This window comes from bacterium, assembly GCA_029210965.1.
Lineage (GTDB): Bacteria > BMS3Abin14 > BMS3Abin14 > BMS3Abin14 > BMS3Abin14 > JALHUC01.
The window spans coordinates 57,672-115,342 of the sequence record JARGFZ010000006.1; the positions used below are offsets into that span (position 1 = coordinate 57,672).

Here is a 57,671-nt window from a genome sequence, read left to right on the forward strand (position 1 = left end):
ACTGTTCACAGTTGGCAGAGTCTACCATATTTCCCTGTATGCTCTAGTAAGAATGCAATTCATGCCTGACCGTTCACTGTTCACTGATCTTTTCCCCGTGCCTGCCAGCTGTCGCCTTGGCGAAGGTTGGTCCCCGTGTCTATATCTTCTCCCGGCTCCCGGCTCCTGCCCTAAACGCACCCCCTCCCCCTCTCGCCCACTCTCCCTCTCCGATTTAATCCCCGTGTCCCCGCGTCGCCGTGTCACCGTGTCAGACGGTTTCCAGGATCTTTTCCCCGATACACCGATACAAAGCCTGTCACGCCAAAGGCGTGAACACCCCGATACCTGCTTTTCTGCGTCCTGCGTGCTGCTTTTTATATACCTGCCCTTGACACCCCGTGATATGGTTACAGATTACGGTTCTCGGATGCATGACTCATTCGAGAACCGTGTTTGAAGTTTGAGGTTTGATGTTTGAAGTTACCATTCACTATTCACTATTCACCGTTCACTGGATTTCTGAGATATGAGATCTGAGATTTGAGATAAGGGTTTATATGGCCACCGACACCATCATCATAAAAGGCGCAAGAGAACACAACCTAAAGAATGTGAACGTCAGCATCCCCAGGGATTCCCTCACCGTTATCACCGGCGTTTCGGGATCTGGTAAATCCTCCCTGGCTTTTGACACCCTCTATGCGGAAGGCCAGCGAAGGTATGTGGAATCCCTGTCGGCCTACGCCCGCCAGTTCCTGGAGCAGATGGACAAACCTGATGTGGATTCCATCGAGGGGCTTTCCCCTGCCATCTCCATTGAGCAGAAGACGGTGAGCCGGAACCCGAGATCCACCGTGGGCACCGTCACAGAGATCTACGACTATCTCCGGCTGCTGTTCGCCAGGATCGGCATTCCCTTCTGTTATAACTGCGGCCGCCTCATCGATGCCCGCTCATCGCAGCAGGTCATCGACGCCCTTATGGAGCTGAACTCTGGAAGCAGACTCACCCTCCTGGCACCGGTTGTCCGGGGGCGGAAGGGAGAGTACCGCAAGGAGCTTGAGAAGTTCGCACGCCAGGGGTTCCTCAGGGCCCGTATCGACGGGAATATTGTGGGGCTGGATGAGGAGATCAACCTCGACCGGAATAAGAAGCACGACATCGAGATCGTCGTTGACCGGATCGTTATCAAACCGGAGGTCCGCAACCGCCTGGCAGATTCGGTGGAGCTTGCCCTCAAGGTAGGGGATGGCCTCCTTATAAGCCTGACTGGTGAGGGGCAAGAGAACATATTTTCAGAAAAGCTGGCGTGCGCCACCTGCCAGATAAGCTACCCGGAGATCTCCCCGAGGTTCTTCTCCTTTAACAACCCCACAGGGGCCTGTTCTGCCTGCGGCGGCCTCGGCTTTACAACCGAGATCGATCCGGAACTGGTCATCCCCGACCCCGGTGTATCCATCAGGGAAGGGGCTCTTGCTCCGTGGCGCAAACGCAGCAGCATGTTCTACCATCAGCTCCTCCAGTCCCTTGCCGGCCATTACAAGTTTGACCTCAATACCCCTTTCAAGGATCTACCGGAGATAGCCAAGCGGGTGATCCTCTACGGTTCCGGTTCCCAGGCGGTGAACATCCAGTATGAGGACGCAAGCCAGCAGTGGAAAACCAGAAATCCCTTTGAGGGTGTCATACCCAACCTGAAGAGGCGCTATTTTGAGACCAGTTCAGAGCACAGCCGGGAGGAGATAGAGGCGTTCATGAGCAACAGGACATGCGAGTCCTGCAAAGGCGCCCGCCTGCGCCAGGAAAGCCTCCATGTAAAGGTGGGGGAAAGAAACATTCACGAGGTGACCACCCTTTCCATCGGGGAAGCTTTGAACTTTTTCCGGGAGCTTTCCCTTACGGAAAAGGAACAGGAGATCGGCTCGAGGATACTGAAAGAGATCCAGGAGCGCCTGGGGTTCCTGAGGGATGTGGGGCTGGACTACCTGGCCCTGAACAGGACCTCCGGCACCCTCTCCGGAGGGGAGGGGCAGCGTATCCGCCTGGCCACCCAGATCGGCTCGAGCCTCATGGGAGTCCTTTACATCCTGGACGAACCGAGTATCGGCCTTCACCCCCGGGACAACAAACGCCTCCTCAGAACACTCCTGCAGCTAAGAGACATGGGAAACACCGTCATCGTGGTGGAACACGACCCCGACACCATCAGAGAGTCGGATTATGTCGTAGACATGGGACCAGGTGCCGGTGTGCGGGGCGGCAAAGTCGTGGCCCAGGGCACCCCCAAGACCATCATGGAATCGGATGAATCTCTCACGGGAAAGTACCTGTCAGGCAGGATGAGCATTGAGATACCCAGGACGCGGCGTAAGGCCGGAGCGCTGGGTTGCCTCAATATAACGGGCGCTTCCCAGAACAATCTGAAGGATATCGACGTGTCCTTTCCCCTGGGAACCTTCACCTGTGTCACAGGAGTTTCAGGTTCGGGGAAATCCTCCCTGGTCATAGAGACCCTCTACAGGACACTGGCGAAGAGCAAGTCCATCTCGGCTACCCGGCCGGGAACCCACAACGGCATTCAGGGAGCCCAGTTCATAGACAGGGTCATCGACATTGACCAGTCACCCATCGGCCGCACTCCCCGCTCCAACCCGGCCACCTATACCGGAGCGTTTACCCCCATCAGGGAGCTTTTTTCAGAGGTACCCGAATCCCGGATCAGGGGCTACAAACCGGGACGGTTCAGCTTCAACGTCAAAGGAGGCCGGTGTGAGGTATGTCAGGGCGATGGGGTAAAAAAGATCGAGATGCACTTCCTTCCCGACATCCACGTAAGGTGTGAGGTCTGCGAAGGCAGGAGGTTCAACCGTGAGACCCTTGAGATCACCTACAAGGGAGTCAATATCGCTGAAGTGCTGTCTAAAACTGTGAACCAGACCGCAGATCTGTTCGCTGAAGTGCCCACCATCGCCCGGAAACTCCACACTCTCCAGGAAGTGGGCATGGGATATATTCAACTGGGTCAGGCCGCCACAACCCTATCCGGGGGTGAAGCACAGCGTGTAAAACTTTCCCGGGAACTATCCAAGCGGGACACAGGCAGCACACTGTACATCCTCGACGAACCAACGACAGGGCTGCATTTCGACGATGTGGTCAAGCTGCTCGGTGTGCTCAACAACCTGGTGGAAAAGGGCAACACTGTCATCGTCATCGAACACAACCTGGAGGTGATCAAGTCAGCCGACCACATCATCGACCTTGGTCCGGAGGGAGGCGATGAGGGAGGGGAACTGGTCGCATCAGGGACTCCCGAAGAGGTGGCAAAAGTGAAAGGGAGCTATACGGGGAAGTTTCTTAAGGAAATACTTGCGAAATAGCACGCAGGACGCAGGACGCAGGACGCAGGACGCAGGACGCAGGACGCAGGACGCAGGACGCAGGACGCAGGACGCAGGACGCAGCTAAGTCTGATCACCTTGTTCCTGATGTCAAGGTGATCACTGGTATTTCTCCCGCGTTCAGGTTTTTCCCCGATACTCCGATACCTGGACACATATCTTTCCCTCCGTGTCCCCGTGTCTCCGCGTCTCCGTGTCAGGCGCTCCCCCTCTCCCTCGTTTCGAGAGTCCCTCCTGAGCCTCCAAACTCTTGACATAGGCTCAGGTTGCCCTTACCCTGATCTACGGGAGTGCGTAGGGCACTGGTGGCCCTCCTGGACTTCAAATCCAGTGGTACTGGCTAAAACCCGGTACGGTGGGTTCGATTCCCATGCACTTCCGCCAAGATAAAATCAAAGGACCCCGAATCAACGGGGTCCTTTAATTTTATACCTCACCCGTAAGCGGTCCCTGTTTAGGGGTTGATAGACAGAAAATTGCGGTTATATTTTAATTCGACCCTGTAATAATTGTAGATACACTCAGGTTACACATTGATCCTTTAACGGGGGTAATAATGAAAAAGATGGCTCTTCTCGCAGTTGCCTTTCTGGTCCTGCTGCCAGGCTTGGTAAAAGCTGATGAATTCAGTCTATACGGTGTCAAAATGGGGATGGCACGGGCAGAGGTTGAAACTCACTGGCAAAAACTGGACGAAGATAAATATCACATAGAAGACTCCATCCTGATGAATGTCATGCCGGAGTTCGACCACATGGACCGGCTGTACCAATTAAGTTTTTCTATTCCCATTCCCCTCCTTGACCAACATCCCGGTCCCTATGTAACAACGACTTTTCAGGACCTGATTCAGGAACGCTGGGCAAGTGACGATCAGATAGTGAGCCTGAGGACAGGCCGGGGCAATGCGGGTATCATGATAACCAGCAAACACCTTCAGGTTGAATATACCGGGCATATTCGCACTCAGATGGAACTCCAGCTTGGCATTCTCCTTAAACCTTGAAACATCACTTTAAACCCGAAAACGGATCAACAAAATCCTCTTCCCTTGAGGTCCTTAGACGTCTCAGGCATCTAAGAACACTTCATGCCCTGAACCGTTTTCTTCATATTCTCACCTTTACCCTTACGGCTGACCTCCTCCTTGGTATTATTTCCATTGCTCTTTTCAGGCTCTTTGGTTGGAAAGCAGCTCTCCCGCATTTTTTTGAACTGCTGTTAATAGTCCTCCTCGTCAGGGAGTTCAAGCATTTGAAAATGGAACAATTTTCCAAATTCCTTGACCGCCACTTCGCCCTGAAGGACAGGCTTTACAGCCTTATCTGGTATATTGTCCCCGGAAACGCCCCGCAGGGCGTGATCGAGGCCCATTCAAACGGGTGCCTTTCAGACATCGATTTTGAGAAAATAAAAAGAGGGCTTCGTTTCCATATCCCAAAACTCCTGCCCTTCGTCCTGTTTCTGTTCGCCGGGACCATGTACCTGTCATGGAACGCCGACTACCGTCCGCCGGGGATTACAAGCCGGATTGTGCTTAAACCCTTATCATCAGGCGAAGAAGGTTCCCGGCAGTTAAATGAGGAATCCAACTCTGATTTGGGACAGAACCCGGAGTCGGAAGGCCCGGTGCCTGAAGGAGAAGGAGCTGAAAATCCATTATCTGAAGCTAAAAGCGAAGAAGAGCAGTTGGGAGAGCGCCAGGAACAGCCTGGAGCAACCGGAGAAGACTCTGCATCCAGTGGGAACGGTCTCTCTCCCATGGGTTCTGGAGCCGGCGGTCAGGAAGGATCCGGTGAAGGGCGTCAGGTGGATCTCGCTGCGCCGGATACAATCGAATCCATCACGGTCACAGACAAGGTTTCCCCGCCAGTGCCATCCAACCTTGAATCCCGAACCGAAAAGGAATTTGCCACACTCCCCGATGCCAAAGAGTTCTTAAATCTCATCCCGGGACAGGGAGGAGAAGGAGTGGCCCCGCTCGACCAGTCGGTCATAGAAAATTTCAGATCATTAATGGTCAACTACCCAACCGTTTACAGGGAACAACTGGAAACCTATTACAGGGAGCTGATGAAATGGGAAGAAAAGCGATAACCGATTTCTCCAGAGCAATCGAGGAGGTTCGCAGGGATCTGTCCCGGGTTCAGGAGCAGTTCGAAAAACGTATAGTTGGCAATACGGACATTCTCAGATCCATCCTCAAGGCACTGTTCTCTAACGGGCATATTCTTCTGGAAGGGGCACCGGGACTTGGAAAAACCTTGATGGTCAGGACTATGGCTGAGATTCTGGATCTGGATTTCAAAAGGACACAGTTCACCCCCGACCTCATGCCTGCCGACATTATCGGAACGAATATCATTATTGAAGACGAGAGGGGTAATCGCCATTTCCGTTTCGAGAAAGGTCCCGTTTTCACCCAGGTCCTTCTCGCCGATGAAATTAACCGGGCCAGCCCCAAGACCCAGTCTGCGCTCCTGCAGGCCATGGAAGAACACGAGGCTACCGTGTTCGGAACCACATATTCCATGGATGATATTTTCATCACCCTTGCCACACAGAACCCCATCGAGATGGCAGGAACTTATCCTCTTCCTGAGGCTCAGCTGGACCGGTTTTTTTTCAAGGTTGTCATCAGCTACCCTTCAGAAGAATCCTTGAAAGAGATCGCGCGAAGGAACGCTACGGAGTTTGGCGACCAGTTACATGTGGAAAAAGTCCTTTCACAAGAACGCATCCTCCAGATAAGACAGATGCTTTTCCAACTCCCTATTACCGACAGGATCTATGACTTTGCCGTGCAGCTTGTCCGAATGACCCACCCGGATGTGAAGGGCACGACAGATACGATCAAACGGCTCGTCCGATATGGTGCCTCCCCCAGGGGAGTCAACGCCCTGCTGGCAGCTTCGCGCCTATCGGCAGTAATCGACGGGAGGGTGAACATTTCCCTTGAAGACCTCGAGGAAAACTTCATCCCGGCTTTGTGCCACAGGCTTGTCATGAGGTTTGAGGGCGAAGTGGAAGGTGTTGGTGCTGAAACACTCCTCAAAGAACTTTTCGGAAAACTGAAAGCGAATTTTTAAAGAGATAGCTGCTGCCAATGGAAATGCTCACACCTTCATTCCTGAGAAGACTTCATCGCATGCGCGATAGACTCTCTTCTGTGCTGCACAGATTTGAGTTCTTCAGAGCTACTCCCACCGGTCACATGGTGACACCTGAGACCGACTCCTATAGACCATACGCCCCTGGGGACGATCCCCGTTACATCGACTGGAGCATATACGCCCGTCAGGATCGATATTTCATCAAAACGGTGGTCAGGGAGGATGAAGGGATTATCCATCTCTTCGTTGATTCAAGCGGTTCAATGCGTTCCCCTCATGTGTCGAAATACCACAGATGCCTGGAAACAGCTGCCGGGATAGGGTATCTGGCCCTCTTGACTGGAAACCAGGTCATTCTCCATTCCTGGTCTGATCGCATATTATTGACGCGTTCCTACGAGGAGGGAGAATCGAGCACGCTGGATTTTCTGCAGCAACTTGAGACACTTCCTTCCGGTTCAGAGACTGATCTTGGCCAAAGCCTTGAACAATTGCGCAACTTGGGGGAAAAATCCCCTTCCCGTCTTCTGGTCATATCGGATTTCATTGAGAAAAGGTCATATTGGGAACAATTGAACCTTTTAAAAGCCGCCGGCTCACGTCTGGCCGCCATACGAATAATGCATGAGCGAGAGGTTGCGCCTCGATTGCGGGGACACTATCAGATCAGCGATCCCGAATCCGGACGACAGGTGCGTAGACTCATCGGGTATCGCCTTCAGAAGGAATACCGTAAGACCATCAACACGTTTATGCGAGAGACCGAAGAATCTTTTCATCAGCAAAGAGTTCCTTTTCTGAACTCTACCACCAGATCCCCCTTCGAGGAACTGGTGCTTAACTTCTTTCACTTGCCATCATGGAACGGATGGCGCTGATGGGAATGGATTCCTTATACGGATTCGGGATCCTTCTCCTAATTCCACTTCTGCTCTGGTTCCAGCGCAGCCGATGGAAAAAGAAAAAGATAATTCTTTCCATTTCACCCATCATCGAACCGATTCAAAACATAACAAGCGCCCCTTCCAGCAGGGTTGCCCGGCTTAGCAAAAGATGGAGGTATTTCCTCCTCGCCATGGCATTCCTGCTTTTATCCCTGGCTTTTAACAGACTCCACCTTCGAAATATGAAGGACGTACCCGGAGAATGGCTTGTGGTCATGGATAACCCTTTCACCGCCAACGCAACGGTGGAAAAAGAGAGCCTGTTCAGGATCGGACTTGAGGAGTTAGGCCAACTTACAAAAAACATCAATTCCCATGACACCTATTCACTCTTTATCACATCTCCCGGTTACGAACTGCAGCCCGGCCTCAACCGCCGGAGTCTTCTATCCGCACTCGAGGGCAGGACCCCAGCCTATCCGTTCCCGTCGTCCACCGAAGCCGTGGAACTGACAAAGGCTCTTCTGAATTCAACACCCTTCAAGGGAACCATTGTGATATCTCCTCGCGACCACCAGTGGCGAAAGGATCTGAAGGACGATGATTCAACCAGACCCTTGATATTCTCCGAGGAAACACCCCCTTTATACGGCAACACCGGGATAGTAGCTTTCGACCTCTCACCTTCCGGAGCTGAAACTTTCGATCTGTTTTTCCGAACAATATCGAGGGGGCATGAGACATCCGAACTCATAGTCCAACTGCACCTCGCGAATGGATCCATTCTAGATTTACCTGTATCTCTGGATAAGAAGGGAGACGGCCGAGTTGTTGCGAAAGGCCTGGTTATTCCTCCTGGTGAAGTGTCTCTTGAGCTGGATGTCGATGATCTTCTTCAGCAAGATGACAGCTTAACTGCAACGATCGCACCCGGGACAGCAAACTATCTGGTGGATTTGGGCAAACAGACCCGCCCCTTTATAAAAAAAGCCCTTTTATCCGAAAAACGGATAAGGGCTGTGGACTCAGGAATTGACACTTCCACTGGACCGTTCATCAAGATCCTGGATGGAGAACTTCCGGAACAGGGTGACGCTGGCCCTTATCTAATTATATTCCCCACAGGGGATTTTTCCGGGTTTTCGTTCAAAAAGATCCTGACCGCCCCCCTTATTGCCAGCTTTGATCCTCTCCATAGCATCACACGTCAGTTGCGGTTTCGGGACTTCCGCCCTTCCAAAGTAACCGAGTTCCAAATCCCGGAGAGTTTCGAAGTCATTGGAGACGCTGAGGGGACCCCTCTCATCGCAGTTGGTGAGATTGATGGAAGCCGAGTGGTGGTGTGGAGCTTTGACCCGGAGGATAACGGCATATATCTGGACCCATCTTTTCCGATCCTCGCACTGGAAAGTGTCAAGTGGCTAGCCAATGACCAGAGGATCACATGGGACCGTGGCCTCGGGTGTGCAGGAGAAACCCGAAGGGGCAAGGCTTCACCCGGGCCTCAGGGTGAGAAACTCAACATACTTTGTGCGGAAGTAACTCTGGGTGCAAGTGTGGTCACCGTGCCCAAGCTGCCAGGGCTAAGCTTGTCGGATCCTCTCCATAAAATCGAGGTCAGAACAGACCTCACCCGGCCCTGCCTTGTCCTTGCACTGATCATATTACTGCTCCTGGCCGCTGATTCAGCAATCGGAAGCAGGAAACTTCCATGACCTCCCTGCTTTTGGTCCTGGGACTCTTAATGATTCCTATTGCTGTCAAAGCTGCACGGCAAGACAGCTATCACGTACCTGCCATCACAGCAGTTATTGTTACCTTTCGCACTTTAACCATTCTTCTGCTTTTTATACTCGTGACCATCTGGCCACAAACCAGGCCGCTGGAAAGCACCGGAATACCCAGAGCAGTCATCCTCATTGACGGCCAATCTGCAGGACCTGTGCATCTGCAGAGCACCATCGAAAAAAAGCTGCCGTATTTTCAGGATGCTGGCTACGATCCGCTGATACTTTTCTACAATAATGCTCAGGCCAGCAGCCTGCATTTGAAACTGCCTGGCTACCATCTCGAATATTTTGGTGATATAGAAAGGGCCCTTCTCCGAGTCAGTTGGGAAATGGGCAAGGACGACAGGGTTATTGCTGCAGTTCTTTCCGAAGAGTATCCCGGCATTCTGAATGAGCCACCCTGGTACGGGGAAAAGATCACCTGGATCAAAACGCTCCGCGCATTTTCACCCTCAATCCGCACAGTGAAAGCGCCTAGAAGGGTCTTCATCGGACAGACATTTACGGGGAGTTTTCAATTGTCACCAAAAACCGCTCCTGGTGACTTGAGCCTGACTCTTGATAAGCAGTCCGGGGATATTGAACTGGATGAAGCACAGGCAGGATCCCATACCAGAAGTTTCAGCATGGCAATCGAAGAACCCGGCCATCACACCCTGAGGTTAAAGGTCACTGGCGCAGATGGTTCGGTCCAGGAGGAGAATCACCACTCCATCCTGGCAATTAAGCGCCCGCGTATCCACTACATCTCACCCAGCGGAGTCACTACCCCCATGGCCCGAACATTCCTTGAGGCAGGATTTTCAGTTGAACCGATCTCTCCTCTGCGCCTGATGAGCCATGACCGGTCTCAATTGGAAGGGTTCGATACAGGGGACATTATTGTCCTGGATGCGATCCCTCAAGAATACATGACGACAAAGGCAGTGGAGTTCCTGGATCAGACCGTTTTTACTGGCGGTCAGGATCTGCTTTTTATCACAGGTGAAAATGTCGATCGTTCCGCCAGTGGTTCATATCTCGAAGACCTTCTTCCCGTCAAATTCGGCAGCGAAAACAGGAATGAGGAGGAGCAGTCACTCGCCATGGTGGCCATTGTGGATGCCTCTCTGAGTATGTTTTACAAAATAGGGGGCGGGGGCGGTTGGGGGCACTCGGCATCGGGGACCGGTGGTTGGGGTATGAAGATAAAGATGGCGAAAAAATCCCTGCTCAACCTTTCCGAGGCATTACCGGACACTGCCCCCTTCGGCGTCCTCACCGTTACAAACAACCCTTCCTGGGTCTTCGAACCGACTCTGCCGCGCGACCGCGCAAATGAAGAGGAATTGATAGGGAGAATCAAGGCCTATGGCCCTGGGATCAACCTTTACTCAGGCCTGCTCGAAGCTTACGAAAAACTCCGCCAAATAAGATCCGATGCAAAACATATACTTGTGTTTCTGGATACAGCGGATGTTGACGAGTATCAAGTCGACGAAGTGGGAACTGTCTGGGACCTGCTGAAAAAATTTAACGAGGAGAGCATAACTGTAAGCCTGATAGGTTTCGGCAAGCGGGGGGACGAACACATTTCCCAGTTAAACCGGTTTGCTGACGAATCGGGAGGATATTTTTACCTCACAACGGATATTAATCAGATACCCGGGTTCAGCCTTCAGGATCTGGACCAGATCTCTGATAACCTGATCAGCTACAAGTTTCGAAAACCCACTTTTTTCAGACACGATTTTCCAAACATTGAAAATCTGCCCGATATACGCGGACAAGCTATTACAACCCTCAAACCGGGAGCCTCAGTACTGGCATGGACGGAAACGGGGTTCCCTCTCCTCGCACGATGGCGATATGGAGCTGGCACAATTACTGTATTTACAGGCGACAATGGGCTTGCTCTGGCTCGGGACTGGTATGGAAAGGATTCCCCATGGGAAGCTCTGTTGGCTCAAATCGGAGTCCGCAGGGAAATGGAATCCTCAACATTCCTGACCAGGATAACCGGGTCTAAAAGGTTATTTTACAGACCACCGGGAGGAAAAACCGGGTCTTCCTATGCAAAAGCCTTTTTCCAGGGCGGAATCAGTTCCGACTTCGATCTTGAGGAGGTTGCGCCTGGAGCCTACACCACATCGCCTCTTGATCTGGATAAAATTCCCCTGTCCATGGATGTATTCTCGCCTGAAACAAGCCTCTCACAGATCAACAAAGCCCTGACGCTGGATTTCAAATCGGCACAAAGAACGATGACAGTAGTTGAACCCCCAGAGTTTAACATCCCAATTGTCGAACCTCTCCCGCAACAAAAGGTGCCTGATAACTCCATCCTGCGCCTTTTGATTCTTCTTGTAGTGTTTCTGGTCACCATCGACGAACTTTTCCGACCACCGAACATGGAGGCAGGACAGTAATTTCCAGATAGAGTCAGTGAATGGTGAACCGTGAACTGGTGAGACTTTACGCTTCACAATTCATTGTTCACTTTTCACCAGGAATTAATTCGCAATCCACAATTCTCAATTCAAAATTGAATGCACCAAACTGAATGCACCTTGACGGACCCTGCTATTTCATGTACACAGATTTGTTCTCCAACTAAACCATCCTCCTCGAAATGAATCGGGGCGGATAAGATAGGAAAAGGAGGAAACCTATCATGAGGCAGACCATTCTCGGCCGCAAGCTGGGCATGACCCAGATCTTCGACCGCCAGGGCAACGTAATCCCGGTAACAATCGTACAGGCAGGTCCCTGCACCGTTTTACAGGTGAAGACCAAGAAAACGGACGGCTACAACGCCATCCAGCTCGGCTTCAGTGACAAGAAAGAGAAGCATACGACCAAACCTCTCCTTGGCCACTTCAAAAAAGCCGATTCAACCCCCAAGAGGCATATCCGTGAGGCCAGGGTCGACAACCCGGAAATGTTCACCGTCGGCCAGGTTTTAACCGCCGGCCAGTTCGAAAAGGATGACCGTGTGGACATCACCGGTACATCAAAAGGCAAAGGCTTCGCTGGCGTCATGAAACGACACGGATTCTCCGGGTTCATGGCTTCCCACGGCGTCCATGAAAGCAAAAGAGGCGGCGGTTCCATCGGGCCGTCTGCAGACCCCGCCAAGGTATTCAAAGGAATGAAAATGCCAGGACAGATGGGCAACGTGGCTGTCACCATCCAGAACCTCAAAATTGTGGACATCCGCGAGAGCCAGAACCTCATCATGGTCAAGGGTCCTGTTCCCGGCAGCAAAAACGGCCTTCTTGTCATCCATCACGCCATCAAGAAGGAAGCCCCGCCACTTAGGCAGCCCGAGCCTGAAGAGGTCCCTGTTGAAGAGGAGTTAGAAGGCGAAGAGGCACTGGCGGATGCCCCCGAGGTGGATTCAACCACCGCCGCAGAGGTTATGGTGGACGAGGCAGCAGAGGTTGAAACTGCGGACGCTGAAGAAAAAGCCACCGAGGCGGATGCGGCTGCCCAAGCCGAAGTCACTGCTGAGGAAGAGGCTGTGCCTGCCGCCGAGCCTGAGCCCGTTCCCGAACCCGAGCCTGCTGAAGTAGAGCCTGCCGCTGATACGTACGACGAAAGCAAGGAAAGTTAGATAGCCCTGCGAACCGGTTAGGAACAAAGGGTTAAGACCCTTAGTTGGCAAGAGTGAGCGCAAATGATACGGGACCTTGTCACGAACCACACCCCCAAGGTATAATGGGGAGTACTTCTAACCTGGGAAGAGAGTAAAAGATGTTTGGATTCGGTGTTACGGAACTGGTTCTCATACTCGTCATCATCCTGGTCATCTTCGGAGCTGGCAAACTCCCGGAAATCGGTGCCGGCCTGGGTAAAGGCATCAAGAATTTCAAAAAAGCCACCACGGGTGAGGATGAGATAGACGTCACTCCCGAGAAAATAGAGGAAGGCGATGAAGATAAGACGTAAGCATCTATTGAATATGAGAGGATCTCAAAGCCACGCTTTATAGTGTGGCTTTTTATTTGACATTCAAATTATTATATTCTAATAAGAGAAGTGACTTATATCTGAGGCTGGACACAGACCACATACCACTTAACCATCAGGAGGCCGGGAGATGGATCAGGATAAGACCGTACAAGCTGAATATCTGAAAGCCCTCGCTCACCCAACGAGGATACGGATACTTGAGCTTCTGGATCAAGAAGGCCGCTGCGTGACCAACATTGGGGAAAAACTGGACCTTAAACAGTCCAACATTTCCCAGCATCTGGGAATTCTCCGGTCCCGCGGCATCCTCTCCCTCCGGCGAGAGGGCGGACACTCCATTTACTGTATCAAGGACCTGAAGGCGCTGAAAATACTGAACCTCATAAAGGGATAGTTTAGGGTTTGGAGTTTGGAGTTTGGAGTTTGGAGTTTGGAGTTTGGAGTTTGGAGTTTGGAGTTTGGAGGCCATGGTCAAATCCAATTCCACATTTCAAATTACAAATTTCAAAGGTTTCACACTATTTCCATTTCGTTTTTCTATTATTATATTTCATTCGAGATATATGTCTTTACCTTTGCGAAACTTAGCGTCCTTTGCGGTAAAAACATCGCCATTATAGCAACCGTTTTTCCCTCTTGTTTTTCGCACACACGCACGCACGCTCTACGCACAAACGAGATTTTCTCCTGCGTTCTGATTTACTTCCCCAGATCCACAGTCTTAAATTCCAGGAGCGTCTTGAGTTCCTCTCCCCCCAAATATAACCTTTCAAAAAGAACAGCGGCCTCCGGACCGACCAATTCCGGTCTTTTGAACAGCAGCAGTTTTTCATTCATCTGGCCAGGTAAAATGGTCGTTGATTTGTCAAAGGTCACCTTCCTCAGGTCCTCGAGAACCCTCTGTCTATTGCTCCCTCGCGGAAGCTCCATGTAAAGGTGCGCATAGTTGTATGGACTGAGGAGAGGTCCGTATCCCACGGCCAACCTGATGCTTCCGGGGTCCAGTATCAGTTTCTGATCAGAACCGTTATCTACGGAAAGAGCAAAAGTTACCAGGGAAACCTGTCTGAGCCCCAGTCCCAGAAACTCAGACCCCTTTTCCCTGAGGTACGTCATCCGCTCTCCGGCATCCAGGTATCTGGCTGACAGGACCACCTGATCATTATGGATCGATACTGTGGACACCTGTCCCTGGGCCGGAACCAGTTCAAAGAGGGTGATACCAGTCGAAGCACAGGAAGCCAGAAAAACAACTCCCAGCCCAACAGCTGCAAGCAAGCTCACTTTCCGGATAATTTCAGATCTACATTTCATCGGGTGTCACCTCTCTAATGTACTCCGATAGCCGGCGTATCCCCTCACGGAGGTTCTCGCTCGAGTTGGCATAGGAAAAACGAAGATGCCCCTCGGCAGAAGGACCAAAATCGATGCCGGGAGTAACAGCTACCCCCACCCTTTCCAGTATGTCGAAGGCCAGGCGGTAGGAATCTGAATCCAGATGCCTTGCATCCACGAGGACATAAAAAGCGCCCTGCGGATCCGCAGGGACAGGCAACCCGATCTCCCGAAGCCCGGTGAGAAGAAGTTTACGCCGACGGTCGTAGGTGCGAACCATCTCCTGTATATCCGTACTGGTGTGGCGCAGGGCTGCTATACCAGCCCGCTGGACAAAAGCAGCGGCTGAAATGAAAAAGTTCTGCTGCATTTTCTGCATGGGACGGACAAAACGCTCCGGAGCAATAACATAGCCCAACCGCCAACCGGTCATGGCGTAAAGTTTTGAAAATCCGTTTAGAACGAAAGCCTCTTCAGTGAACTCCAGGATACTGTGATCCGAAGTATCGTAAACCAGGCCATGATAGATCTCGTCAGAAACGACAGGTACCCCCATTTCGGCGATCCGCCCCATAATACTGGCATCCAGGACAGCCCCAGTGGGGTTTCCCGGAGAGTTGATGAGTACCGCTGCCGTATGAGCCCTGATCCGACCGGCCATATCATCAAGGTCGGGGAGATATCCGTTCCGGGCAAAAACGGGCGAGTAAACAGGCTGGCCCCCCAGGAACGATACAAAGTTGGGATAACAGGCGTAGTGGGGATCGCTCATAAGAACCTCTCCGCCAGCCTCGAGAAGAGCAGCGAATATGAGGAGAAGGGCCGGTGAGGTCCCCGGAGTGACGATAATACGACCGGGGTCGACCTTGACGCCGTATCTTAATTCGAAATGTTCGCTGATGGCTTCCCTGAGGTCGATGAGCCCCAGACTGTGGGTGTACCTGGTGTCGCCCATTTCAATGGCCTCAATGGCTGCCTGTCGGACAACTTCAGGGGTTTCGAAATCCGGCTCCCCTATTTCCATATGGATGACGGACCGACCCTCTCTTTCCATTTTCTGGGCCTTTTCAAGGACATCCATCACAATGAAAGAGGGTATGTTCTGCGATCTGGCTGAAGGCTGGCGCATATCGGTTTCTCCGTAATAGTCCCCAGTACCCAGGAGCCAGTAGAAAGATTCGGTTCCCATGAATGCAATAAAACTAATTTACCACAGGGTACGCAGGGTGACACAGAGAAAAGCTAAATACCGGAAAAAGACACACCTCATTTGCCGTCATTCCGGAAATCGCGCCAAATGCGTGATTGTCCGGAATCCAGTGGGTTTTGCATGTCATTGCGAGTATAAAATAGTCATCTTCCTAATTCTTCCTCCCCCTATTGAGGGGGGAGGACCGAGGTGGGGGTGAATGATAACATCGAGATAGACGAGGGCGACGCGGCAATCCCGGTTGATATAAACACGATCTGAAAGCCTTAACGCAGAGTTGTGCGGAGGCGTCCCGCTGGTAGGCCGCATGTATCGCAGAGGGCCGCAGTTAAAACCTAAAAACTTGGGGAATCACGGTTACAATAAATTCGATGTTTTTCACCACTTTGGATTTTGAATTAACAAACCGCAAAGCGCCTTGATATCACTTGCTTTTCTCAATTTTCTTCTATACCTATAGGTATTTTCAATAGTTCCGGAGCAGAACAGGTAAAGAATCATTTTCTGCACCGGAAGTGAAACGTGAATGGTGAACAGTAAAATCCAGGATCGATTAATCCCGGTTCACGGTCCACGGTCCACGATTCACATTTCACCATTCACTGTTCACCCAGATAACTGGAGTTTCATGTGACGAACTTTTCAGACCTTATAAAAGACCGCACCCTCCTTTGTGACGGGGCCATGGGGACCATGCTCCAGGAGGCAGGGATCGCGCCAGGCATCTGTCCGGAGATCCTGAACATAGAGGACCCGGATACGATACGATCTATTCACAGGGCCTATATCCGGGCGGGCGCCGATATCATAGAGACCAACACATTTGGTGGCAGTTCGGCCAAACTGTCATCCTACGGGCTCGAACACCGGACCGAGGAGCTTAACAGGGCCGCAGTCAAGGTGGCCATCGAAGCGTCCGACGGCAGAGCCCTCGTGGGAGGAAGCATCGGGCCCACAGGCCGTTTCGTTACACCAGTGGGCGACATGACCTTCGACGAAGCTGTGGATATATTCACCCGGCAGGCGGGAACCATCATTTCCGCGGGGGCTGATCTCATACTCCTTGAAACCTTTTCGGACATCAAGGAGATCAGGGCAGCAGTCATCGCGATCAGGTCATTTTCCCAGATCCCGATCCTGGCTCACATGACCTTTGAGCCCTCAGGATTGACCCTTCTGGGCAGCTCACCCGAAGCTGCGGCGGTCACACTTGAGGCTGCAGGGGTGGATGCCATCGGATCAAACTGTGGATTAGGCCCCGACGGGATCCTGGATGTTTTAAGCCGGATGTCCTCCGTGATCAGCCTTCCCCTCATTGCCATGCCCAATGCAGGAATGCCTCGCCTGGAAAATGGCCTCACTGTTTTTCCGGCCTCACCCGAGGAGATGGCCGAGCCTGTGCCGGAGTTCCTGGGGATCGGGACTGCCGTCATCGGAGGGTGCTGCGGCACCACACCCGATCATATCTCGAAGATAAGGGAAGCTGTCGACGCTGCCGGAAAGCGCTCAGACCGTATCCTCACAGACCCTGGATCCACGAGACTATCCAGCCGGGGTACCGTTCTTTTTGTCGGTGGCGCCAGTCCTCTGTGTGCTGTGGGGGAACGCCTCAACCCCACCGGCCGTAAAGCCCTTGCCCAATCTGTTCGGGACGGGAAATTCGACCCCTACCGTGAGGAAGCAGCACGGCAGGTAGAGGCAGGATCTCAGATGCTGGATGTGAACGTGGGGGTACCGGGGATCAACGAGGAACAAGCCATGGTGGAGGCGGTGCTCGCTGTGCAGCAGGCAGTTTCCGTACCTTTGAGTATCGATTCACCCCGACCGGAGGTCATCGAAGCCGGCCTTAAGGCCGCTGACGGCAAGGTCCTCATCAACTCGGTCACAGGGGAAAAGGAGAGCCTGGAAAAGGTCCTGCCCCTGGCCAAGCGCTACGGTGCGGCGGTACTTGGCCTGACACTGGACAACGAAGGCATACCGCCAACTGCCCAGGGACGCCTTGCCATTGCCAGACGCATCCTGGAGGCGGCCCGACAGGTGGGCATCCCGGACCAGGATGTTCTCATCGACTGTCTCACCCTTTCTGCGGGAGCGGAACAGGACAAGGTGGTGGAGACTTTAAACACCCTGGCCCTTATCCGGAGTGAACTGAACCTCAACACTGTGCTTGGGGTCAGCAATATCTCCTTCGGGCTTCCTTTGAGAGAATATATCAACGCGGCCTTTCTGGCCATGGCAGCAAGGTCTGGACTCTCTGCCGCGATCGTAAATCCGTTCCATGAAACCTCCATGGGGATCCTGGCCTCTTCCAGGGTCATACTCAACCAGGACCGGCAAGCCTCGGGATATATTGCTTTATACTCAGGATCGACTGACAAGGGCGGACCCTCATTGGCTGGAGATGTGGGAGAAGAGGAAAGCCTCAAACTGGCGGTTATCCAGGGTCATCCGGACCGGGCCAGGGAGTTGGCCGGGAATCTGCTGCGCCAGGGTATCGAACCCATGTCCCTGGGCGAAAAAGTCCTGATACCAGCCATGGCAGAGGTGGGCGAACGGTTCGCGAGGAACGAATATTTCCTGCCCCAGGTGATGATGTCCGCCCGTGCCATGAAGGCTGCTTTTGAGCCGTTAAAAGAGGCCATGGCAGGGATGGATATACCTTCCAAAGGCAGAATACTCATGGCTACCGTCGAAGGTGATATCCATGATATCGGCAAGAATATAGTTATGACTCTTCTCGAGAACCACGGATACGATGTGATCGATCTCGGTAAGAACATCCCGGCGGCCGAGATCGCCCGGGAGGCAGCCAGGGGCGAGATCAGCGCCATCGGCCTTTCGGCCCTTATGACAACGACCATGGTCAGGATGAAAGATGCCGTAGCTGTTCTGAGGGAAGCGGGCCTGACATTGCCCGTGGTGGTGGGTGGAGCTGCTGTGACACAGGATTATGCTGATGAGATCGGTGCCCAGGGGTACGCTCGGGACGCAACCGAAGCGGTGGCTGTCTTCAGCAGGTTGATCTCGGGCGGGAGTTAATATGTCCTTCGACCTGAAACAGCTCAGGGCTTTCGAAGCCGTAGCCAGGTGCGGAGGGTTTTCCCGGGCATCCGAAGAGGTAGGCCTGACGCAGCCCACCCTCAGTACGCACATAAAGAACCTGGAGACCAGTCTCGGAGCTAAACTCTTTGACCGCGCTTCCAGGAGAGTAAACCTAACGCCCACGGGAACTCTCCTTGTGGGATACGCCCGGAAGATCCTCGATCTTTACGAGGAATCTCTTGAAGCAGTAGAAGCCTTCCATGGACAGATCAGGGGGTCTATCCAGGTAGATGCCAGCACTGTTCCCGGGGAATACCTTCTGCCCAGGTGGCTCGTTGATTTTCATCACCGCTACCCGGAAGTTCAGGTGACCCTCACGGTGAGCGATTCAGCCACTGTTCTGAGCCGAGTCGAAAACGGAGATATCGCCATGGGTGTCACGGGAAGCCCGGCCCCCCATCCCCTCCTCGAAAGCAGCCTCCTGTGCGGGGACAGCATCGTTCTGGTGACCGGCGTCGGATCTTTTCCCGTATATTCTGCCGGGGATCTGGACCCTGCTGAATTGGTTAAGATACCTTTGATAAGGAGGGAGTCCGGTTCAGGGACACAGCTCGCCCTGGAAAATGCCCTGCTGCAGTACGGAATCGATCCGGAATCACTCCAATGGGCAGCCACCCTGGGCAGTACCAGGGCCGTGATCGAGGGGGTTCTCGCAGGTCTGGGCAGCGCCTTCCTTTCCCACAGCACCGTGGCAAGGGACATCGCCGGCGGAACCCTGGAAGAAGTACCGGTCAGGAACATCGATATCAAACGAGGTATTTACATTGTCCGCCACAAACAGAGGACTCTGTCTCCTGCAGCATCGTGTTTTCTGCAAGAACTGCTTCGGACCGGCCCTGACCTGGAGGCCCCAGGACGAGCCATAACTGGCTCCAGGATAAATTTTATCGGATAACCCTGCACTGCTGTCAAAAGATGGGGTAAGAGACGCGATATGAAAGACCTTATGAAAAGCAGGATGTTGTTTTGCGTCTTGAAGTGATCTGCTGTGGGTATATAATGTATTGTTTATTTTAAAATTAACGCAAGGAGAGGTTTAAACACAATTGATCGATCATGCTGACAGGATATAACACCGACATAAAGCACGAGGGAGTCGTCTACCACGTCCAGACCGAAGACGGAGGTATAGACAATCCCGTTATTGTCAGCCTGATCTATCAGGGCGGCCGGATACTGGCATCCAGGAAAACCAGCTATACGGATCTGCTCGGAACCGATGATTTTATATCCAAGCTAAGGCACCTTCTGGAGCACCAGCACAAGGTCATGATCAAGGCGATCCTGACAGGGGTTCCCCTCACCGACCAGAAGAAAACATCAACAGATTCCCCAGCGGCGGCGGCTCCTCCATCCGGGCCGGCACCAACGCCCAACCAGCCCCCTGCCCAGGCACCCCAACCCCTGGCACCACTTCAGGTACAGGCGCCACCGCAGGCACAAAAAAGTGTCAACCCCCCATCGACGCCCAAACCACCGTTGGAAGTTCCCCCTGAAACGGCTGCCAATACACCGACGGATCAAGCTGTAGAGAAGAATCTCGATCAGGTGATTCTCGAATATCTCGCGTCCGAGATCGACAAGGATTGATGAGCTATTTCAAACCAGAAACCAGCATCAGGTATCTTTTGAACATCCTATGATCCAGCTTTTTCACGTCAGCAAGCTTTACCAGAAGGACGTCCCTGCCCTGCAGGATCTGAACCTTCACGTTCCAAAGGGCGATTTCGCCTTCATTACCGGCCCCAGCGGAGCTGGTAAAAGCACCCTTTTAAAGATGCTTTTCGCAGAGGAGCGGCCCACCACCGGACAGATCCTTGTCCACGGACGTAATATCGCCCGCCTGCCTGCTTCTCGCATACACACTCTCAGACGCGAGATAGGGATCGTTTTCCAGGATTTTAAACTCCTTCCCAACAGGAACGTATTTGAAAATGTGGCCCTGGCGCTTGAGGTTCTGGGAATGCCGCGAAGGGAGATCAGCCGCCGTGTCTGGCTCATGCTGAAAAGGCTCGGGATTCATCATAAGATGAGAGCAAACCCTCTCACTCTCTCTGGCGGTGAGCAGCAGCGTGTCGCCATAGCGAGGGCCCTCGTTAACGAACCCATCATTCTCCTCGCCGATGAACCCACAGGAGGTCTGGATGCAGAAGCCTCCCAGCGGATCATGGACGTTTTCGCGGATGTCAATGCCAGAGGAACCACTGTTATCGTTGCAACCCACAACCTGGAGATCGTCCGGACGATGGGGCGCAGAGTGATCCACCTTGAAGGGGGGCGACTTATTACGGGGGGAACCCCGTGAACCGTTTCCTTTCCTCAATTGGCAGGGCGGCAACGAACCTTCGCCAGGGCTGGTTTACCAGCTCCATAACAATCGGTATCATATCCATCTGTCTTTTCCTTGTGGGCGGATACCTCCTCATGACCCATAACCTTCAGGGGATCCTGGAAACATGGAAAACTCAAGTCCGGGTCACGGTCTATCTGAGGGACGGTTTCCCGGAGGAGGATATCCTCACTTTTCAGGACCGTCTCTCATCCCTGCCCGAGGTTCACTCAGTAACCTACACGACCAAGAACAAAGCATTGGAAGAGTTCGGTGTCATGCTCGGGGATGATCGGTTCCTGATCGACAGCCTGGACCGCAACCCCCTCCCTGCCAGCTTGCGGATAACTCCCAAAGACCCATACCGCAACCTGGATGGGGTCAAAATCATCCTGGGCGCCATTGGAGATGAACCGCTGGTCCAGGACATCCAGTATGGGCAGGACTGGCTCGACAGACTGGACAGACTTTTTTATATCCTTGGTTTTGGCGCAGTTGTACTGGGGCTGACACTTTCCCTCGCAGCCGTATTCATCATATCCAACACCATCAAGATCACCGTCATGGCCAGAAGGGATGAGTTGGAGATCATGCGTTTTGTGGGTGCAACAGAAGGTTTTATACGCCTGCCCTTCCTGGTGGAAGGCGTGATCCAGGGCATGGCGGGTGCTGTTCTATCCCTCGGTCTGCTCAGCGGTGTTCACGCCCTGGTAGCCAGCCGTTCGGACCAGCCGATTCTCAAGATCCTGAACATCGATTCCCTTTCATTTCTTCCCCTTTCAGCTATCGGTGCCATCCTGCTCGGCGGGATGGTCCTGGGCGGACTGGGAAGTCTGGCCTCGGTAGGGAAACACTCGCGATGATGAGCTTTTTTCTCAGGTTGTTCCTGGCGGCGTTCATCGTCCTTGCCCCTGCTGCCCGGGGTGAGAACCCGGCGGAGACCATTGACGAGACCAAAGAGCAGCTCGAAAGCATCCAGAAACGCATGGGGACAGCCCAGGAAAGAATAACCAGCAGTGAAAAACGGGAAAGATCGATCCTGGGCGACCTGGAGTTTTTTGACAGGGAGATCAACAGGGTTCGTGTAAAGGTCAGGAAACTGGACAGTCAGGAGCGTGACCTCAAAGGAAAGATCTCAGCCTCTGAAAGCAAACTGAAGGAGATCAGACGGCAAAAAGAGAAGGCGGCAGGGTGGCTTTCCATGCGATCTGCCGCACTTTACAAAGCCGGCCACCTGAGTTATCTAAAGACCCTATTGAACTCTGCCGGGATCGAGGATCTTCAACGACGATCTTACTACCTGAAGATACTGGCCGAAAAGGATTCCGAGCTCTTTAACTTTTCTACGGAACTTTACCGAAGTGAACAGACGCAGGTTGGGGCTCTGCGGTCCGCCAAGGCTCAGCTGGTTTCGACCCGTCGCGACCAGGAAGAGAGCCTCACGATCCTGGCGCGCAAGAAGCGTGACAAGGATCTGATACTCGCCGCGGCCAGGGATACAAAAGAAAAGAACGCTTCCCTGCTCAAAGAGCTTGGGTCATCGGCGTCCCACCTGAAAAACATGCTCGACGCTTTACAACTCCAGGCAGAAACAGGTGAATCCGCCTTCCCAACCCTGAAGGGTTCTCTGAAAAGGCCTGTATCGGGGAGAGTGGTTAAATCCTTCGGAAGGAACCGAACCGGCCGGTTTAACACATACATTCTTTCCAACGGGGTGACGATCCAATCGGCGGAAGGCACTCCCATCAGATCCGTTTATGGAGGAAAGGTCATCTTCGCTGATTGGTTCAGCGGTTATGGCAGGATCATCATCGTTGACCATGGAGGAGGGTATTACACCCTGTACGGACACCTTCTGGAACTTATGGTCGCGGTGGGTGACGAAGTCGAAGCGGACAAGATCATCGGCCTTGTAGGAGACAGCGGTTCACTGGAAGGGGCTGCCCTCTATTTCGAGATAAGATACCACGGGAAACCGGTGGACCCTTCCCCGTGGTTTAAAGGATGATTACATTTCGTGCAGGATTCAACATCAGAACGACGTTGGACTATTGTGTGCAGCACCAGCAAACCACATGAAAGTGACTGGATCGGCCTTCAATCTCAGAGGTTAGGCTGATCCGTAATGGTAATGAAGGTGGATGGCAACGTCCATCATGCAAAAGGAGGAATATCTCATGAGACCTATCAGGTACCTCAAAACCGGGGTGCTGGTTGCGCTCCTTATACTGGTGGGGGTGACGACAGATAATAGAAGTCCCATTGGCGACGCCCAGGCATACGACAACCAGACCTATGACCAGATCCGCCTGTTCTCGGAAGCCCTTTCCATCGTTCAGAAAAACTACGTCGAGGAGCCTGAATCACAGGAGCTTGTGCGCGGGGCTATCAAGGGCATGCTCAACTCCCTCGATCCCCACAGCTCCTTCATGAACCCTGACATGTACAAGGAAATGCAGATAGACACCCAGGGCGAGTTCCAGGGGATCGGCATCACCATCGGGACCAGGGACGGGATACTTACCGTTATCGCCCCCATTGACGACACACCCGCGTTCCGCGCCGGCATCCTTGCCGGAGACAAGATCGTGATGATCGAGGACACCTCCACCAAGGACATGAGCCTCATGCAAGCGGTAAAGATCATGAGGGGCCCCAAGGGCACCAAGGTGACGATCAGCATCGTCAGGGAAGGTGAACCGGAGCCGATCAAGTACACCATCACCCGTGATGTCATTCCTCTGTTCAGCGTGAAGGTCAAGGATCTCGACCCAAATATCGGTTATGTGAGGATCGCCCAGTTTGCGAAGAAAACCTCTGCAGAGTTTATCGAGGCCCTCGAAAAGATACGTGGGGAAAAGGGAGAGGCCTTCAAGGGCCTGGTTCTGGACCTCAGGAACAACCCCGGGGGTCTTCTGGTATCGGCCATTGAGATCGCAAACGTTTTCGTTGATTCCGGACCTATCGTTACGACCAAGGGACGCCTGCAGAACCAGAACTTCGCCTACAACGCCAAGAGTAAGGGTACGGAGCCTGATTACCCTATAGTGGTCCTGGTTAACGGCGGGTCAGCCAGCGCTTCAGAAATCGTCGCAGGCGCGCTTCAGGATTACAAAAAGGCTATTCTCATCGGCACGACCACCTTCGGCAAGGGATCGGTCCAGACCATTTATCGACTGGGAGACGGGTCAGGCATGAGGGTAACCACCGCCAGGTACTTCACCCCTTCCGGCAGATCCATCCAGGCCACAGGGATCGAACCGGACATCGTCGTCAGAAACCACACCGGCACACCCAAAGGTCACGTTAGAGAGAAGGATTTGACCGGGCACCTGGAGAACAATCAGGTGAAGGAAGACAAGACTTTGAGTGAAGACGCGGAAGAGGAAGCCCCATCCATGGACATCATTCCCGAGGATCCAGCCCAGGACCTTCAGCTCATGAGGGCCATCGACCTCCTCAAGGGTCTGGAACTGTTCAAGGATCTGCAGAGCGCAGCCGACACCAGGGTCAAGGAGTAGGAAACTGGCCGCCGCTTCAAAATCCGGGCGGCGAAAGACCCGGAAGAAAACAACGAAAAAGAAAAACAACCGGAACCTGCTCTGGCTGCTGGTTCCGGTTGTTGCCGTGATCATGGTCACAGCAGGGGTTGTCCTGTACAACCTGATACCTGTCAAACCTCACTTGCCCCCTGTTGTGGACAAAGTCACGATCCCGGTCCAGCCTTTGAAGATGAAGGTAGTAGCTGTTATTATTGACGATATGGGGCACAACGACCAGGCAGCCCGGCCCTTCATCGAAATGGATCACCCTGTGGCCCTTTCCATCCTTCCCGAGAGAACCTTTTCCAGGGAGCTGGCCTCGGAGGCGACCCAGCGCGGCAAGACGATCCTCCTTCACCTGCCCATGGAGCCAGTGGGCTATCCCGGGGTCGACCCCGGTCCGGGGGCCATCCTCCTTTCTCAAAGCAGGGAGGAAATAAGGGAAGTTCTGGAAAGGGATCTCGCCTCGATCCCAGGAGTCGTGGGGATCAATAACCACATGGGTTCCAGAGCAACCACTGATCCCATGGTCATGGAGACTGTCCTGGATCTCATCAACAAAAAGGAACTCTTTTTTATCGACAGCCGGACTTCTCCGGAAACCGTTGCCTTGAAGCTCGCCAGGGAAATGGGGATCCCGTCTGCCAGACGAGATGTGTTCCTGGACAACATACCGACCCCTTCCGCCATCGATGCCAGGACCGATGAACTCCTGGACCTTGTTGAAGAAAGAGGGTGGGCCATCGGGATCGGTCATGCCAATGTCGAAACAGCTAATGCTCTGGAAAGAATGGCCAAAAAAGCCGGCCAGAGAAACATCCAGTGGATATCTTTAGAAAGCCTTATTGCCTATGCTTATACTGGGAATTGAGACATCCTGCGACGATACCGCAGCAGCAGTTGTCCAGGACGGCAGCCGGGTGCTTTCTTCGGTGGTCCAGAATCAGGACGACCTGCACTCCCCCTTTGGGGGGATCGTCCCGGAAATGGCCTCCAGGAGACATCTCGAAGTGATCGATTCCGTCGTCCGCCGGGCCATCGAATCTTCCACTGTATCCCTTGAGGAACTGGATCTTATATCGGTCACCGCAGGACCAGGACTGGTAGGGTCTCTTCTGGTGGGCCTCTCCTATGCCAAAGGCCTTTCCTACGCCACGGGCCTTCCTCTGGTCCCCGTAGACCATATCCAGGGACACCTGATGACCCTGGATCTGGCAGGAGGCACCCCCCTTCCCGCGGTTTCCCTTGTATCGTCGGGAGGTCACACGACCCTTTACCATTTGAGCGCTGAGGCCCCCCCCATGGTCCTGGGTACCACCCTGGATGACGCTGCCGGCGAGGCCCTGGACAAGGCTGCCAAAATGCTCAGTCTGGGATATCCGGGCGGCCCGGCCATGGAAAAAGCTGCCTTGGGTGGAAATGCATCAGCCCTGGAACTTCCCCGGCCTCTTTCCGGGAAAGACACTCTGGATTTCAGTTTCAGTGGGCTGAAAACTTCCCTCTTTACCTGGCTCAAGCGCGAGGGCTATTTCGACAGTACTACCCGGGGCAGGCGTCTGCCCCTTTCCATAGCTGATCTGGCTGCATCCTATCAGCAGGCCGTGGTGGACACATTGATTGAAAGGTGCCTCATAGCCCTCAGGCGCACCGGGACCCCCAACCTGCTCATCGTAGGCGGGGTTGCCCGAAACGCTCTGCTCCGTGAGCAAGCCGCGGCAACAGCGGTTGAAGAAGGGTTCCAGGTACACTTCCCTCCTCCGGACCTTTGTACGGACAACGCTGCCATGATAGCTGCTCTGGGTTACAGGCAGCGGAAAAGGGCTGCAGTGGACTCCCTGGATATAAACGCCTTTTCCACAAAGGCGCTGAGATCGGATTTTCTAACGCTTGCCAAAACAGGCTCAGCAAAATCCGCTAAAAAACCGGTCAGAAAATCGGCCAGGAACTTCGGAGGCTTCTAGGTAATGTTTACCATTAAAAAAACCACGACTTGCGCCGCACTATTGATCCTGCTCATATCCATGGGCTGCGCGGTTACACCCGACCCCAAGTCACAGCCGCTGCCCGAAGGACACCCCCCTGTAAAGAGCCAGACCGGCCATGGCTTCAGGGACGCCCAGTCCGAAGCCTACGCCTCCTACATGTACGGCCTCATGCTGCAGGACGAAGGACGGTATCAGGACGCTATCGGTTTTCTTCAAATCGCTTCACAGCTGGATGCCAGGTCACCTGAGATACTGGATCAGCTGATGCGGTTGTACATGGGGGAGAATAAACGATCCGAGGCCAAAGAGACTGCTGAAAAGCTCCTTTTGCTCGATCCGCAGTGGGCTGACGCCCACATATTGCTGGGGCAGATCTATCTGGACACAGATCAGCCTATCGATGCGGTGAACCACCTCGAGATCGCTCTGGAACTTTCTCCTGAACAGACAAACGTCACCTTTCTGCTCGCCGATGCCCTTGAAAGAACCGGGAACGTCGAGCAGGCTATTGCCTCTCTTGAGGAACTCACTCATTCAGAGGAGCACAAAGCCATAGCCCATTTTTACATTGCACGGCTGCACATGCGCTCCGGAGACCTGGAACCGGCCCTTGACTCTCTCGTCAAAGCTATCGAACTCAACCCTGCCCTTGTGAAAGGCGTGGGAGAGTTGGGGGGACAGATGGAAGGTGAGGGCCAGACAGAAGAAGCCATAGGGTTTTACACGGGTTACCTTGAAAGGGATCCGGGGAATACTCCAGTAAGGGAGCTTCTGGCCAGGATCCTCATCAGGGAAAAACGCTACGACGAAGCCAGACAGCAAATTACTATCGTTCTGGAGGAAGAACCTGAGAACCATGGAGCGCTGCTCCTCATGGGCCTTATTGAAGCCAACGATGGGAACTACGACAAGGCGTTGGAGATATTTACCAGTGTCCGCAAGATGACACCCGATAATTTTGACATCATCCTTCAGATCGGGATCCTGCAGCGGCAACTGAAGATGTACTCTGAAGCCATCGCCACCTTCCAGGATGCCGCCAGGATAGCCCCCAACAGATTCGAACCACACCTGAACCTTGCTGTCGCCTACGACATGAAGGATGAACTGGAAAGGGCCGTTGAAAGCGCCCAGGCCGCTCTTGCCATGGAGCCGGACCGCAGTAATATCCGTGCCTTTCTGGCTCAGCTTCTCGTGAGAAAGAAACAATATACGGAGGCCGAGGAGATCCTGCGGCAAGGTCTCGTAAAAACCCCGGATGACACCGCAATCCTCTATCAACTGGCAATCACATACGATCGCGACAACCGGTTTGACCTCGCAGTTGATGTCCTCAAACGTATCATCGAGATCGATCCAGAGCATTACGACGCTATGAACTACCTGGGGTATTCCTGGGCCGAGAAACGCATCAACCTGGAAGAATCCCTGGTTCTGGTAAAGAAAGCCATGGAGATCCGGCCAGATGCTGCCTATATCATGGACAGTCTCGGGTGGGTTTACTACCGATTGGAACGGTATGAGGAAGCCCTGGAAATACTGCTCAAGGCAGGCAAGAAAATGGATGGCGACCCCACCGTTTTGGAGCACATTGGCGACACGTATGACAAGCTGGGAAAGGTGGACCTTGCTATCGAATTCTGGTCACTGACCCTCAAAGCTGATCCCGGCAATGCCAGCGTTCTTGAAAAACTCAAGGATAAGGGGGCCATAGAGACTGCACCATGAAAAGATATTACTGGGGAGCTGTCATTATCCTCCTGGTGGCCTGGGGGACGGCCTGCGCACCACGGCAGATCAAACCGGTGGCCGCAATAGATCCCGCGCCCCTGCTCGAAAAGATCGACACGCGACGGATGGCGTTTGAACAGGGGCTCTCCGGAACTGTGGAGTTGGCCTTTTACGGTAAAAAACGCTTTAACGGGAAAGTCTATATAGTGGCATTTCCGGATGGCAGGTTTCGTCTGGAGGTCCCGGGTCCCTTCGGGGGCACCCATCTTGTTATGGCAAGCGACAACACCGAGATCCTGGCTTTCTACCCTGGTGACAACAGAGCCTTCCGAAGCGAGGTGGATGGCAAATCCATAAACCCCCACCTCCTCTTCCCCCTGCCGGTGGATCCGGCCATACTCCCAGCCATGATCATGGGTGTATTACCGGCAAACAGTGACCTTTCCGATGCACAGGCTCACCTCATGGACTCCGGTGAAAAGCTTCTTGAAGCAGCAGCGGCAGATAGAGAGCTTCAGTATACATATCTTTTCGCAAAAGGACCCCAAAGCCCCCTTCGCCAGGTCACGATCCGGGGAGAGGGTATGGATGTGTTGGTACGCACCTTCCATGATAACGGTCACCTGCCCCGGGGTTTTACGATCACTCTATCTGAAGGTATCCTTAAAGGAGAATGGGACTCAGTCACACCCTTTAAGGGTGATGGGTCAGCTCTCTGGCCTCGTCTTCCAGACTCCGTACCGGTAACCGACCTGGAAGCATCTCCGTGATCCGACTCCTCGCACCGGCAAAGGTAAACCTGACTCTGCGAGTTCTCGGGCGCCGCGAGGACGGCTATCACGAAATCGAGAGCCTTGTCCAAAAGATCTCCCTCTATGACAGGATCACCCTGTCCGAAAGAGGTGAACCGGGGATTCATCTGACCTGTTCCGACCCCTCCCTCCCCACCGGGCCAGACAACCTCGCCTACCTGGCAGCGCAGCTCATAATGGAAGACTCCCAAACCCGGGAAAAGGGGATATCGATCCACCTGGACAAAGCCATTCCCCACGGTGCCGGACTGGGCGGAGGAAGCAGTGACGCTGCATCTGTTCTGATGGGTCTAAATACCCTCTGGAAGCTCTCCCGGACCCGTGAAGAACTTGCAGAGTTTGCCCAAAAGATCGGTTCGGATGTTCCTCTCTTCCTCCATCCATCCCCCTCACTGATCACCGGGCGGGGGGAAAAGATCGAACCATCACCCATACTGATCAATGCAACATACGTCGTGGTTTCCCCTGAATTTTCCGTCTCCACTCAGTGGGCCTATTCCAATTTCCGTTTGACAAAGGAACCTGATAAATATACGCTTTCCGGACTCCACAGGACTGAGAAAGAGGCGCTGCCTCCGGACCAATGGCAAAACCTTCTCATAAACGATCTTGAGGAAGCAGTGACCACACGCCATCCCGAGATTGGCAGATGCAAAGAAGACCTTCTCCGGGCAGGAGCAAGCGCATCGCTGATGTCAGGGAGTGGTTCCACTGTTTTTGGTCTATTTGAGGACAGACAAACGGCTGAGAAAGCTGTCGCGCATTTAATGGAAGGTGGCTCTCGGGTCGCACAGATCGCGTCACCCATCTTCTCTTAAGCTACCGGGTTTTAGCAGTACAACGTGCATCAACTTAAGCAACTGGGGAAAGGAAGGTGCCTGGATGAAAATCACCGATGTTAAAGTATTCCCGGTGGACGAAGACAAGTTAAAAGCCTATGCCACGATCACTTTTGAGAACTGTTTCATTGTCAGAGATCTGAAGGTTATCAGCGGCAACAAGGGCTACTTCATTGCTATGCCCAGCAAGAAAAGGAAGGACGGCACCTTCCGGGACGTGGCGCACCCGTTAAACAGCGAAACACGAAAGATGATCGAGGATTCAGTTCTGGAGGTCTACGAGAGGGAGAACGTGTCCGTTCCGGCCCCAGTCCTCAATAGTGAAGACAACACCATGGATACAGGTGACTCCCCGATGGACATCGAAGACGGTTCCCCGCTTGTGGAAAGCGAGGCGGTGGATTTCGTGGAGGATAGCGGGGATGAAGAAATCGACGCCATGGAATTTAAGGACGATGTCCTCGAAACAGATACCACAGACACGGAACCTGATGAGATCGCCGAGACGACCGCCGAACCAGACATAGAGGAAGACATTGAGGAAGAAGCTGTAGCTGTGAGCACAGGAACTGTTGGGCCAGATCAACCGGAAGAAAGAGAAAAGGGCGCGGAGGAGAACCCCGTCATTGAGGGTTCCGACGACCCCGAAAAGGCTTTTGGTTACGAAGAGTGATGGATTCCCAAAAAGTCCAATAAACAGGTTGCACTTATAGCATGGTTGGGGTATCACGCCAAAGACGTGACCGCCTCGTAAAAAGATCGGAACACTTTTTACGGGGCAGATAAGAAAGATGCGTACTGGGGCGTCGACAAACGGTAAGTCACGGGACTTTGGCTCCCGCATCTGTAGGTTCGAATCCTACCGCCCCAGCCAACATAAAAACAAACCGTAGCGAAGCGAGAACAGGCTTAAAGATGAACAGCCGCATCAAGTTGTTTACCGGCAACGCTAATCCCAAACTGGCCAAACGGATCTGCAATCACCTGGATGAACCCCTGGGCAACGCTGTCGTAAGGGAGTTCTCTGACGAAGAGATAATGGTGGAGATCTCTGAGAATATCCGGGGCGCCGATACCTTTGTGATCCAGTCCACCTGCCGGCCGGGGAATACCAACCTCATGGAGCTCCTTATCCTCATCGATGCCTTGAAAAGGGCGTCGGCCTGGCGGATAACAGCTATAATCCCCTACTTCGGCTACGCCAGGCAGGACAGGAAGGTCGCTCCCAGGGCCCCTATTACAGCAAAACTCGTGGCCGACCTCATCACAGTCGCGGGAGCTTCCAGGGTACTGACCATGGATCTTCACGCGGGCCAGATCCAGGGCTTCTTCGATATTCCGGTGGATCACCTGTATTCGGCGCCGGTTCTGTTGTCCTACCTGACCAAACTGCATCTGGGAGAGGTCGTGGTCGTATCACCCGATGCGGGGGGCGTGGAAAGGGCAAGGGCCTTTGCAAAAAGGCTGGGCGTGGGCCTTGCGATCATCGACAAACGCCGGACTGGCCCCAACGTCAGCCAGGTGATGAACATCATCGGCGATGTGGAAGGCAAAGCGGCTATCGTGGTCGACGACATGATCGACACGGGCGGTACACTGACTCAGGGACTGGAATCGCTTAAAGCGGCTGGCGCAGGACCCATATACGCCTGTGCTGCACACCCGGTATTCTCCGGCCCCGCGATCCAGCGCCTTGCCGACTCACCAGCTGAAAAGATCATCGTAACGGACACAATCCCCCTTAGTGAAGAAGCCTTAAAATGCGAAAAAATAGTCCAGCTTAGTGTGGATGAACTTCTTGCGGAAGCGATCCGCAGGATCCACAATAACGAATCCGTCAGTTCGCTGTTTGTCTGACGAGACGTCATAAAAAGGAGGAAACACCAGAATGTCAACAAACAAAATCACAGCTGAGGTGAGAGAGACCACCGGCAAAGGCGTGGCACGAAAGCTGCGCGCGGCCGGCAGGATCCCTGCTGTCCTTTATGGGCAGGGCCATGATGGAGTCTCCCTTACCCTTGACAGTTACGAGCTCAATCAGCTCCTGACCACTTCCGGAGCCAAAACCAGTGTTCTTGAGCTGGAGGTCAAGGATGGGGGTAAAGGCCCCAGAAGGAACGTTCTGATAAAAGAGGTGCAGAAGCACCCTTACAAGGACATCATTCTTCACATGGATCTCCTTGAGATCGCCATGGACGAGGAAATCTCGGTCATGGTACCCATTGAGATCGTGGGCACGGCCAAAGGTGTCAGGCTGGATGGCGGTATCCTGGAGATGAAGAGACGTGAACTGGAGATCGTGTGTCTGCCGCACATCATTCCGGATTCCCTCACTATCGATGTCACCGATCTTGAGATCGGGGACAACATCCATGTCGAGGACGTGAAAGTTCCGGTGGGCGTCACCATCCCCCACGACACCAACTTCACCATCCTGACCCTCGTAGCCCCGGCCGTCGAGGTTGAGGAGGAAGAGGAACTGGTGGAAGGTGAAGAAGTTGAGGAAGGGGAAGGCGAACCCGGAGAGAAAGAATCCGATACCGGGGAGGACGAGGAGGAGTAAACCTCCTGGCAGCCTTGATGTGGTTGATCGCGGGACTGGGGAACCCTGGCTCCGATTATATAGACACCCGACACAACCTGGGTTTCATGGTGGTCGATGCCCTGGCTGCTCGTTGGAAGATCCCTTTTAGCGAGACTGGTAAGTACCTTCTCCTTGGAAGAGGAAGGAGACGGGGCGGGAACATCTTACTTGCCAAGCCTCTCGCTTACATGAACAGGAGCGGCGAGGTCATCGGCCCCCTCGCCGCAAGGGAAAAGGTAGAGATCTCCCGGATGCTCATCATCGTGGATGACCTGGACCTTCCGCTGGGAACGGTTCGGTTCCGTCCTCGAGGTGGAACTGCCGGCCACAGGGGCATGGAATCCATCGTGGAGCACCTCGGTCACGAGAACTTTGCCAGGATCAGGCTTGGCATCGGACGACCTGAAGAAAAGAACATGGCTGAGAGCGATTACGTTCTCAAGCCTTTTGAGCAAGATGAACTGCCGGTGGTCAAGAAGGTTGTCGACGAGACCGCGCGACTCGCAGAGAGAGTGGTTTTTGAGGGGGTCACCGATCCCGTAACGCTGGTAATTAAAGAAAACAAGGAGGGAATATGATCTGGACTAACCTTGCCCCGCTCTTCGGTGCAGCGGGCCTGCTCTTCGCCTTTGGGGTTTTCCTCTATATGAAGAAGCAGCCCGTCGGGACCGACGCAATGGCCGAGCTTTCGGATATGATCCACGATGGCGCCATGGTCTACCTCAAGCGCCAGTATACCATTTTGGCCGGATTCATAGTCGTCGTTTTCGGCCTGCTGTACTGGAAGCTCGAGCCCCAGACCGCATGGGCCTTCCTGGGCGGAGCGCTATGCTCGATTTTGGCGGGCTATTTCGGCATGAAAGCCGCCACCCGGGCCAACGTCAGGACCTCCCAGGCCGCAACAGAGAGCGGTCAGGCCAAAGCTCTTAGTGTCGCCTTTGCCGGCGGCGCCGTCATGGGTATGTCGGTGGCCAGCCTCGGCCTCATCGGTGTGGGCATTCTCTTTATCATGTTCGGCGACCCTGAGACTGCCAAGTACATCAACGGCTTCGCCATGGGCGCCTCTTCCATCGCCCTGTTCGCTCGTGTGGGCGGAGGCATTTTCACGAAAACCGCTGACGTCGGGGCAGACCTTGTAGGTAAGGTCGAAGCCGGCATTCCTGAAGACGACCCCAGAAACCCCGGTGTCATCGCCGACAACGTTGGCGACAACGTGGGTGACGTAGCCGGCATGGGGGCTGATATCTTCGAGTCCTACGTGGGCTCCATGATCGCCACTATCGCCCTTGCCGCCACCTCTGCCGCCATTGTCCCCGAAATGCGCAGCGCCTACATGGCCCTGCCCCTGCTCCTGGCCATGGCCGGAATCGTATGCTCAGCCATCGGCATCTTCTCCATCAAGATCCTCGAGAGGTTGTCCCCCGCGGCAGCTCTGAGATACTCGACCTTTATCGCTGCCGGCCTGCTCCTCGGCACAGCCTTTTTCATGGTCAAGGGCACCGGCATCAACGTCGGCGTCTTCTGGGCCATCCTGTCCGGCACCTTGGCCGGAATTCTTATCGGCCTCATCACCGAGTACTACACGGCCGGTCAACCGATCCGCAATATCGCCAAGGCCAGTGAGACAGGCGCGGCCACTAACATTATCACCGGCCTGGCAGTGGGCTATCAATCCACCGCCATCCCCATACTTATTATCGGCACAGCTATCATTATCGCGTCCTACGCTGCGGCGCCCATGAGCCTTTACGGCATCGCCATAGCCGCTGTGGGCATGCTGGCCACCGTGGGCATCACCATGTCGGTGGACGCCTATGGGCCCATCGCCGACAACGCTGGCGGCATCTCCGAGATGGCGGGCCTTGGTCCGGAGACCCGGAAGATCACTGACAGTCTCGACGCCTTGGGCAACACCACTGCCGCCATCGGCAAAGGGTTTGCCATCGGGTCAGCCGCCCTGACCGCCCTTGCCATGTTCGCCGCCTACACCAAGGCGGTGGGCCTTACGGTCATCGACCTGTCTACACCCAAAGTGGTTGTCGGCATGTTCATCGGCGGCATCGTGCCGTTTTTGGTCGCTGCAATGACCATGACCTCCGTGGGTAAAGCAGCCTTTAAAATGGTCGAGGAGATCCGCCGCCAGTTCCGCGAGATCCCCGGCATTATGGAAGGCACCGGCAAGCCCGACTCGGCCCGCTGTATCGATATCTCCACCACCGCCGCCCTCCAGGAGATGGTTGCACCCGGTCTTCTCGCGGTCCTCACCCCTGTTATCGTCGGGTTCGTCCTGGGCAAGGAAGCCCTCGGCGGCACCCTGGCCGGTGCCACCCTGTGTGGTGTTTTCCTGGCACTGTTCATGTCCAACGCGGGCGGAGCCTGGGACAACGCCAAGAAGTACATCGAGGAAGGCCATCACGGCGGCAAGGGCTCTGACGCCCACCACGCTGGTGTTGTCGGCGACACTGTGGGTGACCCCTTCAAGGACACCTCGGGTCCCGCCATGAACATCCTCATCAAGCTCATGTCGGTTGTGTCCCTGGTGCTGGCACCGCTGTTTGCGAGTATTGCGCCGTTGATCAAATAAAAAACAGGGACTAAAAGTATAATTAAAGCAGGGGCTGACCTTATGGTTGGTCCCTGTTTTTTATTTGAGCACGCAGCACGCAGGAGGGAAGGCAGGGCGGAGGGCGAAGAGAGGAAGGAGGAAGGAGGAAGGAGGAAGGAGGAAGGTACAGTCCAACGTTCAAGGTCCAATGTCCAACAATGTCATTGCGAGGAGCGACGAGATGGACGAGAGCGACGCGGTAATCTCGAAAGTATTTATAACTTCTTTACAGCAGTTTTCATCTTACTAATCCCATCCTTCCCTAAGGCTCCTAAAACCAGGTAGTGTCAGAGCAGAAAATATAGCATTCCCCTACTCTGCGTCAGTCTACCATAACCCCATGTTTGAGTTCTGACCGAAAAATGCATTGCTGGTTAGCTTTTTCTAGACACCAGACACCAGATACTAGACACTGTTTTTAAAAGTTGACACCATCCGCCTTCGCTAACGGCTGTCGATCAGCTACGGCGGACAAGGACACCAGACTCCAGTTTGCGAGGACGTAGCATGACGCAAAGGCCCGACACCAGACACTCCGAAGCCGGGCCTACTGTCCGGCTTCGGAAGCCCCACCCCTGCGGCAGCAATGAATTCACCGTCATCCGGGAAAGTGTGGTGGTCACTCTGAAGTGCAACACCTGCGGGTCGTTTGTGAGGATGCCGAAAGACAAGTTCGTTAAAGCAGTGAAGTGTGAACCGTGAATAGTCAAGGATGTCCATCCATGATTCATCGCTCACTACAAGAGTTAACAGTTCACCTTTCACAGTTCACTGTTCACCTATAACGACCCCTGCCTTTTGCAACTCCGGCCATCTTCCTGTCCATCTTCTGTCATCTTCTTGCCATGCACCCTGAATTATGCTACACAAACTCTTCCACATTCGTACCCCTCCAGGGGTCGTTATAAACTCCTTGCTCCCGTCTGCCGGACCTTCCCGCCGAACGGGGGCTGTAGCCCGAAAGGAGAACACATTTGAAAGGCTACGAGTCTATTTGTATTCTGCACCCTGACCTCACTGAAGATGAGGTCAAGGGGACCATCGAGCGTTACTCCGAGCTCATCGCCGTCAACGGCGGCGAGGTGATCAAGTCCGAGCATTGGGGTCAGCGCAAACTCGCCTATGCGGTCCAGGGCCACCCAAGAGGCCACTACATCTATCTCCTCTATACCGGAGGCCCGGAAACGATCTCGGAACTGGAGAGAAACCTCCGGATCCTCGATCAGAATATCCGGTACATGACGGTGAAGGTAGATGACGTAGAGGAGACCGCCAAGGCCAAACCTCAGCTTCTTGAAGATCCGACCCTTTCAGTCCAGGAAGGCTAACATGGCTAACTACAACAGAGTTATACTGATGGGGAACCTCACGCGGGACCCTGAACTGCGCTACACACCCAACGGCAGCGCTGTAGCGAGTTTCAGCATTGCTGTTAACAGGCGGTACAAGGTCGACAACGAGAAACGGGAGGAGACGAGCTTTTTCGACATCGTTTTCTTCGGTAAGCCTGCTGAAATTATCGCCGAGTACATGAAGAAAGGGCGCCCACTTCTCGTTGAAGGTCGGCTTCAGCAGCGGCGCTGGGAAACTGACGAAGGACAAAAACGCAGCAAGGTGGAGGTCGTCGGGGAGAACTTCCAGTTTATGGGGGGACGAGATCAGGATAACGCTCGGCCCGCCGCCTCAGAAGGAACAGACGATCCGCCTGAGTTCGACGATTCAGATATCCCATTCTAACATGAACCCTGCCGGATCCGGGATGCGGCAGGTCGATCAAAGGACAGGACGTAAAAAATGAAAAGGAGATTCAGCAGGAGACGAAAGGTCTGTCACTTCTGTGTCGATAAAGTAACAGACATTGACTACAAGAACGTCAGAAGTCTGAAACGGTATATCACTGAAAGAGGCAAGATCCTGCCCAGCAGGATCTCGGGTAACTGTGCCAAGCACCAAAGAAAGCTTACGGCAGCTATTAAAAAGTCCCGAAATATCGCACTGTTACCTTTTGCTATCGAACGGTAACGGGGCAATACGGTGATGGAGGAAGGTCGGGGAAAGGATGCTGGCCTCTGGCTGCGTCTCTTGGGGTTCGCCCTCATCCCTTTGGCAATCCAGGCTTATCAGCCCATTATCGGAGGCTCCCTCGGGATTCTGACTCCCCTTCCTTTGGGCTACGGGATGGCGAGGCGAGGCTACCTGGAGGGAGCAGCCGCGGTGGCATTCATAGCCCTCGTCACTTCCTTTGTGATCGGCACGGGGCAAGGGCTATACTTTATCCTTGAAACGCTGCCCCTGGCCGTTGGTATCGGATTGGTTGCCAGATCCAGAACTCCCCTTTACCGGCCGGTTGTTTTGACCATGGTGGCCGTAGCTTTAACGGTCCTGGTTGCGGTCAGTGTTTACGGTATGATAACAGGTACACCGCCCGCCCAGCTCTACCAGGAAACGGTCCAGCAGATGGGCCTTTTAATGGACAACGCCGCTCAAACAAAGGGGTTAGACCCCGAGCAGCAGCAGCAGATGTACTGGATCGCGAGTCTGCTGCAGCGGCTTATCGTGGGAATATGGCTGTCCACGCTGACCTTGCTGATCATATTTTACGCCCTGCTTGTCAGGGGTTGGCTATTGGCTGCAAAGGCCCTGGAGAGCGACAAGCTGGCAATGCTGACCGAATGGAGTATGCCCTTCCCCTTCGTATGGGGTTTCGTGGCACTGGCATCCACAGTCGTCCTCACCGATGGCCTTGTAAGAGATGTAGCATTGAACGGTCTCATCCCTCTCGGAGCTTTTTACGGGATCCAGGGGATTGTAATAACCGGTCATCTGTTCACCAGGTGGGCACTGCCACCCTTTTTCAGGCTCATGATCCTGGCCTTCGGAATCATATCGGTACCGCTTGCGACTATGATCGTGGTGTCCCTGGGAGGGCTTTTCGATACCTGGATAGATTTCAGACGGCGTTGGCCCCTTGAGATAGCACCATCGCCGCCTTCGACTTAAAAAAGGAGCAAGACGATGAAAGTAATATTGTTAGAAGACATTGAGGCCCTGGGAAAAATGGGCGACACTGTCATGGTAAAAGATGGATATGCCAGAAACTATCTGATTCCCCGTAAGCTGGCGCTGCTGGCCACGGCCAGGAACCTCAAGGCCCAGGACCACCAGATCAGGGACATGGAGCGCCGAAAAGCCAAGATCACCGGCGACGCCCAGAGCCTTGCCGATAAGATCACCGGTGTGTCAGTGAGCTTTACCCGCAAGACCGGGGAAAAGGGCCGCCTCTTCGGATCGGTCACCAATATGGACATCGCCGAGGCCCTCAAGGAAAAGGGGCTGGACATCAACCGTAAGAACATTATTCTCCCTGAACCGATCAAGAGCCTCGGAGAGTTCGATATTGAGATCAAGCTGCACCACGATGTCATCCCCGTGGTCAAGATCACGGTTTTGCCCGAAGATGGCGAGATTCCCGAAGGAGCCATGGAGGAAGCACCCGGACAAGAGGCTGCTCCCGAGTCTCCTGAGGCAGTGGAAAAAGAGGAAGTTACCGAGGACCCGGCGGTAGAAAAGGGGTCGTTCTAGTAATAGTAGGGGTAATAGTAATAGTAGTAGAAGCAAGGGCAGGTTTAATCTCTATTACCATTACCATTATTATTCCTATCACTAAAATTTATGGCTAATTCCGGCACCGACATCAGAAAGGTTCCTCCGCAGAATCTCGAGGCAGAAAGAGCCGTCCTCGGGGCCATCCTGATGGATAATGAGAGCATTTATGCTGTCATGGAGATCCTCGATTCATCTGCCTTCTACCAGCCATCCCATCGCCTCATATTCAGCACCATGCTGGAACTGAGCGAACGGGGCGACCCCATAGACATCGTAACTCTTGCTGAACGTTTGCGCTCTGGGGGAGGCCTCGATAAAGCCGGGGGCCCAGACTACATACCCACTCTGGCTGACGAGGTGCCAACCGCGGCCGGCGTGGTCAACTATGCCACCATAGTCAGGGAAAAGGCGACCCTTAGAAGTCTCATCGAAGCATCAACCGAGATCGTGCACAATTGTTTCGAAACTCCGGGAGAGGTAGATCAGGTCCTGGATGACGCTGAACGCCGTATCTTTGCCATCTCTGAGGAACGTATCCGTTCCGGTTTCCTTTCCATGAAGGAGATCGTCAAAAGCAGCTTCAAGACCATCGAATTACTGTACGAGAAGAAGGAACATATAACCGGTGTCCCCTCCGGCTTCGCCGATATCGATGATCTCACCTCGGGTTTCCAACCTTCTGATCTCATTATCATCGCCGGGCGCCCGTCCATGGGTAAAACGGCCTTCTGCCTCAGTATTGCCCAGTATGCGTCTATGCACAAAGAGAAGACTGTGGCCGTTTTCAGCCTCGAAATGGCCAAGGAACAGTTGGTTATGAGGATGCTGTGTTCCGAAGCCCGCATCGATGCCCACCGGCTTCGAAGCGGTTTCCTCGGACAGACGGACTGGCCCAAACTGAGCACCGCAGCCGGAAGGCTGGCCGATGCCGCTATCTATATCGATGACACCCCGGCCATTAATTCCATGGAGATGAGGGCCAAAACGAGACGCCTTAAGGCCGAAAAAGGCCTGGACCTGGTGATCGTGGACTATCTTCAGCTCATGTCTGGTCGCCGCAGCGACAGTCGGGAGCAGGAGATCTCAGAGATCAGTCGTTCCCTCAAGGCTCTGGCAAAGGAGCTCGGGATCCCGGTCCTGGCGCTTTCTCAGCTCAACCGCGGTGTGGAAAGCCGTGTGGATAAAAGACCCATCCTTGCCGACCTCCGGGAATCCGGAGCTATCGAACAGGACGCCGACGTGATCATGTTCATCTACAGGGACGAGGTCTACAACAAAGACACCATGGATAAAGGGATCGCCGAGGTCATTATTGGAAAGCAGCGTAACGGCCCGGTAGGAACAAAAAAACTGACCTGGCTTGACAAATATACACGATTCGAAGACCTCACAACCCGGGATCAGTACTGATGCCGGGCAGGGACACCGATAGAGGTACCTGCTGGATCGACATCGATCTGGCTGCCTTAAGATCCAATTTCCACATCGCCGAAAAGCACCTGGAAGGAAACCCACCCATCCTGGCGGTGGTAAAGGCCAACGCCTATGGGCACGGGGCCGTCCCGGTAAGCAGAGCCCTTCTCGAGGAGGGGGCCTCTATCCTGGGGGTGGCCACGGTGGATGAAGCCCGCGAACTTCGCGAGGGCGGGATCCGGGGCAGGATCCTTATCCTGGGCAGAATGGTGCAAGCTGACATCCAGGCAGCCCTGAGATGGCACACCGAGATCACCCTCCAGCATCCTGAAATGGCCCGCTGGGTTTCAGAAACGGCTACCAGCAAGGGAGTCACCGTACCGGTGCACCTGAAGGTGGACACCGGCATGACACGGCTGGGGTTTTATTGGGAAACGGCCTACGAGGAGATTTTGAAGGTCCTGGAACTTCCGGGCCTCGACCTTTGCTGTGTCTTCACTCACTTTGCCAACGCCGACCTGGGAGACAGGGAGTTTACTCAAAAACAGATCCTCAGGTTCGAGGAACTGCAGGCCAAGCTGGAAAATACTGGCCTTAAGGTCTGTCATCATATCTCCAACTCAGCCGCCATCCTCACCGGGCAGACCCCTGAAGGGTGCGGAGCCCGTCCCGGGATCATGCTCTACGGAGCATCTCCCTCCGCCAATATCCCCAGCGAAAAACTCCGGCCCGTCCTTTCGTGGAAGTGCAGGGTCCTTCAGATCAAGAAGGTCCCCGAAGGCACCGGGATCAGCTACGGACACGATTTCATCACCACCCGCCCCAGCCGCATCGCCACGATCTCCGTTGGCTACGCCGATGGTTACCTGCGGTGCCTGACCAACAGGGGGCAGGTTCTCATAAGTGGCAAGCGCGCCCCGGTAGTGGGGCGTGTAACCATGGATATGACCATGGTGGATGTGACTGACCTGTCGGAGGAAATAAGCGCCGGTGACGAAGTTGTCGTCCTCGGCTCCCAGGGTGAAGATAACATTTCAGCCGAGGAGGTGGCTGCCTGGGCTGATACGATCAATTACGAGATCTTCTGCGCACTTTCTCACCGGGTTCCCCGGTATTATCTGGATGGACGATAGAACTGTCCATCCAGGTATCGGGGTATCGGGGAAAGATCATAATAGCTTTGCTGCTCAGGCGTATCGCCGGCACGCCGATACGCCGATACGCCGACACACCGATACAGTACTCTATCCTTTAATCTCATTTCCATACCCTAGCCTCTGGACTCACCCCCACTCCCCGTAGTACATTCACCCCATGCGTATGATCTCCGGCCTGAACTGGATCGGCACCGGCACTTTGTCTTATCTCGATGAGGCGGGGACGAGCCTTCTTCTGCTTATCAAAGTGCTTCGCGCCCTTTTCAAGCGCCCCTTTCCTATCCGACTAACACTGGAGCAAATGGAAGAGGTGGGGGTCCGTTCCCTGCCGGTAGTCATCATCACAGCGATCTTTACAGGAGCAGTCCTGGCCCTGCAGACTTACAGCGGTTTTAAGCGGTTCGGTGCGGAGGGGCTGGTAGGAACGGTGGTAGCCCTTTCAATGACGAGAGAACTCGGGCCGGTCCTCGCAAGCATCATGGTGGCCGGTCGGGTGGGTTCATCTATGGCCGCAGAACTGGGGACCATGAGGGTTACGGAGCAGATCGATGCCTTGATCACCATGGCTACCGACCCGGTCCACTACCTGGTCGTACCCAGGTTCGTGGCTGCCTTCATTATGCTCCCCTTCCTCGTGGTATTCGCGGACCTTCTGGGCATCATCGGCGGCTATATCGTCGCCGTGAAAGTCCTTGGAACCAGCAGTACCATCTACATCAACAGGACCCTCCAGTACCTGGAGTTTTCAGACGTATCCGTCGGAATTGTGAAAGCCGCAGTTTTTGGCATGATCATCGCCCTTATCGGGTGCCAGATGGGCTTTTATACCGAAGGCGGCGCCGAGGGGGTAGGACGAGCGACTACCAAAGCGGTGGTGGGCGCATCCATCCTCATTCTTATCTCCAACTATTTCCTCACCGCATTCCTGTTCTGATGAGTGATCAACCAACCATACGGATCCGTGATCTGAAGAAATCCTTCGGGGACAAGGTCGTCCTGGACGGGGCCAATCTGGACGTTTGGCCGGGGGAGAGCGTGGTCGTCATCGGCCAGAGCGGTGTTGGGAAAAGTGTGCTTATCAAGTGCATTATCGGCATCCTGACACCTGATTCGGGAACAATTGAGATCGACGGCGAGAACATCACCGCACCTGGTTTCAAAAACATGGATATAGTACGCCGGAAGTTCGGCATGCTGTTTCAGTACGCCGCCCTTTTTGACTCTCTGACGGTCTGGGAAAATGTCGGGTTCGCCCTCACCCGGCATACCAAAATGAAAACCGGCCAGATTCGGGAGATTGCCGAAGAGAAACTTCGAATGGTAGGTTTGCCCGGCACCCTGGACCTTATGCCTTCGGAGCTATCAGGAGGGATGAGGAAACGGGTGGGCCTCGCCAGGGCTATCGCCATGGAACCGGCTATCATGCTTTATGACGAACCTACCACGGGTCTGGATCCTATCAGAGGGGATTCCATCAACGACCTCATCATCCAGCTCCGGGAAGAGTTGGGCGTGGCCTCTGTCACCATTACCCACGATATGATAAGCGCCTACAAGATCGCCGACAGGATCACCATGCTCTACAAGGGGAAGCTTATCGCCACCGGCACCCCTGATGAGATCCGCGGCAGCGACAACCCTTACGTCCAGCAGTTCATCCACGGCAGGGCGGAAGGGCCAATTAGAGACGAGTAGGGGCAGGATGTGGAATGTGGAATGTAGAACATAGAAAAGACCTCTGCCTGAGTGTTGCTATTTGTGGATGAAAATGAGTATTCTTAGGAGATTGTTAGTTATGAATATTATTCTACGTTCTACGTTCTACATCCTACATTCTTGAGCCTATGAAATCATTCAAGACCGAAACATACGTTGGCCTTTTCGTCCTCGCCGGATTCCTCATCTTTATCTGGGGAACCATGCAGATCACCAACATCGGGGATGACGGCGGTTACGAACTATACGCCGTGTTCGATAACGCGGCCGGCCTGGACATCAACGCGCCGGTGCGCATGGTTGGTGTGAACATTGGCCGGGTGAAAGGAATCGATATCACCGAGCGAAAAGCCCGAGTCGTCCTCATCATTGACGAGGGACGTCTAGTCGATAGGGATGCCGTTGTTTCCATTCGCAGTCAGGGGATCCTTGGTGACAAGTTCGTTGGCATCAGCCCCGGCAGCAGCGGAGACTATTATGAGAAGGGACAGGTCATCACCCACACCCGTGCCGGTACGGATCTCGACAGCCTTATGGACTCCCTCCAGACCGCCGGAACGGATCTTTCGGCCATCCTCTCAAGCCTGAGAAAGGTCATCGGTACCGAGGAGGGGGAACGGTCCATGACCGATATCCTCCAGAACACCAGAAACCTCACCGCCAACCTCGACCGTCTCACTTCCAAGCTCGACACCATGACCACTGAGAACCGGGAGGACATCCGTGCCGTCATCGCGAACATCAGACAGGTCTCTGAGGACCTCCGGAATGATCTTCCCAGACTCACCGAAAAGTTTGAAGGGGCTGCCGACCAGGTCAGCAGCGTCCTGTCCGACAACCGGGAGGGTGTGAAGGAGACGGTAGAACAGATCAGACGTGACGCCGAGTTACTGGAGGAGACTCTCGAATCTGTCAGGATCATAGCCAAACGGATCGAAGATGGCGAAGGCACTGTAGGCAAGCTTATCAACGAGGACGAGACCTATACAAGTCTCAACGAGACCCTCGGGAGCCTTAACAAGGCTATGAAAAAGGGTGAAAAGCTCCAGGTTCTCGTGGACATCCATGGCAACTATCTATCCGAGGTGGAAGGCACCAAAGGTTACATGGTGCTCGACATAAAACCCACACCGGACAAGTTCTACCGACTGGAGATCATAGACGATCCGGAAGGCCGCCAGACGTGGTCAGAAACAGCTACAACAACCACGACCACCCCGCCCGGGACCACGATCACCACTGTTAAGGAGGAGGTCAAGTACGAGGACAAGCTTAAGTTCTCCCTGGAACTGGGGCGGCGGTTCTACGACACTGTCTTCAGGCTCGGGTACATCGAATCCTCTTTCGGTTTTGGAGTCGATCATTTCTGGAGCGACGACGACCTCAGGCTTTCCCTGGACGTGTGGGACATGGACCGCGACGTCAACCCCCAGGTGCGTCTCGCCTCTTCATTCAGATTTATGGATTTTTTCCACATCGATTTTGGAGCCGAAGACCTTGTCAACGACGAGCGGAATCCCTCCATATTTGTTGGCCTTGGCCTGTCCTTCGTGGATGAAGATCTGAAATACCTCCTCGCAAAAGCACCCCTTCCCTGACACCATGGCACGCCGCAGCAGCGTATTTGTATGTCAGAAGTGCGGCACCAACTCCCCGAAATGGATGGGCCGTTGCCCTGACTGCTCGACATGGGGGTCCATGATCGAGGAGATCCGTGATTCCGGGCGCGATAAGCGGTCATCCACAACTGCAGCGGATCCTGTCTCCATCACAAATATCCCTGAAGACTCCTCCCAACGCGTTTTCACCGGTCTCGAAGAGCTGGACAGGGTTCTGGGCGGCGGTATGGTTCCCGGTTCCGTCATCCTTCTGGGAGGTGATCCCGGCATAGGCAAATCCACCCTCATTCTTCAGATCCTCGCTCAACTGGCTGCTGCCGGTCAAAAAGTTCTTTACGTGACCGCAGAAGAATCCATGCGCCAGATCCGAATGAGGGCACAGAGAGTGGGCTCGGAAAGCGAAAACCTCATGGTCCTGGCCGAGACCGATTTTGCCGCAGTCACGCAAACCATCAGAAAGTTTATGCCGGACACAGTTGTTCTGGACTCGGTCCAGGCTCTTTACCATCCCGATATCGGCTCATCTTCCGGCACCATCAGCCAGGTCAGAGAGATTGCGGGTGAGGCTGTTGCCCTTGCCAAAGGCAATGATATTACCATCTGGCTCATCGGCCATGTTACCAAAGAGGGCGCTATCGCCGGGCCAAGAACTCTGGAACACCTGGTGGACACGGTCCTGTACTTCGAAGGAGATTCAAGCCACGCCTACCGTATCTTAAGAGCGGTCAAGAACAGGTACGGTTCCACAAACGAGATCGCCCTGCTGGAGATGACGGGCCAGGGACTCATCCAGATAACCGATCCTGCAGGCCTGTTTCTGCCCACAGGCGGACGAAGGTCACCGGGTTCCGCCATTGTCATGGGAGTTGAGGGGACTCGTCCTCTCCTGGTGGAGGTCCAGGCCCTTGTGGCTCAGACACCGTTTCCCAACCCCAGGCGCACGGTATCGGGTTCGGAACTTTCCCGGGTGCTCCTGATCCTGGCTGTACTGGATAAACGTGCCGGGATTCAGACAGGCGGGCTGGACGTTTTCGTTAATATCGCCGGCGGCCTCAAGCTAACCGAACCTGCTACGGACCTTGGCCTCGCCCTTGCCCTGGTTTCCAGTGTTTTTGAAAAACCCATCATTGAGCACACAGCTGTTTGCGGGGAAATCGGCCTGGCGGGAGAGGTTCGCCCCGTGGCACGGTTGGAAGCCAGGATCAGAGAGGCTTTACGCCTTGGCCTTACCAGGGTTATCGTACCCGACGCCGATATTGACAAACTTCCCACGATAAAAGGGATGGAGATCGTCCCGGTTGAGACGGTTGAGGACGCCATACAGGCTTCATTTTAGGGACTGGTCAAACTCGGGAAACGTCCCTAAAATGAAGCCTGTATAGGGGTAACGGGGTATCGGAGTATCGGGGAAAGATCATAAGCTGATGACCGCTAGATGATAGTTCCTCATCCCTCCTTCCATATTCCATATTTTGATGACCTGACTAAGACAAAAAATTATAGTATCCTGCCCTCATGCTGAAACAACTGAATATCCCACCGATCATTCTCTTCCTGGCGCCCATTGTCGCGGCTGTCGCCCTTTTCTCCTTCTTCAACGTCAGCTGTCAGCCAAGGACCGAAAACGCCTCGGGCAGTGTGAAGCTCCTCTACACATCCGAGGTGGGAGGACGGCTCGACCCTTGCGGGTGAAAGACCGTTCAGGTGGGGGGTCTTCCCCGCCGAGCCGCATTTATCACCCAGGAGAAGGCAGAAGGGACCGATACCCTTATCCTGGACTCCGGCAACCTTGTTGCAGATAAACCTCTTGCAAAACCCTCCCTCGAACCGGCAGAGGCCAAAGCCAGGCTGATCCTGGAGGCCATGGACCGCATGGGCTATGCAGCCGCTGCCATCGGCGAAATGGACCTCTACCTGGGCCTCGATCTACTGCGCTCCTTAAACGAGTCGACAAAGCTCCAGTTCCTGTCCTCCAACCTCACTGATAACAAGGGCAATACCATTTTCGAACCTTACCGCCTCCTGAAGGCAGGGGGATTGACCGTAGGCGTCATAGGACTTACAGCCCCTCCCTCCGATAAAGGACTGTTCTTCAAACGTATGCCCGGTGCCGAGGTCAAAGATCCATTGCCGGCTGCCAGGGAAGCAGTTGAAAAAATCCGGGATAAATGCGACCTCATCGTTGTGATTTCCAACCTGGGCTTTTCAAAGGACCTCCAGCTGGCTAAATCGGTTCCCGGCATTGATGTTCTCATAACCGGCGGGACCAAGCGTTTTATGAAAAACCCTGTCATTCAGGAGAGGACACTCATTACCTCCGGATTCTACGAAGGCAGAGCTGTCGGCAAGCTCTTATTACACCTGGATGGCGAAATCAAGGGATGGATATCCCGAAACGAGCTTGAGTTTCTGGATAAGCAGATTGAGACTGCTCAGACCAAGACTAGCACACCGGCGGGCCAGAGAGCCCTGGACAGCCTCATCGAAAAGAGAGAATCTGCGATCAGGTTGACCCCTTACGAACCGGCTATGGTAAACCTGGATCCTTCCTTTTCTGACGACCCGCAGATATTGAATATGATCAGCGATTACAGGAAAAGTCTTTCAAAAAACTCTGTCAGCAGTCAGGGACCAGCCGCCTCCAATGAGGAACAGGTACGTTACACAGGACCCAAAGCCTGTGCCGATTGTCATGAATCCAGATACCGTTTCTGGCTCACCACAGACCATTCCAGAGCCTTCGATTCACTTGCGCCCAAAGATGCAGGGGCAGACCCCGATTGTATTCCCTGCCACGTTACAGGGTACGAGCGGCGCACCGGCTACTGGCCCAAAGCACCAAGGGAGGACCTTCGCGGCGTCCAGTGTGAAGCTTGCCACGGTATAGGTTCCCTCCACGTGAAATCACCGGACCTTTACAGCCTTCTCCACCTCCCGGCTGCTCCCCAGTGCCTGGATTGCCACACCCAAAATCAGGATGATGATTTTGATTATTTCCGGGACCGGCTCCTGGTGTGTTCGGAAGATATGCCAAAATAATTTTCTTCCGAACACGTATCGGGGTATCGGGGTAATCACGCCTTTGGCGTGACAGGCGGGGTAAGGGGATAATTATAAGTTCTATATCTTCGATTCTCTAATTCCCTTTGATGAGCCACTGGTCGGCCTTTTGGATCATGAGGACTATCTGTCCCATGATCTTTTCATACTTGTCCTCAAGTCTTCTCGCCGTTTCACCATCTATGTATCCGCAACTCTGGGCAAAATCCAACCACACCTGGGTTTCGCACGCTTCACTTTCGGAATCACTCAGCTCGGCTATAAAAGCTGCTCTGCACCTGCGTTTTCTTCATCCTTCCGCAATGTTCGTACAAACTGATCGAGATGAGCGTCGCATTTGATCCACCATCGAGTATTTCTCATTGGGTGGAAATCCTTTTGTTAACTCAAAAATGTCCATAGCACCCTTTTTTGCATTACGGTAAACTCTTAGCTCTCGATATGATGTGATTATGTCAGTCGAACCAGATCTCCTTCAAACAACAAATTGATGTAATCATCCATTTGAGAAAGACGAGTGCAATTGTTATGCCCTTTCCACGATACGCCGACACGCCGATACCCGGGATCAAGGGAATCTCACTCCGGAGATAGTATATCGTCATGCTGAAACCGTTAAAGATAGGCAATATCCGGATCGAAAGACCGTTGATCCTGGCCCCCCTCGCGGGTATTACAAACCTGCCCTTTCGCCTCGTCTGCCGCAAGGGCGGGGCAGGTTTCGTGTGGGCCGAGATGATAAGCTCCAGGGCCTTTCATTTCAGGGACCAGCGCACCAGGGACATGGCCGTATTTCACCCGGAGGAACATCCGGTGGCGGCCCAGGTCTTTGGACGTGACCCGGATGAAATGGCTGAGGCGGCCCGTTTTCTTGAGGACCGCGGCGCCGACATTGTGGACATCAATATGGGATGCCCGGTGAAGAAGATCCTCAAAAGCGGCAGCGGCGTTCAGCTCATGAGGGAACCGGACCTTGCAAGGAGCATTTTGGCAAAGGTTGTCCACGCGGTGCAGGTTCCCGTCACTGTGAAGTTTCGACTGGGCTGGTCTGAGGAAGAAAAGAACTACCTCGAACTGGGAAAAGCGCTGGAGGGTGAAGGTGCTGCCGCCCTTATCCTGCATCCCCGGACACGAGCTCAAGGCTTTACAGGAGAGGCCCGCTGGGATGCCATCAGGGAACTTGTGGAGGCGGTGGGTGTTCCGGTCATTGGCAGCGGGGATGTGGCCACTGGGGAGGAAGCCTCCCGAATGCTGTCCCAGACAGGCTGTGCAGGGGCTATGGTAGGAAGGGGCGCCCTGGGAAAACCGTGGATTTTCAACGCAATGCATGCCTATATTACAGGCATCAAACTTGGCCATAACGGGAGTTTCAGCCCGGAACTTGTGCAAACACACGTAGAGATGCTCCTTGACTATCTCCCGGGGAGGCGCAGCGTCGGGCACCTGAGAAAGCATTTGGGATGGTACAGTAAGGGGTTCTCGGGCGGAAGTGGATTTAGAAGGGAGATAAACGGGCTTTTGGAACCACATGAGATTATCAAAGCGGCTGAATATTTTTTCGAATTTTAAGAATGATGGACTCGCAAAAAGTCCATCAATGCGCCCCGCGCGGGGCGCCCAAATCAATGACTCGCACTGTAAGTCATTGATTTGTAAGGAAAGGGAAAACAACGCTTTTCCCTTTCCGTGGAGCGAAAAGTCCCGGATTGGACTTTTTGCGAATTTATCAAGAATGGTGGTTCCAAAAACCATACGTATCGGAGTAACGGGGTAATCACGCCTTTGGCGTGACAGGCGTGTAATTGAGTAACAAATCAAGAGGCCCTGCATTTGACTTTTCCCCGATACACCGACACACCGATACAGGAATCTTAATATGTCCATAGAATCACACCTGACAGACTCACTAGTCGAGGGTCTTTTTCTCTTCGACACCAAGGGTCGCCTGGTCCGGGTCAATCCGTCCGGTGAGCGGATCCTTGGCCGATCGTTCAGGTCCGTTGTTAACAAAGATGCGGCCAAGGTCTTTCCCGGGAACATCGAACTGGATGAAATGGTAAAAGCGTGCCTGAGCGAGACCAGGGCCATGGTTCACAGCGGCATCACCATGCCCGGTCCGGAAGGGAAAACGATCGACCTTTCCGTAAGCGTATCGCCGATCCAGGAACCCGATGGCACTCTTGTGGGAACCGCCCTCCTTGTTCGTGATGAGACCATTTTACGGGACATGGATCGCTCCTATCGGCGAGCGGATCAACTGGCCATATTTAGCGTTCTGAACCTCGGCATGGCCCACGAGATCAAAAATCCACTCGGCGGGATCAAGGGAGCCACCCAGCTCCTCAGTTCGGAACTTACACCGGACAGCCCGATGATGGAGTACTGTGAAGTCATACTACGGGAGGTGGACCGTATCGACGGACTCCTTGAAACCCTCCTCGCTGCTGTCCCCAGAGGGGAACTCCGCACTTCGGAGATAAATATCCACGAAATACTCGATGAGGTCATACACCTTCTGGAACTGTCCGAGGAAACAGCCGGCCTGTCGTTCCTTCGTATCTATGACCCCAGCCTGCCTACTTTGCACGGTGACCGGAACGGTCTCATCCAGGTGTTTTTGAACCTGCTTAAGAACTCCGTTGAAGCGTCCGCATCGGGAGGTGAGATCACTATCAAGACACAGGTCCCGGTTGGCGGACCCGTTGGCACTTCGGCTGCGCCCCGGTCGGGAGCCAGGGGAGGATTTCTGGAAATAGTGGTCATGGACGATGGGCAGGGGTTCGACCCTGACATAAAAGAATACACCACTTTCTTCGTGACCACCAAGTCCAAGGGAGTGGGGCTGGGCCTTGCCATCAGCGAACAGATCATCCACGATCATGGCGGCTCCCTTGTCCTGGACAATCGGAAAGAGGGGGGAGCGGAGGTTCGCGTATTTCTTCCGCTCAAGGCGGGATAAATACGCGAACCTGGTATCGGGGTATCGGGGTGCCGGTGTATCGGGGAGGAAAGCTGTTCCTTCGGAACGAAACGGTGAAACGGGGTATCGGCGAAACGGGGAAGAACCTGTATCCAGTAAACCAATTGCAGACATTTAACCGCCATACCACGGGCCTGTTCATCATAATACCTGTTAATAGAGGGTGATCAGTCATTCCGGACGAAGATCCGGAATCCAGAATGAGCGTTTCTTTCAGATATTTTTTTCGAAACGCTATCAGGGAGTAGAAATGGCGAAAAAAATATTGGTTATCGAAGACGACCAGAGCATGCGGTGGGTGCTTGAAAAATCGCTATCCAGGGAGGGATATAAAGTGACCTCCGCCCCGGATGGAAGATCAGGGATAGCCGCTGCCTTCGAGGTCACCCCCGATCTTGTCATCCTGGACATCCTCATGCCTGACATCGACGGGCTAACCGTCCTGCGTAAACTCAAAGAGTCCCATCCTCAGCTGCCTGTCCTCATTATCACCGCCCAGAACATTATGACCCACGCCGTGGAAGCCATGCGCCGGGGAGCTTACGACTATCTGCCCAAACCTTTCGATATTTCCGTTCTCCTTGAAAGGGTGGACCGCGGACTCGCCCAGATAGAGACGGCGGACTCACAAAGAGAAGCAGAAGCGATTCCGGCCGAGATGGAAGACATGATCGGCACTTCACCGCTAATGGAAGGGCTGTTCAAGGCCATGGGGCGTGTAGCGGCCAGCGACGCCACCGTACTCGTCCTGGGAGAAAGCGGCACTGGTAAGGAACTCGTTGCCCGGGCTATTCACCGATTCAGCAATAGAGCGTCCGGGCCCTTTGTTGCCGTCAACGCATCAGCTATCCCCGGCGAACTGCTCGAGAGCGTCCTCTTCGGGCACGAAAAGGGAGCCTTTACGGGTGCCACCGATACGAGAAAGGGCAAGTTCGAACTGGCTGCCGGTGGGACTCTCTTTCTGGATGAGATCGGCGACATGCCAGGCAACCTCCAGGCCAAGATACTGAGGGTCCTGGAGAACCGCGAGTTCGAGCGGGTGGGCGGGCAGCGTTCCTTGCGTTCAGACGTACGGGTTATCTCGGCCACACACAGGGAACTGTGGGAAGCGGTTAAGGAGGGAGACTTCAGGGAGGACCTCTATTATCGGCTCAACGTCGTATCCCTCCGTATACCACCGCTAAGGGAGCGTAGAGAGGACATCCCTGTCCTCGCGGGGCACTTCCTGAGAGTCTTCGCGGAGGAGGAGGGTTCCGAGCTCAGGACCCTTTCAGAGGGGGCCATGTCGGTACTCTTGAAGCACGTCTGGCCCGGCAACGTCCGCGAACTCCTCAACACCCTCAAGAGGGCCTATGTCCTGGCATCGGATCCTGTGATCCACACTTCGGACCTGGGTCTGTCCATGGAAGGCTCCGACAAGGGGGTAGAAGAGACTTTTGACGAATTTATAAGGAAGTGGATGCATGAGATCGTGGCACCCTGGAGCACCATTGAGGAGGGAGACCTTTACGAACAGGTGATGTCCAGGGTGGAAATGCCCATGTTCGAAATGGTGATGGAAGCGGTAAAGGGCAATCAGGTCCGGGCCGCCAAGGTCCTTGGGATCAACCGGAATACGCTGAGAGAGCGCTTGCGGAAGTACGATTTGCTGAAAAAGGGCGGGAAGAAAAAGAAATAGCCCTTTTTCAGACCAGGTATTTTCCTCCCCGACACGCCGATACACCGATACACCGATACGATCAATGCGAACTCATTTGAGCATTGATCAAAACGTCTCTCCCCCTTGCACTTGTATGTGCCCTCCCCTAGAATGGTGACGTTGTTAGCTTGATTGGTTTCTTCACGCGGAACCTGGACCTTGGCTTGCCACGCCGTAGCTGATTTGTGAGGGCATAGCCACTGGTAACGCCCCAAAGCGAAGGCGGGACCCTGGGAACTCAATTTTCGGAGGAAATTGGCATGTGCAATGAATCAGCGTTTATCCTCTTTTTCAAGGATGGTCATCGGCACCTGAATGAGATCGATCTCATTGAGGTCGAGGAGGACAGCATCCGCCTCAAGGACATGAACGGCAACGAAACGGAGATTAAAGCCCGGATAAGGACTATAGATCTTGTTAACCGAAGAATAGAGACAGCCGATTAACGACCGGAAAAGGGGAAGAGGAGAAAAGGAGAAGAGGAGATTGAAAGCTTTCTCCCCTCTGCCCCTCTTCCAGGGGTCCCCTCTTCTGAATAAGACGGCGCGCCATCCCACCATGACTTGACACCAATTTAACGTAGGATTATTATTAGCGCCGTTTCATAAGCCGGGATAGCTCAGTTGGTAGAGCAACTGATTCGTAATCAGTAGGTCGGCGGTTCAAGTCCGCTTCTCGGCTCCAATGTTTTCAATGGGTTACAGTTTTTCGCTGTAGCCCATTTTACCAAGCCAGATGAGCATCGTCACGTTGCCTTTCATTGCCACATCAAACTGTTTCCGCCGGGGGACATGGGGTGTTAACAGTATGAATCTATTACATAACGACCTTGAGATCTAATAATTGCAGAGATAATTAAAGGCTTACACGTGTCGGTAAAAACATCACCCAGCCAGACTTTATAGATTTCAGCCCTTTCCATATTTCATCTCACATTGGCAGATCCAATCCATCACCCTCCGTTACTGTCACCGGTTTAGGTACCGTGATGTTCCTCGGTGTCTGGATCTCAAGAGCCCCTTTCTGCTCCAGCGGCAACAGGCACTTCAGTTCATCGCACATGTCCTTGTCCACAGTGCCGTAGTACACCCACTCAAGAGCCCTGGTGCTGGCTACGAAGAGCATCTTGTTGAGGTTGCGGGCCCAGCTGTACTTGCAGTCCACGATGCGTGGGATCATGACTGTGTCGAAAGTCAGTCCCTTGGCACTGTGAACGGTGAGGATTTTGGGGGTCAGCATGTTGAAGTCCTCCCGCACCTGCCCCCTCGCCTTGACTGTCTCGACCTGTATCCCCCTTTCGTTCATCCCCCTGGATATGTCCTCCACCATCTGGTTGGTGGGCAGAAGGATCCCCACTCTCTTGCCCAGGTTGATCTCACCCCTGAGGAGGTCCGCGAGACGGTCGATCTCCTCGGCCCCCCGGTCGGCGACAAAAAGGAGGGGGACCCGGAAGGCGCTCGAATGTGGCACGGCCCTGGTGCGCAGGTAGACAGTCGCGTCGCTCTCGTCAAGGAAACGGGAGGCGGCCTGGGCGACAGCCGGGGCGTTGCGGAAGTTTTTCAGCAGGACCTGGGACTCTGCCCTTAACCCGAGTCCTTTCAGGGCATCCCCAGTACTGGCCCCCTCGTCGTACAGCTTCTGGGTTGGGTCCGAGAACACAGTCACATGGCGGGCGATTCTGGACAGCAGACGGAAAGCCTCAGGGGGGAGGTCCTGGCCCTCGTCGACCAGCAGAACATCATAAATAGGCGACCTGAGATTCCGCTCCACATGCTGTAGAACATCTCTCACCGCCCTTACGTAGTCCGGGGCTTTACGTTCGGGGTTCCAGTGTAGTCGATGGTAAATGTGCCTATTGTTGTACTCCTCAACCCAGTCAAAGAAGAGGCTGACCATATCCTCGGGAAGCCCAAGCTCGCTAACACCTGACCTGATATAGCGTTTGAGCACATTGGTGTACACCATGACCCCCATACGGGAGGGAGGCACCTGGTGCTCCTTCATGAGATGGAGCGACCTGTGCAGCAGGAGAAGGGTCTTGCCCGACCCGGCCGGGCCGGTAACGAGGAGATGTTCGCCGGGGTGGGCCTGGGCCACCGCAAGCTGGTCGGGGGTCAGGTTGCTTCCCCCTATTAGCCACGTTCGGCGGGTGGTCATAGCTTCACCCTGATATGAAATCCAGTTAAAACTCCCGCATTGGATTTCATATATGGAAGATCGTCCATTGGAACACCGCCTATCGCTTCACAGGTTTGCCGAGCTGCTGTCCGGGCAGGTCTTCGGGCACGTAGGGGAGCTTCACCGTTCCCTTCACAGAGGCCAGTTTTTTGGCAATGGCGTCGGCCTTTCCCTCCTGCCCAAGGGCCAGGTAAGTGCGTCGCTGCCAGTGCAGGGACCACTCGTCATCCCCCTCCAGGTACTCGAACTCCTCGAGGGCTTTCTCCAACTCGGCCTTCCCGGCCTTCTCGCGGCCGAGTTTCTGGAGCAGAATCCCCTTCCAGGCACGGTAGACCGGCTGAGCCCCGGATATTTCGCAGGCCCTGTCAGCTTCCGCGAGAGCCTTCTCCGGCCGCCCGGCATCTGCCAGGTGCAGCGAGAGGTTGAACCTCAAGCCCCCGGATTCGGGCGATGCTTTTACAGCCTCCCGGTAGGCCTTTTCCGCCCTCTCACCTGCCTGCAGGGCCACGTAGCAGCCGGCAATGGAGTTGAGGACCCAGGCGTCGGGTTCGTTACGCACCCGGAGAGCATTCTGGTACCAGCTGACAGCCTTCTCGTTCCTTTCCGTGCCCCGGTTGAGATCACCCAGTTCGACCATGGCAGTCGCCAGGTCGGCCTTGCTGCCCCCCTTGACCAGCTGCCCGACCCGCTGCTCCAGCTCAAGGATCCGCTGTTCGGCCTCGTCCGTGACCGCAGTGGCCGACAGGGGGTTTTCCAGACTCACATTGCAGCTAACGTCCGGCCTGTCCTGGAGCCATGCCTCCACCTCCAGGACCTTGTTGCCGTCGAGCCTGTACTTCACTCCTATGGGCTCGCCGGACCTGGGTATCTGGTCGAACTCCAGGTGAGCCGTCGCCAGGATCTTGTCAGGGCCGTCGGCAGCGACAACGATGTTGACCCCCTTCATGAACTCCTTCGGGACCATGAGGCCGCTGTAAAGGGCATGCTCCCCGTCATCGGGATAGGGCAACTCCGTTCCGGCAGGGATGAGAACCGCGAACCCGCCGCCCCGGGTGAGAAGACCTATGTTCTCCTGGGCGATGGGGCGGATCATGGGCTTTGACACACCCTTGAGCAGAAAACTGTGCCATGCGGCGCCCCTTGCCACTGCCACTTGGGCGGCTTCGGCAGTGGGAAAGGCCAGCAGGTCGGACTTCGGAAAGAACTTTTTCAGAGCCTGGGTGATCTGCGGGATGAGGACGCTGCCGCCCACGGGAAGCACCGCGTCCACGTCGGACGGCGCCAGGTCCGCCCGCCCCAGGATATCCATGACGGGGGAGAAGATGGATGTGGCTGCGCCGAAGTCCATCTCCCTGCGGTACAGGTACTCCTCTTCCACAAAAGGTTCCAGGATCTCCTCGAACTCGGTGAGGGAAAGGGCCGGGGATCCAAGGGTGAGGGTCATGGAGCCCACACGCACTTCAATGGTTGGCTGGGCGGCAGTGACGCGCTTCCTGTCCACATTGCCGATGCCCTTGAGGGAGATCTGGTTGCGATACTCATCGCACAGGGCCATTTTGAGCGCCTCGGCAGTGGAAAGCAACTGGGGCAAAACGATGTTCTTCTTCTGTCCGAAACCCAGGTCGTATCTGTCAACACCACTCTGATCGAGAAGCTGCGGAAGAAGCTTCTTCTCAACAATGGCGGTGTCGATGTCGTCCCCGCCGAGCTTTTCATACCTGGAGATAGCCAGGTTGGAGATGGCAAAGCGCCCATCCACCATCTGCACCTGGACAAGGGACAGGTCACAGGTCCCTCCGCCGAAGTCAAAAACAAGGATCTTCGTGGGGTGCTGGATAGAGAATGCCGCATCCTTGCCATAGGTGAACAGGTAGTCCAGAAGGGCCGCGTTGGGCTCATCGAGAAGGGAATTCTCGTCCACCACCAGGCCGGCTATAGCTGCCGCTCTCTGGGTGTCTTTGCGGGCCCCTGACTGGAAGGAGGCCGGCACGGTGACAACGGCCGAGTCCTTTACCTCAGCTCCCAATTCCGCTTCTGCCGCGGATGTGAGAGCCTCAAGTAAAGCGCCGGCAACTTTGAAAGGTGTGTCGTAAGTGGTGGAGGCTGCATAGGGGTAGAACGGCTCCTTGCCCAGGCCCATCTCAGACTTCGTAGAATAGAAGATGTTCTGGCCCCGGACGTAGTTGCCCTGGCGGATAAGCTCCCGGGCCCCCTGGCCTACCCACCACTTGTCGATGTCCACCTGAGCTACGACAGAAGGAAGTAGGGGACTGTGAAGGCGACCACTGAGGCGTGGCTGCTCGATGTTGATGAGCCTCACCGCTTCCGCCAGATCGCCCTCCAGGAGCTTCTGAGGATCCACACACGCAACGGAGCAGTTGGTGGTGCCCAGGTCGATGCCCACGAAGGATTGTGACTTTATGTCGGTCCTCTGTGTGACCTCTTTTTGCAGGATGTAGGGTAGACCGGGCATTGAAACCCCCAAAGGATAGTAACAGTTATAGTAATGGTAATAGTAATAGGTAAAAGCCAGTTTTTCTATTGCTATTACTTGCTTCCACTGCTGGCTTGCACAATGCTCACATCCACCGTGACCCTCTTCGTCGGCTTCCCCTCCCGGTCGAACTCCCGCTGGAACCGCCTGACTATGACCCTCTTGCCTCTCGTCTTCGGGTCGGCGTCCACAAATTTCCTGGCTTTCTTCAGCACGAGATCGACTGTGATCTCTTTTTTGACCGGGTGCCGGAAGTAGAATCTGGAGAAGAACTGGATGGGCACGGTTTAAGCTCCGAGCACACACGCTTGTCATTGCGAACCATTCCCGCGTGAAGCAATCTCAACTGGCCGCCAAATTGCAACTGAAGCGGCATGCACAAAAACTATTATGTTTATATCATGACCAACAGATGGAACCGTGTCCTTTACACCGGCTTTACCGGTGACCTGGTCAAACGTGCTCACCAACACCGCGGAAAACAGGTTGAAGGTTTCACCTCACGCTACAATGTGAACAAACTCGTTTATTTCGAAACCTTCGGTGATCCA

General features: G+C 54.2%; 49 protein-coding genes, 3 tRNA genes and 3 pseudogenes (1 of these 55 only partly in view). 49 read left to right on the forward strand and 6 right to left on the reverse strand.

Translation table 11 applies throughout. The features are described 5' to 3' along the window. The first annotated feature begins 539 nt into the window (after positions 1–539). From uvrA to P1S59_04320, 11 genes and pseudogenes are all read left to right on the forward strand, one after another. Positions 540–3,362, forward strand: coding sequence for an excinuclease ABC subunit UvrA (uvrA, locus tag P1S59_04270; protein ID MDF1525472.1), 2,823 nt, complete (start codon positions 540–542; stop codon positions 3,360–3,362). Between the two features lie 307 nt (positions 3,363–3,669). Next, positions 3,670–3,767 (forward strand) — tRNA-Sec (locus P1S59_04275). 172 nt (positions 3,768–3,939) lie between these two features. Then, positions 3,940–4,389: a hypothetical protein gene (locus P1S59_04280; GenBank protein MDF1525473.1), complete on the forward strand. Its 450-nt coding sequence runs from the start codon at positions 3,940–3,942 to the stop codon at positions 4,387–4,389. Between the two features lie 254 nt (positions 4,390–4,643). Next, positions 4,644–5,480: a hypothetical protein gene (locus tag P1S59_04285; protein ID MDF1525474.1), complete on the forward strand. Its 837-nt coding sequence runs from the start codon at positions 4,644–4,646 to the stop codon at positions 5,478–5,480. After that, on the forward strand, positions 5,462–6,472 hold the full coding sequence (locus P1S59_04290) for a MoxR family ATPase (protein MDF1525475.1): 1,011 nt from the start codon (positions 5,462–5,464) through the stop codon (positions 6,470–6,472). The genes P1S59_04285 and P1S59_04290 overlap by 19 nt, the downstream gene beginning before the upstream one ends. A 59-nt stretch (positions 6,473–6,531) precedes the next feature. Then, positions 6,532–7,374, forward strand: a complete 843-nt coding sequence (locus tag P1S59_04295) for a DUF58 domain-containing protein (GenBank protein ID MDF1525476.1) — start codon at positions 6,532–6,534, stop codon at positions 7,372–7,374. Then, positions 7,374–9,095 (forward strand): hypothetical protein, encoded by a 1,722-nt coding sequence (locus P1S59_04300; protein ID MDF1525477.1) that lies wholly within the window; start codon positions 7,374–7,376, stop codon positions 9,093–9,095. Before P1S59_04295 ends, P1S59_04300 begins: the two co-directional genes overlap by 1 nt. Beyond that, on the forward strand, positions 9,092–11,578 hold the full coding sequence (locus P1S59_04305) for a VWA domain-containing protein (protein ID MDF1525478.1): 2,487 nt from the start codon (positions 9,092–9,094) through the stop codon (positions 11,576–11,578). The genes P1S59_04300 and P1S59_04305 overlap by 4 nt, the downstream gene beginning before the upstream one ends. Before the next feature lie 245 nt (positions 11,579–11,823). Further along, positions 11,824–12,456 (forward strand): annotated as a pseudogene (gene rplC / locus P1S59_04310) (50S ribosomal protein L3). Positions 12,457–12,905: 449 nt separating this feature from the next. After that, entirely contained in the window at positions 12,906–13,100 is a 195-nt protein-coding gene (locus P1S59_04315; protein MDF1525479.1) for a twin-arginine translocase TatA/TatE family subunit, read from the forward strand. A gap of 151 nt (positions 13,101–13,251) precedes the next feature. After that, on the forward strand, positions 13,252–13,518 hold the full coding sequence (locus P1S59_04320) for a metalloregulator ArsR/SmtB family transcription factor (protein ID MDF1525480.1): 267 nt from the start codon (positions 13,252–13,254) through the stop codon (positions 13,516–13,518). A 305-nt stretch (positions 13,519–13,823) separates the two neighbouring features. Here P1S59_04320 and P1S59_04325 read toward each other — a convergent pair whose 3' ends face one another. Next, the gene (locus P1S59_04325; GenBank protein MDF1525481.1) at positions 13,824–14,438 is read right to left on the reverse strand and encodes a hypothetical protein; all 615 of its coding nucleotides are present in this window, start codon (positions 14,436–14,438) and stop codon (positions 13,824–13,826) included. After that, a complete protein-coding gene (locus P1S59_04330) occupies positions 14,428–15,588 on the reverse strand; it encodes a pyridoxal phosphate-dependent aminotransferase (protein ID MDF1525482.1) in 1,161 nt (386 codons plus the stop codon). Before P1S59_04330 ends, P1S59_04325 begins: the two co-directional genes overlap by 11 nt. 711 nt (positions 15,589–16,299) lie before the next feature. Between P1S59_04330 and P1S59_04335 the strand changes: the two genes are divergently transcribed. The 32 genes and pseudogenes from P1S59_04335 to P1S59_04490 all read left to right on the forward strand — a co-directional run bounded on the left by P1S59_04335 (position 16,300) and on the right by P1S59_04490 (position 47,748). Further along, a complete protein-coding gene (locus P1S59_04335; protein ID MDF1525483.1) occupies positions 16,300–18,708 on the forward strand; it encodes a homocysteine S-methyltransferase family protein in 2,409 nt (802 codons plus the stop codon). Position 18,709: 1 nt separating this feature from the next. Next, a complete protein-coding gene (locus P1S59_04340; GenBank protein MDF1525484.1) occupies positions 18,710–19,666 on the forward strand; it encodes a selenium metabolism-associated LysR family transcriptional regulator in 957 nt (318 codons plus the stop codon). A gap of 161 nt (positions 19,667–19,827) precedes the next feature. After that, positions 19,828–20,361, forward strand: a complete 534-nt coding sequence (locus tag P1S59_04345; GenBank protein MDF1525485.1) for a hypothetical protein — start codon at positions 19,828–19,830, stop codon at positions 20,359–20,361. 49 nt (positions 20,362–20,410) lie between these two features. Continuing rightward, positions 20,411–21,076 (forward strand): cell division ATP-binding protein FtsE, encoded by a 666-nt coding sequence (gene ftsE / locus P1S59_04350; protein ID MDF1525486.1) that lies wholly within the window; start codon positions 20,411–20,413, stop codon positions 21,074–21,076. After that, positions 21,073–21,963: a permease-like cell division protein FtsX gene (ftsX, locus tag P1S59_04355; GenBank protein ID MDF1525487.1), complete on the forward strand. Its 891-nt coding sequence runs from the start codon at positions 21,073–21,075 to the stop codon at positions 21,961–21,963. The genes ftsE and ftsX overlap by 4 nt, the downstream gene beginning before the upstream one ends. Then, complete coding sequence (locus P1S59_04360; GenBank protein MDF1525488.1) at positions 21,960–23,108, forward strand: peptidoglycan DD-metalloendopeptidase family protein; 1,149 nt, start codon at positions 21,960–21,962, stop codon at positions 23,106–23,108. Before ftsX ends, P1S59_04360 begins: the two co-directional genes overlap by 4 nt. 169 nt (positions 23,109–23,277) lie before the next feature. Then, positions 23,278–24,621 carry a S41 family peptidase gene (locus tag P1S59_04365; GenBank protein MDF1525489.1) on the forward strand — a complete coding sequence of 448 codons (1,344 nt, stop codon included), beginning with the start codon at positions 23,278–23,280 and terminating at the stop codon, positions 24,619–24,621. A gap of 112 nt (positions 24,622–24,733) precedes the next feature. After that, complete coding sequence (locus P1S59_04370; GenBank protein ID MDF1525490.1) at positions 24,734–25,513, forward strand: divergent polysaccharide deacetylase family protein; 780 nt, start codon at positions 24,734–24,736, stop codon at positions 25,511–25,513. Further along, positions 25,494–26,603: a tRNA (adenosine(37)-N6)-threonylcarbamoyltransferase complex transferase subunit TsaD gene (gene tsaD / locus P1S59_04375; GenBank protein MDF1525491.1), complete on the forward strand. Its 1,110-nt coding sequence runs from the start codon at positions 25,494–25,496 to the stop codon at positions 26,601–26,603. Before P1S59_04370 ends, tsaD begins: the two co-directional genes overlap by 20 nt. A gap of 3 nt (positions 26,604–26,606) precedes the next feature. Then, positions 26,607–28,355 carry a tetratricopeptide repeat protein gene (locus P1S59_04380; protein ID MDF1525492.1) on the forward strand — a complete coding sequence of 583 codons (1,749 nt, stop codon included), beginning with the start codon at positions 26,607–26,609 and terminating at the stop codon, positions 28,353–28,355. Further along, the gene (locus tag P1S59_04385) at positions 28,352–29,128 is read left to right on the forward strand and encodes a hypothetical protein (protein ID MDF1525493.1); all 777 of its coding nucleotides are present in this window, start codon (positions 28,352–28,354) and stop codon (positions 29,126–29,128) included. The genes P1S59_04380 and P1S59_04385 overlap by 4 nt, the downstream gene beginning before the upstream one ends. Continuing rightward, positions 29,125–29,988, forward strand: coding sequence for a 4-(cytidine 5'-diphospho)-2-C-methyl-D-erythritol kinase (ispE, locus tag P1S59_04390; protein MDF1525494.1), 864 nt, complete (start codon positions 29,125–29,127; stop codon positions 29,986–29,988). Before P1S59_04385 ends, ispE begins: the two co-directional genes overlap by 4 nt. Before the next feature lie 64 nt (positions 29,989–30,052). Next, positions 30,053–30,298, forward strand: a pseudogene (gene spoVG / locus P1S59_04395) (septation regulator SpoVG). 510 nt (positions 30,299–30,808) lie between these two features. Continuing rightward, positions 30,809–30,883: transfer RNA gene (locus P1S59_04400), tRNA-Gln, on the forward strand. Between the two features lie 41 nt (positions 30,884–30,924). Continuing rightward, complete coding sequence (locus P1S59_04405; protein MDF1525495.1) at positions 30,925–31,866, forward strand: ribose-phosphate pyrophosphokinase; 942 nt, start codon at positions 30,925–30,927, stop codon at positions 31,864–31,866. A 31-nt stretch (positions 31,867–31,897) separates the two neighbouring features. Further along, on the forward strand, positions 31,898–32,572 hold the full coding sequence (locus P1S59_04410; protein MDF1525496.1) for a 50S ribosomal protein L25/general stress protein Ctc: 675 nt from the start codon (positions 31,898–31,900) through the stop codon (positions 32,570–32,572). 17 nt (positions 32,573–32,589) lie between these two features. Next, positions 32,590–33,171: an aminoacyl-tRNA hydrolase gene (pth, locus tag P1S59_04415; GenBank protein MDF1525497.1), complete on the forward strand. Its 582-nt coding sequence runs from the start codon at positions 32,590–32,592 to the stop codon at positions 33,169–33,171. After that, entirely contained in the window at positions 33,168–35,177 is a 2,010-nt protein-coding gene (locus tag P1S59_04420) for a sodium-translocating pyrophosphatase (GenBank protein MDF1525498.1), read from the forward strand. The genes pth and P1S59_04420 overlap by 4 nt, the downstream gene beginning before the upstream one ends. A 528-nt stretch (positions 35,178–35,705) precedes the next feature. Next, positions 35,706–35,900 (forward strand): DUF951 domain-containing protein, encoded by a 195-nt coding sequence (locus P1S59_04425; GenBank protein ID MDF1525499.1) that lies wholly within the window; start codon positions 35,706–35,708, stop codon positions 35,898–35,900. A gap of 272 nt (positions 35,901–36,172) precedes the next feature. Next, on the forward strand, positions 36,173–36,526 hold the full coding sequence (gene rpsF, locus P1S59_04430) for a 30S ribosomal protein S6 (protein MDF1525500.1): 354 nt from the start codon (positions 36,173–36,175) through the stop codon (positions 36,524–36,526). Between the two features lies 1 nt (position 36,527). Next, a complete protein-coding gene (locus P1S59_04435; GenBank protein MDF1525501.1) occupies positions 36,528–36,935 on the forward strand; it encodes a single-stranded DNA-binding protein in 408 nt (135 codons plus the stop codon). A gap of 57 nt (positions 36,936–36,992) precedes the next feature. Beyond that, positions 36,993–37,220, forward strand: a complete 228-nt coding sequence (gene rpsR, locus P1S59_04440) for a 30S ribosomal protein S18 (protein ID MDF1525502.1) — start codon at positions 36,993–36,995, stop codon at positions 37,218–37,220. Positions 37,221–37,235: 15 nt separating this feature from the next. Further along, positions 37,236–38,198 carry a DUF2232 domain-containing protein gene (locus tag P1S59_04445; GenBank protein ID MDF1525503.1) on the forward strand — a complete coding sequence of 321 codons (963 nt, stop codon included), beginning with the start codon at positions 37,236–37,238 and terminating at the stop codon, positions 38,196–38,198. 15 nt (positions 38,199–38,213) lie between these two features. Further along, positions 38,214–38,780: a 50S ribosomal protein L9 gene (rplI, locus tag P1S59_04450; GenBank protein MDF1525504.1), complete on the forward strand. Its 567-nt coding sequence runs from the start codon at positions 38,214–38,216 to the stop codon at positions 38,778–38,780. 90 nt (positions 38,781–38,870) lie between these two features. Next, complete coding sequence (gene dnaB / locus P1S59_04455) at positions 38,871–40,214, forward strand: replicative DNA helicase (GenBank protein ID MDF1525505.1); 1,344 nt, start codon at positions 38,871–38,873, stop codon at positions 40,212–40,214. Then, positions 40,214–41,350 carry an alanine racemase gene (gene alr, locus P1S59_04460; GenBank protein ID MDF1525506.1) on the forward strand — a complete coding sequence of 379 codons (1,137 nt, stop codon included), beginning with the start codon at positions 40,214–40,216 and terminating at the stop codon, positions 41,348–41,350. Before dnaB ends, alr begins: the two co-directional genes overlap by 1 nt. A 187-nt stretch (positions 41,351–41,537) precedes the next feature. Continuing rightward, on the forward strand, positions 41,538–42,308 hold the full coding sequence (locus P1S59_04465; GenBank protein ID MDF1525507.1) for an ABC transporter permease: 771 nt from the start codon (positions 41,538–41,540) through the stop codon (positions 42,306–42,308). After that, the gene (locus P1S59_04470) at positions 42,308–43,069 is read left to right on the forward strand and encodes an ABC transporter ATP-binding protein (GenBank protein ID MDF1525508.1); all 762 of its coding nucleotides are present in this window, start codon (positions 42,308–42,310) and stop codon (positions 43,067–43,069) included. The genes P1S59_04465 and P1S59_04470 overlap by 1 nt, the downstream gene beginning before the upstream one ends. A 149-nt stretch (positions 43,070–43,218) precedes the next feature. Continuing rightward, positions 43,219–44,688: an MlaD family protein gene (locus P1S59_04475; GenBank protein ID MDF1525509.1), complete on the forward strand. Its 1,470-nt coding sequence runs from the start codon at positions 43,219–43,221 to the stop codon at positions 44,686–44,688. A gap of 4 nt (positions 44,689–44,692) precedes the next feature. Further along, positions 44,693–46,045 (forward strand): DNA repair protein RadA, encoded by a 1,353-nt coding sequence (radA, locus tag P1S59_04480; protein MDF1525510.1) that lies wholly within the window; start codon positions 44,693–44,695, stop codon positions 46,043–46,045. Positions 46,046–46,224: 179 nt separating this feature from the next. Then, the gene (locus P1S59_04485; GenBank protein ID MDF1525511.1) at positions 46,225–46,401 is read left to right on the forward strand and encodes a hypothetical protein; all 177 of its coding nucleotides are present in this window, start codon (positions 46,225–46,227) and stop codon (positions 46,399–46,401) included. 12 nt (positions 46,402–46,413) lie between these two features. Continuing rightward, positions 46,414–47,748, forward strand: coding sequence for a multiheme c-type cytochrome (locus P1S59_04490; protein MDF1525512.1), 1,335 nt, complete (start codon positions 46,414–46,416; stop codon positions 47,746–47,748). 97 nt (positions 47,749–47,845) lie between these two features. On the opposite strand, the pseudogene P1S59_04495 reads toward P1S59_04490, so the two are convergent. After that, positions 47,846–48,223 (reverse strand): annotated as a pseudogene (locus tag P1S59_04495) (four helix bundle protein). A gap of 149 nt (positions 48,224–48,372) precedes the next feature. Here P1S59_04495 and dusB point away from each other — a divergent pair. The 5 genes from dusB (at position 48,373) to P1S59_04520 (ending at position 53,132) form a co-directional block, all read left to right on the forward strand. After that, positions 48,373–49,338, forward strand: coding sequence for a tRNA dihydrouridine synthase DusB (gene dusB, locus P1S59_04500; protein ID MDF1525513.1), 966 nt, complete (start codon positions 48,373–48,375; stop codon positions 49,336–49,338). Positions 49,339–49,645: 307 nt separating this feature from the next. Then, complete coding sequence (locus tag P1S59_04505) at positions 49,646–50,728, forward strand: ATP-binding protein (protein MDF1525514.1); 1,083 nt, start codon at positions 49,646–49,648, stop codon at positions 50,726–50,728. A gap of 271 nt (positions 50,729–50,999) precedes the next feature. After that, positions 51,000–52,427 carry a sigma-54 dependent transcriptional regulator gene (locus P1S59_04510; GenBank protein ID MDF1525515.1) on the forward strand — a complete coding sequence of 476 codons (1,428 nt, stop codon included), beginning with the start codon at positions 51,000–51,002 and terminating at the stop codon, positions 52,425–52,427. A gap of 281 nt (positions 52,428–52,708) precedes the next feature. Beyond that, positions 52,709–52,894 (forward strand): CooT family nickel-binding protein, encoded by a 186-nt coding sequence (locus P1S59_04515; protein ID MDF1525516.1) that lies wholly within the window; start codon positions 52,709–52,711, stop codon positions 52,892–52,894. 162 nt (positions 52,895–53,056) lie between these two features. Further along, positions 53,057–53,132 (forward strand) — tRNA-Thr (locus P1S59_04520). A gap of 246 nt (positions 53,133–53,378) precedes the next feature. On the opposite strand, the gene P1S59_04525 is transcribed toward P1S59_04520, so the two are convergent. From P1S59_04525 to P1S59_04535, 3 genes are all read right to left on the reverse strand, one after another. Next, positions 53,379–54,605, reverse strand: a complete 1,227-nt coding sequence (locus P1S59_04525; GenBank protein ID MDF1525517.1) for an AAA family ATPase — start codon at positions 54,603–54,605, stop codon at positions 53,379–53,381. A gap of 79 nt (positions 54,606–54,684) precedes the next feature. Further along, positions 54,685–57,099 carry an Hsp70 family protein gene (locus P1S59_04530; protein ID MDF1525518.1) on the reverse strand — a complete coding sequence of 805 codons (2,415 nt, stop codon included), beginning with the start codon at positions 57,097–57,099 and terminating at the stop codon, positions 54,685–54,687. A gap of 74 nt (positions 57,100–57,173) precedes the next feature. Then, a complete protein-coding gene (locus P1S59_04535) occupies positions 57,174–57,404 on the reverse strand; it encodes a hypothetical protein (protein MDF1525519.1) in 231 nt (76 codons plus the stop codon). 90 nt (positions 57,405–57,494) lie between these two features. On the opposite strand from P1S59_04535, the gene P1S59_04540 reads away from it, so the two are divergent. Continuing rightward, positions 57,495–57,671 carry the 5' portion of a GIY-YIG nuclease family protein gene (locus P1S59_04540; protein MDF1525520.1) on the forward strand. The gene runs 123 nt beyond the window's last position, so 177 of the gene's 300 nt are visible here — the first part of the coding sequence; it begins with the start codon at positions 57,495–57,497; the stop codon falls past the right edge of the window.

Bases quoted from the DNA above. Each gene is read 5' to 3' on its own strand.
- uvrA (MDF1525472.1), top strand. From the start codon at position 540: ATGGCCACCGACACCATCATCATAAAAGGCGCAAGAGAACACAACCTA.
- P1S59_04280 (MDF1525473.1), top strand. From the start codon at position 3,940: ATGAAAAAGATGGCTCTTCTCGCAGTTGCCTTTCTGGTCCTGCTGCCA.
- P1S59_04285 (MDF1525474.1), top strand. From the start codon at position 4,644: ATGGAACAATTTTCCAAATTCCTTGACCGCCACTTCGCCCTGAAGGAC.
- P1S59_04290 (MDF1525475.1), top strand. From the start codon at position 5,462: ATGGGAAGAAAAGCGATAACCGATTTCTCCAGAGCAATCGAGGAGGTT.
- P1S59_04295 (MDF1525476.1), top strand. From the start codon at position 6,532: ATGCGCGATAGACTCTCTTCTGTGCTGCACAGATTTGAGTTCTTCAGA.
- P1S59_04300 (MDF1525477.1), top strand. From the start codon at position 7,374: ATGGGAATGGATTCCTTATACGGATTCGGGATCCTTCTCCTAATTCCA.
- P1S59_04305 (MDF1525478.1), top strand. From the start codon at position 9,092: ATGACCTCCCTGCTTTTGGTCCTGGGACTCTTAATGATTCCTATTGCT.
- P1S59_04315 (MDF1525479.1), top strand. From the start codon at position 12,906: ATGTTTGGATTCGGTGTTACGGAACTGGTTCTCATACTCGTCATCATC.
- P1S59_04320 (MDF1525480.1), top strand. From the start codon at position 13,252: ATGGATCAGGATAAGACCGTACAAGCTGAATATCTGAAAGCCCTCGCT.
- P1S59_04325 (MDF1525481.1), bottom strand. From the start codon at position 14,438: ATGAAATGTAGATCTGAAATTATCCGGAAAGTGAGCTTGCTTGCAGCT.
- P1S59_04330 (MDF1525482.1), bottom strand. From the start codon at position 15,588: ATGCGCCAGCCTTCAGCCAGATCGCAGAACATACCCTCTTTCATTGTG.
- P1S59_04340 (MDF1525484.1), top strand. From the start codon at position 18,710: ATGTCCTTCGACCTGAAACAGCTCAGGGCTTTCGAAGCCGTAGCCAGG.
- P1S59_04345 (MDF1525485.1), top strand. From the start codon at position 19,828: ATGCTGACAGGATATAACACCGACATAAAGCACGAGGGAGTCGTCTAC.
- ftsE (MDF1525486.1), top strand. From the start codon at position 20,411: ATGATCCAGCTTTTTCACGTCAGCAAGCTTTACCAGAAGGACGTCCCT.
- P1S59_04360 (MDF1525488.1), top strand. From the start codon at position 21,960: ATGATGAGCTTTTTTCTCAGGTTGTTCCTGGCGGCGTTCATCGTCCTT.
- P1S59_04365 (MDF1525489.1), top strand. From the start codon at position 23,278: ATGAGACCTATCAGGTACCTCAAAACCGGGGTGCTGGTTGCGCTCCTT.
- P1S59_04370 (MDF1525490.1), top strand. From the start codon at position 24,734: ATGGTCACAGCAGGGGTTGTCCTGTACAACCTGATACCTGTCAAACCT.
- tsaD (MDF1525491.1), top strand. From the start codon at position 25,494: ATGCTTATACTGGGAATTGAGACATCCTGCGACGATACCGCAGCAGCA.
- P1S59_04380 (MDF1525492.1), top strand. From the start codon at position 26,607: ATGTTTACCATTAAAAAAACCACGACTTGCGCCGCACTATTGATCCTG.
- P1S59_04385 (MDF1525493.1), top strand. From the start codon at position 28,352: ATGAAAAGATATTACTGGGGAGCTGTCATTATCCTCCTGGTGGCCTGG.
- P1S59_04405 (MDF1525495.1), top strand. From the start codon at position 30,925: ATGAACAGCCGCATCAAGTTGTTTACCGGCAACGCTAATCCCAAACTG.
- P1S59_04410 (MDF1525496.1), top strand. From the start codon at position 31,898: ATGTCAACAAACAAAATCACAGCTGAGGTGAGAGAGACCACCGGCAAA.
- pth (MDF1525497.1), top strand. From the start codon at position 32,590: ATGTGGTTGATCGCGGGACTGGGGAACCCTGGCTCCGATTATATAGAC.
- P1S59_04420 (MDF1525498.1), top strand. From the start codon at position 33,168: ATGATCTGGACTAACCTTGCCCCGCTCTTCGGTGCAGCGGGCCTGCTC.
- P1S59_04425 (MDF1525499.1), top strand. From the start codon at position 35,706: ATGACGCAAAGGCCCGACACCAGACACTCCGAAGCCGGGCCTACTGTC.
- P1S59_04435 (MDF1525501.1), top strand. From the start codon at position 36,528: ATGGCTAACTACAACAGAGTTATACTGATGGGGAACCTCACGCGGGAC.
- rpsR (MDF1525502.1), top strand. From the start codon at position 36,993: ATGAAAAGGAGATTCAGCAGGAGACGAAAGGTCTGTCACTTCTGTGTC.
- P1S59_04445 (MDF1525503.1), top strand. From the start codon at position 37,236: ATGGAGGAAGGTCGGGGAAAGGATGCTGGCCTCTGGCTGCGTCTCTTG.
- rplI (MDF1525504.1), top strand. From the start codon at position 38,214: ATGAAAGTAATATTGTTAGAAGACATTGAGGCCCTGGGAAAAATGGGC.
- dnaB (MDF1525505.1), top strand. From the start codon at position 38,871: ATGGCTAATTCCGGCACCGACATCAGAAAGGTTCCTCCGCAGAATCTC.
- alr (MDF1525506.1), top strand. From the start codon at position 40,214: ATGCCGGGCAGGGACACCGATAGAGGTACCTGCTGGATCGACATCGAT.
- P1S59_04465 (MDF1525507.1), top strand. From the start codon at position 41,538: ATGATCTCCGGCCTGAACTGGATCGGCACCGGCACTTTGTCTTATCTC.
- P1S59_04470 (MDF1525508.1), top strand. From the start codon at position 42,308: ATGAGTGATCAACCAACCATACGGATCCGTGATCTGAAGAAATCCTTC.
- P1S59_04475 (MDF1525509.1), top strand. From the start codon at position 43,219: ATGAAATCATTCAAGACCGAAACATACGTTGGCCTTTTCGTCCTCGCC.
- radA (MDF1525510.1), top strand. From the start codon at position 44,693: ATGGCACGCCGCAGCAGCGTATTTGTATGTCAGAAGTGCGGCACCAAC.
- P1S59_04485 (MDF1525511.1), top strand. From the start codon at position 46,225: ATGCTGAAACAACTGAATATCCCACCGATCATTCTCTTCCTGGCGCCC.
- dusB (MDF1525513.1), top strand. From the start codon at position 48,373: ATGCTGAAACCGTTAAAGATAGGCAATATCCGGATCGAAAGACCGTTG.
- P1S59_04505 (MDF1525514.1), top strand. From the start codon at position 49,646: ATGTCCATAGAATCACACCTGACAGACTCACTAGTCGAGGGTCTTTTT.
- P1S59_04510 (MDF1525515.1), top strand. From the start codon at position 51,000: ATGGCGAAAAAAATATTGGTTATCGAAGACGACCAGAGCATGCGGTGG.
- P1S59_04515 (MDF1525516.1), top strand. From the start codon at position 52,709: ATGTGCAATGAATCAGCGTTTATCCTCTTTTTCAAGGATGGTCATCGG.
- P1S59_04525 (MDF1525517.1), bottom strand. From the start codon at position 54,605: ATGACCACCCGCCGAACGTGGCTAATAGGGGGAAGCAACCTGACCCCC.
- P1S59_04530 (MDF1525518.1), bottom strand. From the start codon at position 57,099: ATGCCCGGTCTACCCTACATCCTGCAAAAAGAGGTCACACAGAGGACC.